The 57,671-nt window shown below is 44.2% G+C and carries 44 protein-coding genes and 1 pseudogene (1 of these 45 only partly in view); 33 read left to right on the top strand and 12 right to left on the bottom strand.

The genetic code is table 11. The features are described from left to right. Together H0266_RS09515 and H0266_RS09520 are read left to right on the top strand one after the other, a co-directional pair. Nucleotides 1–580, top strand: partial view of an efflux RND transporter permease subunit gene (locus tag H0266_RS09515; RefSeq protein WP_220127214.1) — the 3' portion only. It extends 2,606 nt beyond the left edge of the window; 580 of the gene's 3,186 nt are visible here — the last part of the coding sequence; its start codon lies beyond the left edge, outside the window; its stop codon occupies nt 578–580. 259 nt (nt 581–839) lie between these two features. Continuing rightward, entirely contained in the window at nt 840–1,805 is a 966-nt protein-coding gene (locus tag H0266_RS09520) for an NAD(P)/FAD-dependent oxidoreductase (RefSeq protein ID WP_181472167.1), read from the top strand. 314 nt (nt 1,806–2,119) lie between these two features. On the opposite strand, the gene rarD is transcribed toward H0266_RS09520, so the two are convergent. Then, nucleotides 2,120–3,025, bottom strand: coding sequence for an EamA family transporter RarD (rarD, locus tag H0266_RS09525; RefSeq protein ID WP_181472168.1), 906 nt, complete (start codon nt 3,023–3,025; stop codon nt 2,120–2,122). Nucleotides 3,026–3,583: 558 nt separating this feature from the next. Then, the gene (locus tag H0266_RS09530; RefSeq protein WP_181472169.1) at nt 3,584–5,170 is read right to left on the bottom strand and encodes an FAD-dependent oxidoreductase; all 1,587 of its coding nucleotides are present in this window, start codon (nt 5,168–5,170) and stop codon (nt 3,584–3,586) included. 144 nt (nt 5,171–5,314) lie between these two features. On the opposite strand from H0266_RS09530, the gene H0266_RS09535 reads away from it, so the two are divergent. The 10 genes and pseudogenes from H0266_RS09535 (at nt 5,315) to H0266_RS09580 (ending at nt 15,524) form a co-directional block, all read left to right on the top strand. Then, nucleotides 5,315–6,559 carry an EAL and HDOD domain-containing protein gene (locus H0266_RS09535; protein WP_181472170.1) on the top strand — a complete coding sequence of 415 codons (1,245 nt, stop codon included), beginning with the start codon at nt 5,315–5,317 and terminating at the stop codon, nt 6,557–6,559. Between the two features lie 168 nt (nt 6,560–6,727). Beyond that, nucleotides 6,728–7,909 carry a methionine gamma-lyase gene (gene megL / locus H0266_RS09540; protein ID WP_181472171.1) on the top strand — a complete coding sequence of 394 codons (1,182 nt, stop codon included), beginning with the start codon at nt 6,728–6,730 and terminating at the stop codon, nt 7,907–7,909. A gap of 140 nt (nt 7,910–8,049) precedes the next feature. After that, complete coding sequence (locus tag H0266_RS09545; protein ID WP_181472172.1) at nt 8,050–8,544, top strand: PTS sugar transporter subunit IIA; 495 nt, start codon at nt 8,050–8,052, stop codon at nt 8,542–8,544. Nucleotides 8,545–8,736: 192 nt separating this feature from the next. Beyond that, entirely contained in the window at nt 8,737–9,681 is a 945-nt protein-coding gene (locus H0266_RS09550; protein WP_181472173.1) for an aminoimidazole riboside kinase, read from the top strand. A gap of 12 nt (nt 9,682–9,693) precedes the next feature. After that, entirely contained in the window at nt 9,694–11,151 is a 1,458-nt protein-coding gene (locus H0266_RS09555; RefSeq protein ID WP_181472174.1) for a glycoside hydrolase family 32 protein, read from the top strand. 81 nt (nt 11,152–11,232) lie between these two features. After that, nucleotides 11,233–11,775, top strand: coding sequence for a transcription repressor NadR (locus H0266_RS09560; RefSeq protein WP_181472175.1), 543 nt, complete (start codon nt 11,233–11,235; stop codon nt 11,773–11,775). A 129-nt stretch (nt 11,776–11,904) separates the two neighbouring features. Further along, complete coding sequence (gene cls, locus H0266_RS09565; RefSeq protein WP_181472176.1) at nt 11,905–13,347, top strand: cardiolipin synthase; 1,443 nt, start codon at nt 11,905–11,907, stop codon at nt 13,345–13,347. 235 nt (nt 13,348–13,582) lie between these two features. Then, on the top strand, nt 13,583–14,317 hold the full coding sequence (locus H0266_RS09570) for a metallophosphoesterase family protein (RefSeq protein WP_181472177.1): 735 nt from the start codon (nt 13,583–13,585) through the stop codon (nt 14,315–14,317). Between the two features lie 40 nt (nt 14,318–14,357). Next, nucleotides 14,358–14,912: a DJ-1/PfpI family protein gene (locus H0266_RS09575; RefSeq protein WP_181472178.1), complete on the top strand. Its 555-nt coding sequence runs from the start codon at nt 14,358–14,360 to the stop codon at nt 14,910–14,912. 70 nt (nt 14,913–14,982) lie between these two features. Beyond that, nucleotides 14,983–15,524 (top strand): annotated as a pseudogene (locus H0266_RS09580) (DUF4256 domain-containing protein). A 168-nt stretch (nt 15,525–15,692) separates the two neighbouring features. On the opposite strand, the gene H0266_RS09585 reads toward H0266_RS09580, so the two are convergent. Further along, nucleotides 15,693–16,841 (bottom strand): S1C family serine protease, encoded by a 1,149-nt coding sequence (locus tag H0266_RS09585; RefSeq protein ID WP_181472179.1) that lies wholly within the window; start codon nt 16,839–16,841, stop codon nt 15,693–15,695. A gap of 243 nt (nt 16,842–17,084) precedes the next feature. Here H0266_RS09585 and H0266_RS09590 point away from each other — a divergent pair, with 243 nt between their 5' ends. From H0266_RS09590 to H0266_RS09600, 3 genes are all read left to right on the top strand, one after another. Further along, complete coding sequence (locus H0266_RS09590; RefSeq protein WP_181472180.1) at nt 17,085–17,765, top strand: response regulator transcription factor; 681 nt, start codon at nt 17,085–17,087, stop codon at nt 17,763–17,765. Beyond that, entirely contained in the window at nt 17,762–19,081 is a 1,320-nt protein-coding gene (locus H0266_RS09595) for a sensor histidine kinase (RefSeq protein ID WP_181472181.1), read from the top strand. The genes H0266_RS09590 and H0266_RS09595 overlap by 4 nt, the downstream gene beginning before the upstream one ends. Before the next feature lie 72 nt (nt 19,082–19,153). Next, a complete protein-coding gene (locus H0266_RS09600) occupies nt 19,154–19,678 on the top strand; it encodes an acyl-CoA thioesterase (protein ID WP_181472182.1) in 525 nt (174 codons plus the stop codon). 589 nt (nt 19,679–20,267) lie between these two features. On the opposite strand, the gene H0266_RS09605 is transcribed toward H0266_RS09600, so the two are convergent. From H0266_RS09605 to H0266_RS09615, 3 genes are all read right to left on the bottom strand, one after another. Next, entirely contained in the window at nt 20,268–20,987 is a 720-nt protein-coding gene (locus H0266_RS09605; protein WP_181472183.1) for an ABC transporter ATP-binding protein, read from the bottom strand. Nucleotide 20,988: 1 nt separating this feature from the next. Continuing rightward, a complete protein-coding gene (locus H0266_RS09610; protein ID WP_181472822.1) occupies nt 20,989–22,599 on the bottom strand; it encodes an ABC transporter permease in 1,611 nt (536 codons plus the stop codon). Between the two features lie 209 nt (nt 22,600–22,808). Then, nucleotides 22,809–23,954, bottom strand: coding sequence for a Fe(3+) ABC transporter substrate-binding protein (locus H0266_RS09615; RefSeq protein ID WP_181472184.1), 1,146 nt, complete (start codon nt 23,952–23,954; stop codon nt 22,809–22,811). 286 nt (nt 23,955–24,240) lie between these two features. Between H0266_RS09615 and H0266_RS09620 the strand changes: the two genes are divergently transcribed. From H0266_RS09620 to H0266_RS09645, 6 genes are all read left to right on the top strand, one after another. Further along, entirely contained in the window at nt 24,241–25,680 is a 1,440-nt protein-coding gene (locus tag H0266_RS09620; RefSeq protein ID WP_181472185.1) for an alanine/glycine:cation symporter family protein, read from the top strand. Nucleotides 25,681–26,128: 448 nt separating this feature from the next. Next, nucleotides 26,129–28,027: an ABC-F family ATP-binding cassette domain-containing protein gene (locus H0266_RS09625; protein WP_181472186.1), complete on the top strand. Its 1,899-nt coding sequence runs from the start codon at nt 26,129–26,131 to the stop codon at nt 28,025–28,027. Between the two features lie 564 nt (nt 28,028–28,591). Continuing rightward, nucleotides 28,592–29,839, top strand: a complete 1,248-nt coding sequence (locus tag H0266_RS09630) for an aminopeptidase (RefSeq protein ID WP_181472187.1) — start codon at nt 28,592–28,594, stop codon at nt 29,837–29,839. Nucleotides 29,840–29,956: 117 nt separating this feature from the next. Next, on the top strand, nt 29,957–31,435 hold the full coding sequence (locus tag H0266_RS09635) for a phytoene desaturase family protein (protein WP_181472188.1): 1,479 nt from the start codon (nt 29,957–29,959) through the stop codon (nt 31,433–31,435). A 53-nt stretch (nt 31,436–31,488) separates the two neighbouring features. Then, nucleotides 31,489–31,668: a hypothetical protein gene (locus H0266_RS09640; RefSeq protein WP_246363854.1), complete on the top strand. Its 180-nt coding sequence runs from the start codon at nt 31,489–31,491 to the stop codon at nt 31,666–31,668. Between the two features lie 136 nt (nt 31,669–31,804). Beyond that, nucleotides 31,805–33,325: a BCCT family transporter gene (locus tag H0266_RS09645; RefSeq protein ID WP_181472190.1), complete on the top strand. Its 1,521-nt coding sequence runs from the start codon at nt 31,805–31,807 to the stop codon at nt 33,323–33,325. A 373-nt stretch (nt 33,326–33,698) separates the two neighbouring features. Here H0266_RS09645 and kynU read toward each other — a convergent pair whose 3' ends face one another. After that, complete coding sequence (gene kynU, locus H0266_RS09650; RefSeq protein WP_181472191.1) at nt 33,699–34,979, bottom strand: kynureninase; 1,281 nt, start codon at nt 34,977–34,979, stop codon at nt 33,699–33,701. Between the two features lie 171 nt (nt 34,980–35,150). On the opposite strand from kynU, the gene H0266_RS09655 reads away from it, so the two are divergent. Then, a complete protein-coding gene (locus tag H0266_RS09655) occupies nt 35,151–36,629 on the top strand; it encodes a catalase (protein ID WP_181472192.1) in 1,479 nt (492 codons plus the stop codon). Between the two features lie 62 nt (nt 36,630–36,691). Here the strand turns inward: H0266_RS09655 and recQ are convergent, their stop codons facing one another. Continuing rightward, on the bottom strand, nt 36,692–38,839 hold the full coding sequence (gene recQ, locus H0266_RS09660) for a DNA helicase RecQ (protein WP_181472823.1): 2,148 nt from the start codon (nt 38,837–38,839) through the stop codon (nt 36,692–36,694). Nucleotides 38,840–38,956: 117 nt separating this feature from the next. Here recQ and H0266_RS09665 point away from each other — a divergent pair, with 117 nt between their 5' ends. The 5 genes from H0266_RS09665 (at nt 38,957) to H0266_RS09685 (ending at nt 45,236) form a co-directional block, all read left to right on the top strand. Further along, nucleotides 38,957–39,889 (top strand): NADP-dependent oxidoreductase, encoded by a 933-nt coding sequence (locus tag H0266_RS09665; protein WP_181472193.1) that lies wholly within the window; start codon nt 38,957–38,959, stop codon nt 39,887–39,889. 137 nt (nt 39,890–40,026) lie between these two features. After that, nucleotides 40,027–41,487, top strand: a complete 1,461-nt coding sequence (locus H0266_RS09670; RefSeq protein ID WP_181472194.1) for a circularly permuted type 2 ATP-grasp protein — start codon at nt 40,027–40,029, stop codon at nt 41,485–41,487. Continuing rightward, entirely contained in the window at nt 41,480–42,442 is a 963-nt protein-coding gene (locus tag H0266_RS09675; protein ID WP_181472195.1) for an alpha-E domain-containing protein, read from the top strand. The genes H0266_RS09670 and H0266_RS09675 overlap by 8 nt, the downstream gene beginning before the upstream one ends. A gap of 21 nt (nt 42,443–42,463) precedes the next feature. After that, entirely contained in the window at nt 42,464–43,330 is an 867-nt protein-coding gene (locus H0266_RS09680) for a transglutaminase family protein (protein WP_181472196.1), read from the top strand. A gap of 193 nt (nt 43,331–43,523) precedes the next feature. Beyond that, nucleotides 43,524–45,236, top strand: a complete 1,713-nt coding sequence (locus H0266_RS09685) for an S-layer homology domain-containing protein (RefSeq protein ID WP_181472197.1) — start codon at nt 43,524–43,526, stop codon at nt 45,234–45,236. 67 nt (nt 45,237–45,303) lie between these two features. Here H0266_RS09685 and brnQ read toward each other — a convergent pair whose 3' ends face one another. Then, entirely contained in the window at nt 45,304–46,614 is a 1,311-nt protein-coding gene (brnQ, locus tag H0266_RS09690) for a branched-chain amino acid transport system II carrier protein (protein WP_181472198.1), read from the bottom strand. A gap of 323 nt (nt 46,615–46,937) precedes the next feature. On the opposite strand from brnQ, the gene H0266_RS09695 reads away from it, so the two are divergent. Further along, nucleotides 46,938–48,791 (top strand): cation:proton antiporter, encoded by a 1,854-nt coding sequence (locus tag H0266_RS09695; protein WP_181472824.1) that lies wholly within the window; start codon nt 46,938–46,940, stop codon nt 48,789–48,791. Between the two features lie 48 nt (nt 48,792–48,839). Here the strand turns inward: H0266_RS09695 and H0266_RS09700 are convergent, their stop codons facing one another. Then, nucleotides 48,840–49,022 (bottom strand): SE1832 family protein, encoded by a 183-nt coding sequence (locus H0266_RS09700; protein ID WP_181472199.1) that lies wholly within the window; start codon nt 49,020–49,022, stop codon nt 48,840–48,842. 125 nt (nt 49,023–49,147) lie between these two features. Here H0266_RS09700 and H0266_RS09705 point away from each other — a divergent pair, with 125 nt between their 5' ends. The 4 genes from H0266_RS09705 (at nt 49,148) to H0266_RS09720 (ending at nt 53,207) form a co-directional block, all read left to right on the top strand. After that, the gene (locus tag H0266_RS09705) at nt 49,148–50,014 is read left to right on the top strand and encodes a GNAT family N-acetyltransferase (RefSeq protein WP_181472200.1); all 867 of its coding nucleotides are present in this window, start codon (nt 49,148–49,150) and stop codon (nt 50,012–50,014) included. A 224-nt stretch (nt 50,015–50,238) separates the two neighbouring features. Then, nucleotides 50,239–50,796, top strand: coding sequence for a TRAP transporter small permease (locus H0266_RS09710; protein WP_181472201.1), 558 nt, complete (start codon nt 50,239–50,241; stop codon nt 50,794–50,796). Between the two features lie 30 nt (nt 50,797–50,826). Next, nucleotides 50,827–52,092, top strand: coding sequence for a TRAP transporter large permease (locus H0266_RS09715; protein WP_181472202.1), 1,266 nt, complete (start codon nt 50,827–50,829; stop codon nt 52,090–52,092). 35 nt (nt 52,093–52,127) lie between these two features. After that, nucleotides 52,128–53,207 (top strand): DctP family TRAP transporter solute-binding subunit, encoded by a 1,080-nt coding sequence (locus H0266_RS09720; protein ID WP_181472203.1) that lies wholly within the window; start codon nt 52,128–52,130, stop codon nt 53,205–53,207. Between the two features lie 517 nt (nt 53,208–53,724). Here H0266_RS09720 and H0266_RS09725 read toward each other — a convergent pair. After that, nucleotides 53,725–54,915, bottom strand: coding sequence for an MFS transporter (locus H0266_RS09725; protein ID WP_181472204.1), 1,191 nt, complete (start codon nt 54,913–54,915; stop codon nt 53,725–53,727). A gap of 78 nt (nt 54,916–54,993) precedes the next feature. After that, nucleotides 54,994–56,061, bottom strand: a complete 1,068-nt coding sequence (locus H0266_RS09730; protein WP_181472205.1) for an AI-2E family transporter — start codon at nt 56,059–56,061, stop codon at nt 54,994–54,996. A gap of 157 nt (nt 56,062–56,218) precedes the next feature. On the opposite strand from H0266_RS09730, the gene pepT reads away from it, so the two are divergent. Beyond that, nucleotides 56,219–57,451 (top strand): peptidase T, encoded by a 1,233-nt coding sequence (gene pepT, locus H0266_RS09735; RefSeq protein WP_181472206.1) that lies wholly within the window; start codon nt 56,219–56,221, stop codon nt 57,449–57,451. Nucleotides 57,452–57,671: the final 220 nt, after the last annotated feature.

Consider the following 57,671-nt stretch of genomic DNA (forward strand, 5'->3'; position numbering starts at 1 on the left):
AGTACAAGAGATTGAAACACCAACGGGCGTAGAAATCACACAAGGTGGAGTAGCCCAGGATATCCAAGAATCCTTTACACAGCTAGGGCTCGCCATGCTTGCAGCCATCGCGATTGTGTACTTGATTCTAGTCATCTTCTTCGGTGGAGGATTAGCTCCACTGGCGATTCTATTCTCGCTACCGTTTACGATTATCGGTGCGGTCTTAGGTCTCTTGATCAGCGGAGAAACGCTGAGTATCTCTGCCATGATCGGTGCCTTGATGTTGATCGGTATCGTTGTGACGAACGCCATCGTACTGATTGACCGAGTCATTCATAAAGAGAACGAAGGATTGTCGACGAGAGATGCCCTTATCGATGCAGGGATGACGAGACTCCGTCCAATCCTGATGACAGCCTTAGCGACGATTGGAGCGTTATTACCACTAGCTCTCGGATTCGAAGGCGGATCGATCATCAGTAAAGGTCTAGGCGTAACCGTTATTGGTGGTTTAGCAAGCTCAACGCTTCTGACCCTATTAATTGTTCCGTTAGCCTATGAGTTCTTGAGTAAATTCAAGCGCAAGAAAAAAGCATAAACCTTTTGCGGAGCACTCCTCATTGTAGGGGTGCTCTTCTTTGCATCTAGCAGAAGTTAATTGCATTCACTAGGAACGCTATGCTCTCCGACTCGAGTCATTTCGGCTAAATATTTCATGGGCTTTAAAGGTTGTCTGAGCCTTTGCTATGACGGATTTTGTCGAGAAGTTGCTTAAGCATAGGAAATAGTGTCTAAGTATAAGAGATTGCTGTCCAAACCGTAATCAAGTGGCGTACAATAGAATTGGAGGTGTGATCATGGAAAACTATGAAATGACTATTGTAGGCGCAGGTCTCGCTGGCATTACAGCTGCCCGCCGATTAAATAAACAAGGACGTAATCAATTTCTTTTAGTAGATAAGAGTAAAAGTGTCGGTGGCCGACTGGCGACGAGACGAGTCGCAAACGGCAAAGCTGATCATGGAGCTCAATTTTTCACCGTACGTACAGAAGAGTTGGATGAAGAGGTCCAAGACTGGTTGAAAAAAGGGTGGATTACGAATTGGTTCGGAGACGATCACCCTCGCTATACAGCCGTTGATGGAATGAATAAGCTTGCGAAGCAGCTGAGCGAAGAGTTCACACCGAGCCTTGAATCGAAAGTGACTTCTATTGTTGAGAAAGAAGGAGCTTACGAGGTTACCGATGACAAAGGTCAAGTATGGAAGTCGGAAAAGGTTCTGTTAACGATGCCCATTCCTCAAATCGTTCAGTTGTTGAAAGATAGTGAGCTTTCTGTTCAACCCTCAGCGCTTAAACAATTGAAGAGTATATCATTTGAACCTACATACGTAGGGATATTTCATTTTAAAACACCTACTTCTTTACCCGAAATCGGACAGGTTGACCAAGGCCTGCCGGATGGCGTTGAGCGGATAGTCGATCATCAGAAAAAAGGAATCTCAGATGAGGTGATCGTCAGTGTATATATGACAGGTGACTGGTCGCGCCGTTACTTCGGGGAAGACTATGTGATGTCTTTGATGCAAGAAAAGTTAGCATCCTACTTAAACTGGGATGATCTAGAGTCTGAACAACTCAAGCGCTGGCGTTATGCTCAAGCTAAAAACGTGCTCCGTTCCTCCTATTTGGATTTAAAAGGAGACGCTACGCTCGTCGCAGCTGGGGATGCGTTTTTACGGGAGAATGATGAAGCGGGTCGCACACGAATCGAAAGTGCCTACCTATCCGGCAAAGACGCCGCCGCTTATTTGAGTTGGTAATATAACAAGCACCCCTGTATCCATGCAGGGGTGCTTGTTATTGTATAGACCGGCCCCGAAATAGAGTTTAGGGCGGGATGGTTGTCCGAAAAAGCGTGTGAAATGTCCGAATAAGTGATAAATGTCCGAAATAGCGAGTAGCTTGTCCGGATAATACAGGAAGGTGTCCGATAAACGTAATGCTTCGTCCGAATAACCCTAACAAATGTCCGAAATAATTTTACAACACCGCTTTTTGAAAGAGGATTAAGCATGCCCTGAGAAAGTGAGTTGTTTCAAAACCACCCTAAACTCACATATGATAACGAACCTGGTCAGGCGGTTTTTTGTTCGTACTTTTTCAAACGCTTCATCCGCGTGACGGTATAAACCGCGAGCCCTGCCCAAATGAGGGTGAAGGATATGGCGTGCACCTGGGTGAACGGTTCATCGTATAGGAAAACGCCGATGATCAACATGATGGTAGGGGCGAAATATTGAAGAAACCCGACCATGGAGAGAGGGATGCGCTTAGCTCCTGCAGAAAATAGTAACAGAGGAATCGCTGTTACAATCCCCGCCCCGAACACGAGTAGGGACGTCACAGAAACCCATTCGACGTTAGCCCACTCGCCAGATTGTTGACTGAAAAGGTAAAGAAGGGCAATGGGTGTGACCATCATCGTTTCAATGGTCAACCCGTACATGGCATTCAAAGGAACCAGTTTTTTCAGTAATCCATAGGATCCGAAGCTGAGAGCTAGAAACAGAGCAATCCAAGGAACAGACCCGAAGTGGATGGTCATATAAGAGACTCCACACCCGGCCAAGGCAAAGGCCAACCATTGGGCTTTGGAGAAAGTTTCTTTCAAAACAATCATGCCTAACAATATACTGACGAGCGGGTTTATGTAATAGCCGAGGCTGGCTTCAATAACATGGTTTGTATTGACGGCCCATATGTACGTTACCCAGTTGATACTGATGGCAATGGAAGCGAGCGTAATACCGATCAGCTGCTTTTTGTTTTTGACGATGGAACGTAATTGTTCTAAGAACGGCTGTTTCTTCCGGGAGACCCATACGATGAACCCCATAAATATAAACGACCAAATAATTCGGTGGGCTAATATTTCGAAAGCGGGGATTTGTTGAATCAACTTCCAATAGATGGGGAGGATCCCCCACAGTATATAAGCACTTGCCGTATAGATGATGCCAAGCTTCTGGTCTTGAATCATTCTTGAAAATCCTCTCCTGCTATTTCGTAATCATCTCCTCCTATTGTAATCTTCCATACGAAATACTCAAGAGAACTAGTTTGAAAAAGCTACTTTCGGTTCTTCTAAAATGAGAGAATCCGGTGGCGTGGAAACGACTCCCTTTCCGCAGGCGGCGGTGAGCTTCCTCGCTCGCTTCGCGCTCTGCGGGATCTCACCAGGCCCTCAGATCCTGCAGGAGTGTCGCCGTTTCCACGCCACCTCAACAAAGGCAGTTCAACGTCTAGAGATTCAATTATAATGAGGAGCTCTACTGATCCAGCACAATGTTTGGCAAGGTTCTGTTTCCACTATTTGTAGCATAGTGGGGTGGAAAACGGCGAGACTCCCGCGGGAGAAGGACCTAGGCGAGACCCCACAGAGAGTGTCAATGAACGAGGAGGCTCGCCGGTTCCCCCGCAGGAAAGCGAGTCGTTTTCCATCCCACGGTATTACTATATGATCGAACAGAACCGTTTCACTGACTTCTGCAGGCAGCAGGAAAAGGAGCAAAGAACAAAGTTCCATGCTCCTAAGCGTTTATTCACTTTCTTCTAATTGATCTTCCTGTCCCTCGTGTTTATGTTCAGATAACGGAAGCAGTTGCTCTGACAAATCGACTAACGGTTTGTCAGCCGGACCTTCCATGACAGAACCATCATACGAGAAGCGCGAACCATGACATGGACAGTCCCAGGAATGCTCCGCACTGTTCCATTCTACTTCACACCCCATATGTGTACACGTCGTATCCACCATATAGACTTTACCTTCTTGATCCTTATAGGCACCGGCTCGCTTTCCTTCCCATTGGATGACTTTGCCCTCGCCCGTTCTCAGCCGCTCCGGACGTTCTCCGACAATCTCCAGTTTTCCATCAATCAGGTGAGTAGCAACGTCAAAGCTTTGGGATAAGAACTGTTTCATACTAGGATCTGTTTTGAAGCGGGAAGGCTTGAACAAGTCGTGGAAGAGGGACGTTTCACCAACTACATAATCGGCTATCAATTGTGCTGCCAGTGTACCGTTCGTCATCCCCCATTTACGGAAGCCTGTCGCAATGAACACACGTTGATTCCTTCGGGTGATCGGACCGATATAAGGGACTTTATCTAGTGTGGTCAAGTCTTGTGCCGACCATTGGAAAAGTTTTTTCTTGATACCGAATGTTTCAGCAGCGAACTCTTCGATAGCCCTGTAGTGGAAAGACGTATCGACACCTTCCCCTGTCTTGTGGCTTTCCCCACCTACGAGTAAAATCGGCTTTCCTTCGTATTCAGCTGTTCTGACCGTGCGTTTCGGTTCATCGATGGACACATACATCCCGGATGGAATTTCTTTTTCTGGTTCAATCGCCATTAAGTAAGAGCGCTCCGCATACATACGGCTGAAATAAAATCCTTTTCCATCGTAGAAAGGGAAGTGACTACAGGAAACGAGCTGATCGCAGGTGATGGTACAGTTGTTCCCTGTCGTGACTTCAATCCGGTCTCCTTCCGTGACATCTGTGGCTTTTGTATGCTCATAGATATCACAGCCTAGGTTCTTCAACTCTTTGACTACGGCAGCTAAGTATTTAACAGGATGAAAGCGTGCTTGATTTTTCATGCTTAACGCTTTGGTCGCGTCCATATCAAATGGCAGCGTATCGGTAAGTTCTCCGGGAATATCGAGGTTCATATACGCTTTGTATTCCTTCTCGAGCTTCAACGCCCCTTGCTTGGTCGTAGCAAAAAGGTGAGCGTCCTCTTTCACCCAATCGCAATCGATCGAGTGCTTTTCAACCAGTTCCTCCATGAAAGCTAGGGCGCTCATTTGCGCTTGGTAGTATAAAGAAGCGTCATCAACGCCGAAATGATTTTGGAATTCATCGTAGATCAGTCCGTGTTGAGCGGTTACTTTCGCTGTTGTATGGCCAGTCGTTCCATTAACAAGCTCATCGGCTTCAATTAATGTCACTTGTTTACCGGACTTCGCCAATAGATAGGCCGTGGTAATTCCTGTTATTCCACCACCTACAATTAAGACATCCGTGGATAGATTTTCGTTCAAAGAATCGAATGAATCTATGGTCGTGTCCTCTCGCCAAAGCGGCTCAGGTTGTGTCCATTCTTGATCGTGATTCATAGTAGTCCTCCTTATATAGACGCTTTGTGTTCAGTGTTTCCAAGACCACATATTTCATGTAAAAATTAGGGAGAAAATTAACATCTTGTCTATTATGTAGTATAATAGACCTTAACATAGTCGTGATTCCAAGGGGGCAGGAAGATGGAAGTGTTCGTTGCAAGACAGCCGATTCTAAAGAAGAATGATGACGTGTATGGATATGAGCTTTTATATCGAAATAGTCTTGAGAACCACTTTATTCCCATGGATGGAAACGAAGCCACTTCTGAAGTGTTAAAGAATACGTTTCTCACAATCGGACTTGAACGGATGTCCCAAGGGAAGCCTTGTTTTATTAACTTCACTGAGAAATTGTTATTAGATAAGGTTCCTGAATATTTTTCACCACAACAGCTCGTCGTCGAAATCTTAGAGGATGTATCACTCACGTACGATGTTGTTCGGGTTTGTCGGGAATTGAAAGAGAAAGGGTTTCAAATTGCACTGGACGATGTAGTCAGTATTCAAGATCCATCTTTTATTGAATTGATGCCCTACATAGATATTCTGAAAGTTGACATCCGATTAGTAGCTGAGCAAGAGCGCGTTGCAATTATTCAGTTGGCCAAGCAAATGAACATTACCTTACTCGCTGAAAAAGTAGAGACGAGAGAAGATTACGAGCGCTGCAAAAAAGAAGGGTTCGATCTTTTTCAAGGATTTTATTTCAGCAAGCCCGTAATCATTACGGGCACCGATATCCCGTTTTTCCATTCCACGTACTTTCAAATGATTAAGGAGTTATCTGTTCCTGATGACGAAATCAATATCGAGAAAGTAACGGAAATTATCGGTCACGATTTGGCCCTCACCTATAAGCTGCTTCGACTGATCAATACAACGAAACGTGAAGGCACTATGCCCGTTCAATCCATCAAACAAGCCGTCATGTTACTGGGAACCGATGCACTGAAAAAATGGCTGTACGTTCTATCTATCAAGGAAGCGAGTCCAAAACATACGACGACTCCACAACTTGTAACAAAGACAAGCCTGATCCGGGCGAAGATGTCAGAGCAGGTGGCAGTACGGCTGCGCTCTCCAGGGAGAGCCGACGGATACTTCTTAGCTGGAATCATGTCGCTGATTGACGTCGTTACAAAGCGCCCGATGAATGAAATTGTGGAGTCACTTCCCTTAGATACAGAAATCCAGAATGCACTGCGCAAAGAAAAGAATATATACCGGGAAATTTTGGATCTTGTCATCGCAATGGAGCAGGCTGACTTTGATTACTTAGAAAAGTCTTTGTCCGCATTTGATATGCAGCTGAATGAAATTTTTGAAATCTATGGACAGTCGATCGCTTGGACAGATCAGCTCTATCAAGAGAATTTCTCGGCATAGTTTAAATCAACTTCCTTCAGGGGGAGTTTTTTTGTACCATGATGTTCTTTCAGTCATAGGATCGCTATGAAATCCATCTATGAAATATTCTAGGATTCTTCCCATTGACAGTAATGAAAACGTTTACAAAAAATAAACTATAGGAGGGACGATCTTAGGAGGGTTAGGATGAATAAAAATCAACGAATCGAGTCGGAAATGATCCATGGTGGTGATGCGCCAGATCATCATTTCGGTAGCTTAGCAACACCGATTTACCAGACATCTACTTTTTCCTTTGAGACAGCAGGACAAGGCGAGAGACGATTTGCGGGGGAGGAGAATGGTTATGTCTATTCCCGCCTTGGCAATCCGACTGTAACCGTCTTAGAGCAGCGAATCGCTACATTAGAAAAGGGAGAGAAAGGACTCGCTTTTTCTTCTGGAATGGCTGCTGTTTCAGCCGTGCTTACATCATTGACAAAGAAAGAAGATCATATCATTTGTTCCAACGGCTTATATGGATGCACGTTCGGATTATTAAAAATGTTAGAAGAAAAATATAGCATTACGCACAGTTTCAGTCATATGGAAAGTGAAGAGAAACTTCGCTCATGCATTCAAGAAAATACGACGTGTATTTTTGTGGAAACACCAATCAATCCTACGATGAAAGTCATTGATTTATCCATGGTCGCTAGAGTGGCGAAGGATGCTGGTATCAAAGTGGTCGTTGATAATACGTTCTGTTCCCCTTACTTGCAGCGTCCGCTCGAGTTAGGGTGTGACATCGTCCTTCATAGTGCCACCAAGTATATTAGCGGTCACGGAGATGTTGTAGCAGGGCTTGTCGTAGGAAAGGAAGACTATGTCCAATCGTTAGTGAAGCATGAACAGAAAGACATGGGCGGTGTGCTGGCTCCGTTCGATGCTTGGCTTTTATTAAGAGGATTGAAAACGCTACATGTCCGGCTGGATCGACATAGTTCGAACGCAAGGGAGATCGCAGAGCGGTTGCAGGCACATCCGAAAGTGAAGCGAGTGTTCTACCCTGGAATGGACAGCCCGTCTCAAAATGCGATTGTAGAGAAACAAATGGCCAACACAGGAGGCGTCATCTCATTTGAAATGAAGGGTTCTAAACAAACGGCCCAACATTTTATGGATCAGCTTTCGTTGATTAAAATTGCCGTAAGCCTGGGGGATGCTGAAACGCTCGTTCAACACCCGGCAACGATGACCCATGCGGTGATCCCGGAGCAAGAACGGAGGCGGATGGGAATCAGTGATGAACTCATTCGTCTGTCCATCGGCTTGGAATCGGTGGAAGACCTCTGGGATGATATTTCACAAGCCCTTCATCAAATATAAAACTTGTTTTAACCCATAAATGGAGAGAAGCAGCGATGTTCTCGTGACAACCTTATTGGTTTAGCGTTCCTTGAGTAGGGAAAAGTACAGGTAGACATTCAATAACAATACTACTCTTTATAGAAAGGAACGGGATACGCATGTTAGAGAAATTATTCGGCAAAAAAAGCACAGAAGAGCAACTGGTAGCCCCTTTGAATGGGAAAGTGGTTTCGTTAGACGAAGTGGATGACCCTGTGTTCAGCCAACGGATGATGGGGGATGGTGTTGCGATTGAACCTGCAGACGGTAAAGTCGTGAGCCCTGTAAAAGGGGAAATTGTTCAAATCTTTCCGACGAATCATGCTGTCGGAATAAAAACGAAATCTGGTATCGAAGTACTTGTACACATCGGTCTTGAGACGGTCTCGATGGAAGGGGAAGGCTTTGAAGGTCACGTGAAAACGGGAGACAAAGTAGAAGCAGGCGACCTCCTGATTACATTCGATCCTGAACTCGTAAGAGAAAAGGCGAAAAGTACCATCACGCCTGTCATCATTACCAACTTTGATGACGCAGTCGAAACCTTTGAGCCATCTTACACAGATTCAGCAAACTCAGGTGAGACAACCATCGCCACTTTAAAAACGAAATAGATTCATCTCAAAACCTAAAGCAAAGCGCTTTAGGTTTTGTTGTGCTTGCAACATCAAGTTGAAGTAAATCTACAGGTGTAATCGATTCCACAAATGATTGGAAACACACCCACCTTAGCAGGTATAATAGAGTCAGAGTGAATGAAGAAGCGGTTACACCGATTACTTTAACTACGGAAGGGTTGTGTCACAATGACAAAAGGCATTATCAGTTTAGGAGAAGCGTTAATTGATTTCATTCCATTAGACAACGATAATATGAGTTTTCAAAAAAGCCCGGGAGGCGCACCCGCAAATGTTGCTGTAGGTCTTGCGCGTTTAGGAGCAAAGTCGACGTTTCTTGGCAAAGTAGGCGATGACGTTCTAGGTCGCTTTTTGAAAGAGACGCTGACTACATATGGCGTCGAGACAGAATACATGTATTTCACAAAAGACACACGTACAGGCGTGGTCTTCGTCACCTTAGACGAATCAGGTGAGCGCAGCTTTGATTTTTACATTGATCCAAGTGCCGATCGCTTTCTAGAGGAGAAAGAAGTAGAGGCTTCACTATTCAACTCCCATAACGTCTTTCATTTCGGTTCCATTTCCATGATCAATGAGCCAGCGAGATCAGCGACCAAAGAGGCCGTTCAACAAGCGAAGGAAAAGGGTGTCATCGTCTCGTATGATCCCAATCTCCGTCTTGGACTGTGGGAATCTGAAGAAGCAGCGAAAGAAACGATTGTGTCAATGCTCGCTGAAGCGGATATCGTCAAAATTTCAGAGGAAGAGCTTGAGTTTCTAACTGGAGAATCGGATATACAAAAAGGGGTGGATCACCTATCTCATTTTGAAATTCCTGTTTTGTATGTGACGCTTGGGTCAGAAGGGAGTTATGTGTTTACGAAAGAAGGTCACACACATATTCCCGCTATGAAAGTCCAGGCCGTGGATACGACAGGGGCTGGGGATGCGTTCGTTTCAGGAATTTTATATCAGCTCAGTGAACGGGACAAATCGACAAATCAACTGACGCTTGAAGAACTAGAAGAAATCACGAAGTTTGCGAGTGTGTCTGGTGCATTAGCAGCATCGACAAAAGGGGCTATGACCGCTTTACCTACTCGTGATGAAGTCGACAATTATTTGAAATAGGGGGAAGCTCAAATGGCGGAAAGAGATTTGGAATTACGTCAACACGCTTCAGATGAAGTAAAGAAGCATACGGAGAAAGTCCAGGGCGATCCTTACCGGTTGGATTATCACTTAATGCCACCCGTTGGATTATTGAATGACCCGAACGGCTTTGTCCAGTGGAAGGGCACATATCATGTGTTCTATCAGTGGATGCCGTTTGATACAGGGCACGGAGCCAAGTTTTGGGGTCACTATACGACGAAGGACTTCGTTCACTATACTCATGAAAAGCCAGCCCTCACGCCATCTGATTGGTTTGATAAAAACGGGGTGTATTCCGGGAGTGCCATCGTTCATAACGATCAACTCTATTTATTTTACACAGGCAATGTGAAAGATGACGACGGCAATCGTGAGACGTATCAGTGCCTGGCTGTTTCAGAGGATGGTCTTACTTTTGAGAAAAAAGGGGTCGTAGCGGAGCTTCCAGAAGGATACACGGCTCACTTCAGAGATCCGAAAGTATGGCAGCATGAAGATTGCTTCTACATGGTCATTGGAGCGCAAAGTAAAGACATGCAAGGTAAAGCCGTCCTATTCCAATCACAAGACTTGCTAGAGTGGTCATTCCTTGGACCGATCACAGGAAGCGAAGAGAACAACCTCGGTGAGTTCGGGTATATGTGGGAATGTCCAGACGTGTTCGAACTGGATGGAACCGACGTACTGATCGTGTCTCCTCAAGGGTTGGAAGAGGAAGGCATGCACTATTCTAATACGTATCAGAGCGGCTACTTCACGGGTGAGCTTGACTATGAGAACGCAGACTTTAAACACGGAGACTTCCGGGAGCTTGATCGTGGTTTCGAATTCTACGCTCCTCAAACGACCGTTGATGAAAAAGGGCGACGGATCCTGATCGGCTGGATGGGAGTACCTGATCAATATGAACAGGCACACCCAACGATCGAAAACCAATGGATCCACTGCCTCACGATGCCTAGACAGTTATCGTGGAACGGCAAACAAATCATTCAACAACCTCTTGAAGAAATGAAGGAGATGAGAGGTCCTGTTTTAATGCATTCTTCCATCACGATTGAGAATGATCAAAAAGCAGTGCGTGGCATCGGAGGCAAGGCTGTTGAACTGAGCATCGACATGGAAACCGTTGGAGACCAGTTTGCTTTAGAGCTATTCCAGTACGCTTCACTTAGTTATAAGGATGGAATCTTAACGCTGTCCAGGCCACATCTGGAAGATAAATCGAAAACGGAGTTCAGACGTGTGGCGGTCACCAGTGAGCTGCAAAATCTACACTTGTTCATTGATCATTCCACACTCGAAATCTTCATCAATGGAGGGGAAGAAGTAATGACTTCGAGAATGTATCCTCAACCTGAAGAAGATCATATTTTATTCACGTCTCTAGGCACAAGTACCTTCTCTATTGAGCAGTGGAAGTTGAATGGATTTATTTTCAATTAAGACAGTCACCCTATCTCTTCCAGAAGTCCTACGACTTGTGATAAGATAATCTTATGTAAATCGCACGAAGGAGCCTTATATATGAGTCAATCTTCCAAGAAATTGAAAGCTAGTGAACGCAGAGAACATATTCTATCTCTTTTAAAACAACGCGGCATTCCTGTGACAGGAAGTTCGTTAGCCGAAGAGATGAATGTAACGAGACAAGTCATCGTAGGAGATGTGTCGTTATTAAAGGCGCGAAGTGAACCGATTGTCGCCACAAGTCAAGGTTATCTGTTTATGACAGATGCGAAAGAGGAACTTGCTCACCAACGTACGATTGTCTGTCAGCATGATTCAGATCAGACGGAAGACGAGTTGAATATTCTGGTCGATCATGGGGTCCACGTCCAGGATGTTGTTGTCGAGCATCCAATTTATGGAGATTTAACAGCTCAACTCAGAATTTCCAATCGTCGTGATGTTAAGAAATTCATTGATCAGGTTCATTCCACGAAGGCTTCCTTTTTGTTGGAGTTGACGGATGGCATCCACACGCATACGATTGCTTCTGATAATGAGGAAGCCTTAGACGAAGCAGTGGAAGCCTTGGGTGACGCAGGTATTTTAATGAAAAGTTAATGGGGAATAAAAAAGAGGTATGCTTTCGAATAAGAAGCATATCTCTTTTCTTTGTGATGACTATTTTTTCCACAGTCGTGATATAGTAAAGGAGCAATCATTTGTTTTATAAAAAGGTGGGTGACCCAGGTGAATATCCTCCCGTATTTGTTTAGTTTCATTATCGGCTTGAACGTCTTATTAGCTTTAGCGATCATATTCTTAGAGCGCCGAGATGCGAGTGCAACCTGGGCGTGGCTCATGGTTTTACTGTTTCTGCCCATAGCAGGGTTCTTATTGTACCTCGTTTTTGGTCGCAGACTGAGTAACAAGGAAATATTTACATGGGACAAAAAGAGTCGGCTCGGACTTTTGACGGCTGTCCAGGAACAATTGCATGCTATTAAAGAGGATAAGTTCGAAGTGCATCATCCGGCCATGGAACAATACGAAGATTTAATTTATTTACACTTGAAAAATAACGATGCCTTGCTTTCGCAAAATAATAAAGTGGAAGTCTACACGGACGGGCAAAAAAAATTCCACGCACTCATCGAAGATATTCAGCAGGCGGAAGATCACGTCCACCTTCTTTATTACATTGTGCGTGAAGATAAATTAGGGCAACGCTTAGCTGATGCTCTAGTTGAAAAGGCAAAGCAAGGTGTGGAAGTGAAGCTTCTTTATGATGATATGGGGTCGCGTCTCCTCAGCCGTAAATTCGTACGCAAGATTGAAGATGCTGGCGGAGAGGTGGAATCATTTTTCCCATCACTCGTTCCGAAGGTCAATCTGAAGATCAACTACCGGAACCACCGAAAACTAGCCATCATCGACGGTAAGGTCGGGTACACAGGCGGGTTTAATATAGGTGATGAATACCTTGGATTCAACAAGCGTTTCGGCTATTGGCGAGATACACACCTCCGTGTTGAGGGAGGGGCCGTCCACCATATGCAAACCCGCTTTATCCTCGACTGGAATCAGGCTTCTAGAAAAGATATTGACTATGAAGATCGTTTCTATCAGGCCGAAGATAAAGGCGATGTCGGGATGCAAATCGTCTCCAGTGGTCCGGACTCGGAGTGGGAACAAATCAAACACGGCTACATGAAGATGATCATGTCAGCCAAAGAATATGTGTACATCCAAACGCCTTATTTCATACCAGATGACAGCTTGCTTGATGCTCTTAGAATCGCCGTCTTATCGGGCGTGGACGTCCGTATCATGATTCCTAGAATGCCGGATCACCCCTTTGTTTACTGGGCTACATTCTCGAATATCGGAGAATTGCTTAAGGCAGGGGCAACGGTTTATATCTATCAAAAAGGGTTTCTCCATGCAAAAACGATTGTCGTCGATGGAGACATCGCTTCTGTAGGTACGGCAAACATTGACGTGAGAAGTTTCCGTTTGAACTTTGAGGTCAATGCGTTCCTTTACCATCCAGACATAGCGGGCTTGCTGGCGGATCGTTTTCATGAGGACATGGTCGACTCCACAGAATTAACGTTCAAGTTGTACCAGTCCCGTTCGAAATGGATTCGTTTCAAGGAAGCGATATCCAGATTGTTGTCACCGATTTTGTAAGTACCCACAATTCAGGTTATCTTCTCTTCATTTGAGGGAGGGTAACCTTTTTTATGGGCTCTGTTTGCTTGTGACGGTATGTGTAGGGAAGGGTGACTGAGATTTTTCGGACATTTATTGAGGCTATTCGGACAAGCATTCTTCGTATTCGGACACTCGGACCGTGGAGGTATCATCCACATTATGTAAAAATGTTATGATGATCATATACAGGTAAATAAGGAGGAGATGAACGTTGCGCATTGCAATAATGGCGGATGTACACGGTAATGCCTCTGCTTTAAATGCAGTATTAAAAAGAATTGATGAAAAAGATAGCGTCGATCACATCTATTGCCTCGGCGATATGATCGGAATCGGCCCGGATACGAACGAAGTGTTACATAGTTTATTTTCTAGAGAGGATATATCAATGGTGACTGGGAATCATGATGAGGCGATTATAGCTTTAGCTAAAGGGGAGAGCCATCCCGAAAGTCACGCTCATGCTAGAGAACACCATGAATGGATTGCGGATCGTTTAGACCCCGTTTTTATTTCGAAATTAGAACGATTACCTCGCACAATCCTTAAAGATTTTCATCCTTTCAAGTTCAGATTTACACATTATCCGGTTCCGTCTGAACGAGAAGGTGTACATATTAGCAAAGATCCATTCGCCTCCATTGTGAAACCGGGGCTCAAGAATATGGAGAACTTGTATAAGGAATACACGGAAGACTTTATTGCTTTTGGCCATCATCATCCTACACACTATTTCAAAAATGAGAAGACCATGTATCTAAACCCTGGATCTTTAGGCTGCAGCCATACACCGGAAGCGCGATATGCCATTGTAGATATAGAAGAGGACCATATAGATACTAAAGTGGAAAAGCAAGTCTATGATAAAACGAGTTTCTTAGCGTCTTATCATGATTTGAAAGTACCTGCTAGGGAGACACTTTTGAAGATTTTCCATGGTGTCTGATTCGTATAAAAACTAAATCTAAGGAGAGAGGAGTGAAGCGGTGAAGGAATCACATTATACAGCGGTCCTGCTGTATCCCAGGTTCAGTGAGTATGAATTATCCGTACTTTTGTCGGTATTACATCAAGGTGGAAAACCCGTCCTCTTTCTGGGTTTAGACAGGCATCCAGTTAAAGGAGAGTCGGGGCTGCCTTGTATTCCGGAGTCTACTATAGCTCAAGTGGATATCAATCGACTAGATAGTGTGGTGCTTCCAGGTGTCGATGACTTCGAGCATCTCGTCAATCATCAAGAACTTCATTCATTTTTACAAAAAGTGGACGACCAAAATAGAATCATAGCCGCCATTTCTAGTGCTCCCTACATATTGTCTGCGAGTGGGGTATTGAAGGATAAAAAATATACGACAGGACTAACGGAAGATCAAAGGCGTTTCTTAGGAACATTTCAAAGTGAAAACTATGTAAGTTCTCCCGTTGTTGTTGATGATTACATTGTTACGGCTAAAGGTTCAGCATTCATAGAATTTGCATGTAACGTCGGAGATCTACTCAATCTTACATATGAGAAAGCATGGTATGATTCAAGTAATTGAGCATCAGCCACCTCTATTCCAGATATCGTAACGAACCTTGGTATTATTCGGGAATCTAATAGAAGCAAATATGGAGGAGACGTCATCGGAAGAAATAGAAGAAGTACTGAAAACCTTACGTAGACGGTTTGAAAAACACACAGATCGTCACAAAGGTTTAGAGTGGGAGAACGTCCAATTCAAACTCGAATCAAATCCAGACAAGATGTGGTCGCTTAACGAAATGGAAAGTACCGGAGGCGGGCCGGATGTGGTTGGCTACGATGAAGAAAAGGACGAATATATGTTTTATGATTGCTCAGCAGAAAGCCCTAAGGGCCGCAGGAGTGTTTGTTACGACCGAGAAGCACTAGAGTCGAGGAAGAAATATAAACCCAAAAACTTGCAGTGGAAAGGGCATCTTCTATGGGGATCAAACTTCTGACAGAAGATCAATATCGCACGTTGCAAACACTTGGTCAGTTCGACCAAAAAACGTCGAGCTGGGTGCAGACCCCTGCTGATATCAGAGAGCGCGGTGGTGCACTGTTTTGTGACTATCGCTTCGGTCATGTATTTGTGTATCATAATGGAGCGGAATCTTACTATGCAGCCAGAGGCTTCCGGGGATAAATTACCGTCGGATAATAGAATGGAAACCAAAAAAATCGCCTCGCTTATGGCCGCGAGGCGATTTTTTGTGAATTCAGCTTCTAGCTGCTAACAAAAGCTGAATTTTTATTTATGAGAGAGAGGTTGTATGGATAGTGGAGAGGGAGGGATACCCTCTCCTTATTGGTCTTACTGGGCAGTAAGCGTGAGCTCTGCCGTTGTTTGTTGACCATCACGGTAAACCGTTAGCTCTACCGTGTCGCCATTTTCTGTTTCACTGTACAGATATTGGCGAAGTTCCATGAGCGATTTCACTTCTTTTCCGTCCATCTTGGTGATGACATCATATTGTTCAAGTCCTGCTTCCTGGGCTGGTGAACCTTGCTCTACTCCTCCGACAATCACACCATTGGTGACGTCAGATGGAAGGTTCAACTGTTGTTGCAGGGCAGCACCAGGAACTTGACTGACATCCTGTAAGGAAACTCCCATGTAAGGGCGCTCCACTTCACCATTTGTTTCTAAATCTTCAATGACCGGCTTAGCCACGTTCATCGGGATAGAGAAACCGATACCTTCTACTTCTTCCTTGGCGATTTTCATAGAGTTGATTCCAATCACTTCGCCCTGAAGGTTGATCAGCGCACCACCACTATTACCTGGGTTGATGGCGGCATCTGTTTGGATGACCTCGGTCTGCCAGTCTGGTTGTTGGTCACCGTTTATATCTATCGGGATATTACGGTTTAGACCACTGACAATACCTTTTGTTGCAGATCCTGCGAATTCCATGCCTAGTGGGTTACCAATCGCAATGGCTGTTTGACCGACCTCTACATTATCGGCATCTGCTAAATCAGCAACTTTTTCGACATGTTCGCTATCTATTTTTAAAACGGCTAGGTCTGTTAACGGGTCACTGCCCATTAATTCGGCATCTACTTTTTTCCCACCACTCAAAATTACCTCTAAAGAGGAAGCTTTCTCTACGACGTGATGGTTCGTTGCGACAAATGCTTGATCTCCATCTTCCTTATAGATGACCCCAGATCCTGTGCCGGCTTTTTGAGCTCCTTGACGAGTGTCCTGAATGTTACTCACACCAACGACCGCTTTCGATGTTTCATCAATTGCTTGCGTCACCGCTTCTTGATTTTTACCGAGATTCAATTCATCGGCCTGTGCGGTCGGTTGGTTCGTGTTGATATCTATTGAAATGCCCTGCCATTGGAAAACGGTCGTCACGGTAAAGACGGCTACAATCGCTCCAAGGACACTAAAGGCAAAACCTGAACGTGTATATTGGCGTTTGTTCTCTTTGTTTTCATTATTGAACATAATAACAAGTAACCCCTTTCGGTATTGAGAATGAAGAAGTACGTTGTCTAATCTATAGGTGCAGCGACAAGCGAAATTTATTTTCATCGCTAGCGCCTTGACTCTTTCCCTCTGACAATTCTTATTCTACGGATGACTTATGGAATGAATTTGGAGAAAATGTGGAATAAGTGTGTAAAAGGGGAGAAGTGTTTGAATCTATGAGAAAATAGAAGAAATCCAATAGATAGAAGGGGGATATTCATGGATCAGTTGATTGGTCTCGTTGAGGATGACCCGAATATTCGAGATATAGTAGAAGGGTACTTGAAGAAAGAAGGATATGTCGTTCAAGCGGTGGAAACAGCCGAAAAAGCGTGGGAGATTTTTGAAACGGAGAACCCGGATTTATGGGTGCTCGACATCATGCTTCCCGGAATGGATGGATACGAATTTTGTAAACAGGTAAGACAAACGTCTGAAGTTCCGATTATTATCATTTCAGCAAAGGACGATGAAGTGGATAAAATTCTTGGCCTTGAGCTGGGCGGGGATGATTATTTAACGAAACCGTTCAGTCCTCGTGAGCTCGTAGCTCGTGTGAAGAGGCATTTGAAAAGATGGCAGGTAATGCAACCTGACCAACAAGCGGACACCATCCAGTCGGGCGATTTGGAGCTGAATGAAGAGGAGCGTCGCGCTTATTTTCAAAAGGAAGAAGTTGAAGTGACAACGAAAGAGTTCGAGCTATTGAAAATTTTGGCTTCCCAAGAAAACCGTGCGTTCTCGAGGGAAGAGCTGCTCGTGCGGGTGTGGGGGGATGATTATTTCGGCAGTGACCGAGCGGTTGATGACTTAGTCAAACGAATACGGAAAAAGATGAAAGAATTGCCGATTGAGACGGTGTGGGGGCACGGATATCGACTGAGGGATAAGTCGTCATGAAGCTGCTTTATCAGTTGAACGCAGCGTTTACCGCATTAATTCTTGTTCTCATGTCCATCACGGCTTTTTTTATCTACTCTTTACTTATGGACATGCTTATACAAGACGAACAGAGACAGTTGAAGGCGCGAGCGGAAATTTTGATTGATGTGATCAATGATCAAAGCCCTTCTCGAGGGCCAGAGCTTTCGCAATTGATCCAAGACCGGAATTATCCCATTCTTCTGTTTGATCGAGATAGTGGCGAAGTTCTATTCCGTACGATGCCAAACACTGTAGCGGATGAGTGGATCAGCCGTTACGACGAAGAGCTGATTGATGAAGAAGTGTGGGGGAGCTCGGGCGAACGTTTCGTCGTGTACGACTTTGCCCTATCTTCTGATAATAGTCAGGTCTTAGTGATGGCTACTCCACTGAATGATTTACAAGCTGTCCAGTCGGTGTTCGCTTTTCGAATGATCGTCGTCATTATCATCGGTCTCGTGTTAGCCGTTGTCATCAGTTACTTCCTAACAAAACGATTGGTCACACCGCTCTCTCGTTTGAAGCTGGAATTGAAAAAAATCGAGAAGCGCCAGTTCGATCAAGTACAGGCAGTCGAAGCATCAGGTGAGATAAAAGAGGTAGAGCAAAGCGTCCGACACATGGCTGAAGAGTTGTCCAGGTATATTCATTCTCAAAAGCAATTTTTCCAAAATGCTTCGCATGAATTAAAGACTCCCTTGCAATCCATCCAAGGGTATGCAGAAGGAATCCGTGATGGCATCTTTGAAGGAGAAGCGGCTGAGAAAGGCTACAACGTAATGGTGAGCGAAACAGAGAGACTGAAGAAAATCGTCAATGAAATGATATTATTAGCTAAATTGGATAGTAGTGAAGACGTCTACCACCCTGAGCGAACGGACGTTATGGAACTTCTCACTCAAGCGAAAGACCGCCTTGTCCCATTAGCTCAAGATAAAGGGGTCGACATTCAGTTGGATGTCGAAGATTCATTTTACTCCTATGTCGACGGCGAGCGTGTGCTACAAGCGTTCATCAATATTCTCAGTAACGCGATTCGCCATGCTCGTGCACAAGTGACCATCGAGACAAGCGTCCAGAACGGCATGGTCCATATACGTGTTGGAGACGATGGAGAAGGAATTCCGGAAGAATTACTCCCTCAGTTATTTGAGCGTTTCATTAAAGGTAAAGGAGGGGAAACAGGTCTAGGGCTCGCCATATCACGAGCGATTGTCGTACGAAGTGGAGGGTCTATTGAAGCTTATAATCAATCAGGCGCTACATTTGAAATCCAGTTGCCTGGAGAGTGAAACGACCTACACATGGTATACTAACAAGTAGAAATCATCTTATAAGGATACAGTACAGAAAGGACGATCATGATGGAAACAAAACGATGCATCGATTCATTAACAGTCAAAAACTCACACGTACTTCCTCCTGACACAAACAGCCACGGAACATTATTCGGTGGAAAACTGATGGCCTACATTGATGATGTAGCAGCTATTGCCGCTGTCAGACACTGCCGTAAGCCTGTCGTAACAGCATCGACAGACTCTGTAGACTTTTTGCAACCTGTTTTTGAAGGAGACACGATCTGCTTAGAAGCTTTTGTAACATCTACACACAACACCTCCATGGAAGTGTTCGTCAAAGCGATTACGGAAAACCTTTTGACAGGTGACAGAAAAGTTTGTACGACAGCCTTCTTATCCATGGTAGCGGTGGATGAGAACAATGAACCGACACCTGTTCCAGGGGTATATCCACAGTCAGAACAAGAGAAGTGGCTCCATGATGGTGCTGAGAGACGACGTCAACATCGTAAAGCTCGAAGAAAAGAATCGAAGGAACTCGCTGAGAAATTCGGTGCAGGCTTGCCTTGGTTAAAAGACGAAGAATAAAAAAACAAACGCCACTGCAACCAGCAGTGGCGTTTTGTGTATGAATGAATTTAAGAATATATTAATCCGTAACACTTGATTTCGAGTCTTTCAACAGTGTGTAGGGGATGTGGAGAATGGATCGCTTTCCGCGGGGCGGGCGGTGAGCCTCCTCGGTCGTACCTCCCTGTGGGGTCTCACCTGTCCCACTAAATCCCGCAGGAGTCTCACCACTCTCCACATCCCCTATTCTATAGGAAGATGCTCGAAATCCTCTTACCATAGTGCATTTGGGTTCAGTCTACCTCAAAGAATGAGATCCTCCATGTTGTACTGAGCTTGTTCAGGTGCGCATCGTCTCATTAGAAAATGGTCCGACTAACTACTTTTTGGTGGGTGTGATGGGAAATGACGAGACTCCCGCGGGAGAAGGACTAAAGGAAGACCCCGCAGGGAGTGTAACGACCGAGGAGGCTCGGCGGTTCCCCCGCAGGAAAGCGAGTTATTTCCCATCACACCCTAGTCTCTCCTCTTTGGAGGACCTACGCGACTTACAACAGCCGATCAATTACAAAAGAAGCGACCAGGTTTGCTCCTGGTCGCTTCTTGTTTATTTCATGTCGACAAGCTCCAATTCAGCCTGTGTCTGGTCAGATAATGTCGTACAAATCGATTCCCAATCATGAGCAGCCCCGTCACGCATCGTAATGATGCGGTCAGCGATCGCTTTTGAATCTTCGCGGTCATGAGTGACGAAGATCGATGTAATGCCCGTCTTCTTGATGATATCTTTCAATTCACTACGGATTTTAATTTGCAAGTCTGCATCTAAATTACTGAACGGTTCATCCAACAATAACAACGAAGGCTTCGGTGCTAATGCACGAGCAAGCGCAATACGCTGTTGCTGGCCCCCACTCAATTCATGAGGGAACCGTTTGGAGAATGCGGTCATATTGACGAGATCCAGCACTTCATCCGTCCGTTGTTTTTTCGCTTTTCTCCCGAATCCTTTCAATCCGAACTGGATGTTTTCGGCTACGGTCATATGAGGGAAAAGTGCGTAATCCTGAAAAACCATGCCGATGCCGCGTTTTTCAGGTAAAACGAATCTACGTTCATCGGTCATGACGGAACCATCAATGGAAATACTACCTCGACTTGGTGTTTCCAATCCGCAAAGCAGGCGTAGAATCGTACTCTTCCCACTTCCACTTTCACCAAGAATCGAGATGATTTCACCTTGGTCGATTTCTAGATTAAAGTCCTGAATCGTATTATCTTTCGTACTTCCATAACAAAAGCAGAGGTCTTTGATTTGAATGAACATATCAATTCGGCTCCTTTTCTAAAACTTGATGGAAAATATAGATGGCAATACCACTAATGATCACGATAATAATGGAAGCGAGTGAAGCTTCGTGGATCTGTTCATCACTAGCGTATTGAAAGGCTTTGGTGGACAAAGTGTCAAAATTGAACGGTCGTAAAATCAATGTCAAAGGTAACTCTTTTAAGATTTCAATGAAAGCAAGGATAAATCCGCTGATTAAAGGCCCTTTAATCATACGTAAATCTACTTTGAAAAATGTTTTCGTCAAATTCATTCCGAGCATTCTTGAAGCTTCTGTGAATTTGTTGCCGACTTTATCGAAACCGGACTCTATGGAGTTATACCCAATCGCCAAGAATCGAATCACGTAAGCGGAAATCAGCATGAACAAACTGGTACTTAATACGAGGGTCGGTTCCATGCCGACCATTTCATAAAAACCGAAGAGTAGCTGGTCTATTTGAATGAACACGGTGCTGATTCCAACCGCAATGACGGCACCAGGGATCGAATAGCCGAGAATGGTTACGCGTGCGGCTGATTTTGAAACGAAGCTTTGGTGCATACGGGCAAAGTTCGCGATAATGACAGCGAATACGACAATCATGGTAGCTCCGACAAACGAGACAAGCAACGAATTCGTAATCAAGGATGTGAATTCAGGTGAAGCAATCTTTTCGTACGTTAAGAACATCCAATCCACTAACTGAACGAAAGGAATCAAAAAACCTAGCAAAAAGATGAGCAAGCTGTAACTGAAGGCCATCCACGCTTTTGCTCCTTTTAATTGAATAGGAGTAAGGGGACGCACTTTAGCCGTTGTATAGCTGTACTTCTTTCTTCCGCGTAACACTTTTTCAAAAATCAAAATCGCAAAAACAATGAACATGAGCGTGGCTGAGAGTTTGATTGCTGAATTCAGGTCGTTCATCCCGAACCACGTTTGGAAAATCGCGGTACTGAATGTCGGAACCCCAAAGTATTGCACAAGCCCATAATCATTCAGCACCTCAAGAAGCACGAGGCTGACCCCGCCGACAATGGCTCCGCGCGAAATCGGTAAGACGACGCGGAAGAAAACCTCCCATGCGTTACGGCCGAGCAGACGCGCATTCTCAATTAATGAAGCTGATTGATTAGCGAGAAAGGCTCTGGTAATCGTGTAAACGTAAGGATACAGAAACAGAGTGAAGATAAACACCGCTCCAGGAAGCGTTAAAATATCGAAATACTTCTGGTCGACTTCAACTCCCCACTGGTTGCGAAGAGTCGTTTGAATGACTCCTGTGTAATTCAGAATGCCGTTATAAGTGTATCCGGCAATGTAAGGCGGAATGGCTAAAGGCAATATGAGAGCCCATTTGAAAAAGCGCTTCATCGGGAAATCATATGCCGATACAAGCCAAGCAAGGCTCGTGCCGATCAAAATGGCTAACAGGCCTGTGAAAACGATTAATAGACTCGTATTTTTTAATAAATCTGGGAGAATGAATTCCTGTATATGCCCCCAATTTTCAGCTTTTTGGGTGAAGAAATTGATCAGTATAGTCAAGTTCGGCAGTAAAATGAGAACAACGATGATCAGACTGAGCAATGACCAAATGTTCATATATCCTGGTAGTTTGCGAAACAGCTTCAAAAGGGACACGTCCTTCAGTAGGTCAGGTGTAGCTCAATCCTGAATCAAAACCATCAAGTATGACAGCCTTGGTTCAAGATTGATCATCGGTAATAATGATAACAGTTCTCATTGATTTTGTATATACAAAACGCCGCTCTGAACCCCTGTGGGGAGAGCGGCGTTTCTGTGTTTATTCCTTATTTCCAGCCTACTTCGTTCATGATCTTAATGGCAGCATCGTTGTTCTCTCCAAGTTGAGACAGGTTGATATCCTGCGCTTCGAACTCGCCCCAGCTTTGTAGAAGTTCAGATGGTTCTACGTTAGGGTTTACAGGGTATTCATAGTTTGCTTCTGCAAACTGTTTTTGCGCTTCTTCTTTAGTCATGAATTCCATGAACGCTTGAGCTTGTTCTGTGTTGCTAGAACTTGCTGTCATTCCAATACCACTGATGTTTACGTGAGCGCCAGTAGAATCTTGGTTAGGGAAGACCACGCCAAGTTGTTCACCGACTTTAACTTCTTCCGGATCTTCAGAGTTGATCAGTTTTCCAAGGTAGTAAGTGTTCATAACCGCCACGTCACCTTCGCCAGCAACGACTGCTTTCGCTTGATCGCGGTCGCCGCCTTTTGGTTCGCGAGCCATGTTATCTACAATACCTTCCGCCCATTCTCTCGCTTTTTCTTCACCTTCAAGGGCAATCATGGAAGCAAGAAGAGATTGGTTGTAAATGTTGGAGGAAGAACGGATCAATACTTTGTCTTGGAATTGATCGGTTGTTAAGTCCATGTACGTTTGGATATCTTCTTCATTAACGGTTTCTTTATTGTACGCAATCACACGTGCGCGTTTCGTCAAACCGAACCACTGTCCGTCTTCTGCACGAAGATTTTCTGGAACGTTTTCGTTTAGAACTTCGCTATCTACAGATTGTAGAAGGTCTTCAGATTGAGCGCGGTATAGACGACCAGCATCAGCAGTGATCAGAAGGTCTGCCTCAGAGGCTTCTCCTTCGCGTCCAAGACGAGCAATCAATTCATCGTCGTCGCCTTTAATAACGTTCACTTCCACACCCGTTTGTTCTGTGAACTTGTCATAAAGCTCTTGATCCGTTTCGTAGTGACGGCCTGTATAAAGGTTCACTTCGCCACCGATCTTTTCTGTTGCTGTTTCTTCGTTTTCGGTTTCGCCTGTATCTGCATTTTCTTCCGTGCTTTCCTCTTCAGTGTTTTCTTCTGTTGTCTCCTCTTCATTGTTATCTGTAGCTTCTGGCTCTTCTGTGTTGCCACAAGCGGCTAGTACAGTGAGAAGAAGGATTAAACTGATAAGCATCCATTTTTTCATTTCTGTCCACTCCTTATGTAAAATTTTTAATTGAAAATGATTTTCAATCCCAAGTACTATTTTAATGAAAATGATTCTCAAGTCAAGGGTTTTCTATAAATTAACATGCCCTGATGTGCGGTTTTTTATATTTCCAGTGTTTTACGCATTGATTTTACCGCTTTTCATTGATAAAGTAGTGTGCTGAAAATGATTCTTCTTACTCATTCAATACGAGTTTATTATGTGGGAAATAAAGGTAACTAGTCTTTAAAATGGTGATAAATAGAATGTGGAGGTGCGAAAAATGATTCAAGAGGCTCTTGGTTGGTTGAACGACCTCATGTGGGGTTGGGTTCTCGTCTATGCGCTGCTCGGTCTCGGTTTATGGTTCTCTATTAAATTCAGATTTGTGCAATTCCGCTATATTCCTGAAATGATACGTGTGTTATTCGATAAGAGGGCGATTTCGGCAGAAGGGAAGAAGGGGACCTCACCTTTTCAGGCATTTGCCATTAGTACTGCGTCCCGTGTAGGTACCGGGAACCTTGGTGGTGTCGCTGCAGCGATTGCCGTAGGTGGACCTGGTGCGGTGTTCTGGATGTGGATTGTTGCAATCCTTGGCGGTGCTTCCAGCTTTATTGAAAGTACATTGGCTCAAATGTATAAAGTGCCGGATAAGAATCAGTATCGTGGTGGTCCGGCTTATTATATGGAAAAAGGGTTGAATAACCGCAAGCTCGGTATTGTGTTTGCCATTACCATTACGTTCACGTATGGCCTTGTATTCAGTGCGGTTCAATCTAATACGATCCGTTTAGCGTTTGAGAATTCATTCAATGTAGACAAGTGGGTCATGGGATCGATTTTGGTTGTAGCCGCAGGTGCTATAATCTTTGGTGGACTGAAACGGATTGCCCAAGTGACGCAATTCATCATTCCCATCATGGCTATATTCTACTTAATCTTAGCGGGGTACGTACTGATTGTGAATATCGGAGAAGTTCCGCTTATGATCAGCCAGATTTTCCAGGCAGCTTTCGGATTTAGAGAAATTGCTGGAGGGACGTTCGGTGGAATGATCCTGATCGGAATTAAGCGTGGACTATTCTCTAACGAAGCCGGTATGGGTAGTGCCCCTAACGCAGCTGCAACGTCAGAAGTAACCCACCCTGTAAAACAAGGCTTGATTCAGACATTAGGCGTATTTACGGATACCTTACTGATTTGTAGTGCCACTGCCGTGATCATTTTGTTTGCGGGTGGATATGAAGGCAGTCAAGACGACGGTATCGTCATTACTCAGAATGCGTTTGAATCTGAGTTAGGAACGTGGGCGTCCATCTTTATCGCCATTGCTATTTTATTATTCGCGTTCAGTTCCATTATCGGAAACTACTATTATGGTGAAACGAACATTGAGTTCATTAAAGAAAGCTCACAAAATATTTTCATCTATCGTCTTGCGGTCCTTGGAATGGTTCTATTTGGTGCCTTGGCCAAATTTGAAATCGTCTGGTCTCTAGCTGACTTAACGATGGGAATCATGGCCCTGATCAACCTTTACGCCATTTTCCTTCTTTCACCGATTGCTTATGCAGCGATGAAAGACTATGCCAGACAACGAAAAGAAGGAAAAGACCCCATCTTCTACCAAGATCACCTGCCAGATGTAAAAGGGATGGAGTATTGGAGACGCGACCAAGACATCGCCTCTCACGAAGAACAAAGACGGATGGGAGAGTAGAGGAACGACGACGCAAGAGTGCACATGGCTTATCAAGCGTCTAATGAAAGCATCTGGATAAATCTGGATTTTTGTATAGTCATGATAAACTCGATCGGAGGAACCTGCATCTGCTAGAGCGCTCTGTTGCATGCTTTCCAAGTTTGAAAATCGCTGAAGTATGTTCGAGTTGCTCCCTTCAGGCAGAAGTAGTTTTATCACTCATAACGAGGTTAGGTGGTAGGGAAATGGGGAGGCCCACCTGTTCCACGGAAAACGAGTCATTTCCAAGACCACCTACTTCCTCATACCGAAGACAAAACTATTTTACATTGGCCGCTCAGAACACTCACGTTCTGAGCGGCTTTTTATGAGGGAAACGATATATAGGAAACCATTTGTATGATGCACTTGAACCGGACCATTATGATATGATGAGAGAAGGATTTCTTAGAAAAGGATGAGCGGAATGAGTATGTTACAAGCTGAGAATGTCAGCAAAAGCTTCGGAGATAAAGATTTATTCGATCATATATCCTTCACAATCTCGAACCATCAACGAATCGGTTTAATCGGTGTGAACGGAACGGGAAAGTCGACACTACTTAAAGTGTTGGCTGGTATAGAATCAGCGGATTCAGGTACGATGGATCACGCAAAAGATTTCACCGTTGAATATTTACCACAGGAACCTGAGCTAGATGGAGAGAAGACGGTATTAGAGCAAATCTACTATGGGGATTCCGAAATCATGAAAGTGATGCGTGAGTATGAACAAGTGTTGCAAGAGCTCGCGGAACAACCTGAGAATACGAAAGTTCAAGAGCGCATGCTCATGCTCCAAGAGAAGATGGATGAAACCCAAGCGTGGGAAGCGAATACCGTAGCGAAAACCATTTTATCGAAACTCGGAATTGAATCGTATCAGAAAAAGGTGAGTGAACTTTCTGGTGGTCAGAAAAAACGAGTGGCCATCGCCAAGTCCCTCATTCAACCAGCGGATCTCTTGTTGTTAGACGAGCCTACCAACCACTTGGATAATGAAACGATTGAGTGGCTGGAGGAGTATTTATCTTCCTATAAAGGTTCACTGATGGTAGTGACGCACGACCGCTATTTCCTGAATCGTGTCACGAACTTGATTTATGAACTCGAACTTGGCAACCTTCATATTTATGAGGGAAACTACGAAACATTTTTAGAGAAAAAAGCGGAACGTGAAGAGTTGGAGCGTCAAGCGGAACAAAAACATAAAAACGTGCTAAAGAAAGAATTAGCCTGGCTGAAAGCAGGAGTGAAAGCACGTACCACAAAACAAAAAGCGCGCATTCAGCGTGTAGAATCGATGAAAGAAGAAAGCTTCAACACGTCCAAAGAACAAGTCGACATGGCGATCGGATCGTCGAGGCTAGGTAAACAAGTGTTAGAGCTAGAAGGGGTTACGCATGCCTTTGGTCGACAATCGATTGTGACAGATCTTGATTACCTCGTAGTCCCTGGTGAGCGTTTAGGTATTATCGGACCGAATGGGTCAGGAAAGACCACACTTCTGAACATTATGGCAGACCGAATCAAGCCAGATGCTGGAGAAGTCCACGTCGGTTCGACTGTGAATATCGGCTATTACACGCAGGACCACGAAGAGATTGACGGCTCTTTGAAAGTCATTGAGTATATCAAGGAAGTAGCCGAAGTCATTCATACAGCAGACGGGGATGAAATTACAGCAGAGCAAATGCTGGAGCGCTTCTTATTCCCGCGCTCTCATCAGTGGACCTATATCCGTCGCTTGTCTGGTGGAGAAAGACGAAGGCTCTACCTTTTACGTGTGCTGATGGGTGAACCGAATGTGCTGTTCCTCGATGAGCCGACGAACGACCTGGATACGGAAACGCTCAGCATACTAGAGGAATACTTAGACCAATTCCCTGGAGTTGTGATTACAGTTTCGCACGATCGTTATTTCCTCGATCGTGTCGTCGACCGTCTACTTGCTTTTGAAGCGGGCGGACAAGTCAGAAGGTACTATGGCAACTATTCAGAGTATTTGGAAACACGACAAGAAGAGAAGAAATCCGCCGACCATAAAAAGAAAGAAGCATCTGCTCAGGAAGAAACGCGCCGCAATAACCGAAAGCGTAAGCTCTCTTATAAAGAGAAACAAGAGTGGGAAAGTATTGAAGATGACATTGCGAATCTTGAGGAACGATTAGAACAACTGGCTGAAGATATTGAAACGAACGCCAGTGATAGCGAGAAAGTACAAGAGCTTTATGCTACCCAAGAGCAAGTCGAACAGGAATTAGAGACGAAGATGGAGCGATGGGAAGAGCTATCCCTGATAATTGAAGAAATGGAACAGAACTAGCGATGACATGCTGTACTTTCAGACTGCTTGCAGAAATCTGTGGAACGGTTCTGTTATACAACCTAAGAATACCGTGGGGTGGAAAACGACTCGTTTTCCACGGGGAAACGCCAAGCCGCATCTTAGCCTTCCAGTCGCTACGGGGTCTTGCCTTGTTTCTTTTTCCCATAGGAGTCTCGCCGTTTTCCATCCCACTATGCTACAAATAGTGGGAACAGAACCTAGCCCACATTGTGTTTTCATCGTTGGCGCCCATTCTTATAGTAGAATCTCGAGAGGTTCAACCTTCCTATGGCAAGGTGGGGGAGAAACGGCGCTTCTGCAGGATACTGAGGCTTGGGTGAGATCCCGCAGGTCGCAAAGCAATCGAGGAAGCTCACCGCCGCCTGCGGAAAGGGAGTCGTTTCTCCCCCACCGGCCCTTCTCATTTTGGAAGAACCGAAATGAGTTTTCACAGGCACTCTGGAAAAAGGGGCTTGGTTTCATGCCAAGTCTCTTTTTTGTGATTGACTTCAGAATATGGAATAATGAATACGGATACAAACTCAGAAGGAGGATATTACGATGAAAATGCCAAGTCAACATATGTTAGAAAAATACGCAGATTTAGCACTTCGAACAGGAGTCAATTTGCAAGAAGATCAATACTTAATGATTAATTCAACCATTGAAGGTGCAGCGTTCACACGTGTTATTGCGAAGAAGGCCTTTGAAATGGGAGCAAAAGATGTCCATATCAACTGGGCAGATGATGAATTGACACGAATGAAATACGAACATGCTGACAAAGAGACACTCTCAGAAGTCCCCGAGTGGCAAAAAGACAAATTCACATATTTCGCTAAGAATGGAGCGGCGATTTTGTCTGTCCGTTCTACAGACCCGGATCTTCTGAAAGGAATCGACGCAGGGAAGGTTGCAGCGGCGAACAAATCGCGTTCTGAAGCGATGTCTGAATTCCGTAACTACACAATGAATGACCGTATCCAATGGTCCATCGTGAGCATTCCGATTCCAGCATGGGCTCAGAAAATTTTCCCTGGTGAAAATGAGGATACAGCGGTTGAAAAGCTTTGGGAGCAGATTTTCAGCATTGTCCGAGTTGATCGTGACGATCCTGTCGCTGCTTGGGAAGAGCACAATAAAACACTCATCAAAGCTCGTGAATACTTGAATGAAAAACAATACCAAAAATTGATCTATAAAGCGCCGGGGACAGACTTGGAAGTGGATCTTCCAAAAGGCCACATTTGGAAAGGCGGCCCTTCGAAGACCGTCGAAGGCCACGTGCAGTTCAACCCGAACATGCCAACCGAAGAAGTCTTCACTGCTCCTCATAAATATGGAGTGAACGGTACCGTAACTAGTACGAAGCCGTTGAACTACGGAGGAAATGTGATTGATAACTTCACGCTGACCTTCAAAGAAGGAAAAGTGGTTGATTTTACAGCAGAAGAAGGGGAAGAAACCTTGCAACACCTGCTGGACACCGATGAAGGTTCTCGTCGTCTTGGTGAACTCGCGCTCGTTCCACACGAGTCCCCGATTTCTCAATCTGGACTGATTTTCTATAACACGCTATATGATGAAAACGCCTCTTGTCACCTAGCTTTAGGAAAAGCGTACCCGAACAACATGACGGGCGGCTCGGATATGTCAGAGGAAGAGTTGGACAACGCGGGCATCAACCATAGCTTGTCTCACGTCGACTTCATGATGGGGTCTGATGAAATCGATATCCACGGCCTATTGGAAGATGGAACAACTGAACCCGTAATGAAAAAAGGCAGCTGGGCCATTACATTTGAATAAGTGAATTTTCTAAAAGAGCGGATCCTCATCCGCTCTTTTTTTATACCACCAATCGGCTGAAAGACTATTCAAATAAAGAAAATAGGGGAAACGTAATCATAAAAAGGGGGAAAAGTGATGGCTTACGATGTGGGTGTGGTAGGAGCAGGGTTCGGGGGGCTGGCTGCAGCAGCTGAACTATCGAAACAAGGCAAGAACGTGATTGTTTTCGAAGCCTCTAATGAACTTGGAGGAAGCGCCGGCAAGTATGAGCGGAATGGGTATCGATTTCAATCCGGCGCAACGGTTGGAATGGGGTTTGAAGAAGGTGGGGTATTCGATACTCTTTTTAAATCCTTGCAATTACAAAAACCGCCGATGACCTTATTGAATCCGATCATGGATATTCATATGCCTGATCGGACCATCCACTATTACCGTGAAAAGAAGGAATGGTACCAGGAGATTGAACGAAATTTCCCTGAATCTGCATCCTCCATTCAGGCTTTTTACGATGAAGTTTTCTATGTAGGACAGCTAGTGGACCAGTTACTCGACCGTGTGCCGGTTTTTCCGCCGAAAACGCCTACTGACTGGACCCGGCTTGTATCCATGGTCAACCCAACGTCTGTCCGGTTACTTCCCTATCTGAATCAAACCGTTTACGACCGCTTGAAAAAATATCACCTGCACGAACATGAACTTTTCCGCATTTTTCTTAATGGAGAATTAATGGATAGTGTTCAAACGAGTGTCGAATACTGCCCCGCTTTTCTTGGATATGCCGCCTTGCAAACCTTCCATAAAGGTGCCTATGCGGTCCACGGCGGACTAGCGACTGTAGCCGAACAATTAGCTGATTATGTGAAAAGTTGTGGAAATGAGGTGCTTTTGCGCTATCCCATCCATCATATCGAGAAAAAGCACGGACATTTTCACCTCCACTCAAAGAGAAACAGCATTTTTGAAGTTGAGAAGCTTGTCTTGAATCACTCGGTTCATAATTTACCTGATACATTATCGGAAGATTTGATGAAACAAAGTTATATTCATCCCGAAAAAGAGAACAACCGAGAGGCTTGGGGCGCTTTTATTATTCATGCGGGTGTGGATGAACGAGTGTTTCAGCATACCGATGTATCGTATCACCAATTCATTGCCCCCGATCACCCTGATGACCTTCACGACGGTGGACAGTTCTTGTTGTCTCTATCTGCACCAGAAGATATTCGAATGGCCCCCGAAGGTAAGCGCTCCTTGACGATTTCGACACATACGGATGTAAAGCAATGGTGGGATGCGGACGATTATGAACAGAAAAAAGAGGAGATGAAAGATCGCTTAATTGATACGGTTGAACACTACTTTCCAGGTTTTAAGGAAGGGTTGGATATCGTGTTACCGGGCACGCCTGTGACGTTTCAAAAGTGGTTAAGGAGAAGGGATGGAAAGGTTGGGGGTTACGCTCCGACGGGGAGGTATAGTTGGTTGAACAGTTATTCCATTCGTTCAGGCATTAAAGATGTTTACCTTTGTGGGGACACGGTTTTTCCAGGAGCGGGAACACTAGGTGTGACGTTGTCAGGGTTAATGGCAGCAAGAGAACTATTGCGATGATTGAGAGTGAACGCTTTGGGGAATAAAAAGCACAAGACACTTAAGAAAGGATGATGAATGTGCCAGGTCCAGAAAACGAATTGCCAGGTTTCCAAGCCAATCCGAATGAGTTCGGAAAATGTGGTAGTTGTGGTCGTTTATTGACATCAAAGAAAGAAGCAGAAATGAAACTCTGTTCCGATTGTCAAAAACGTCATAAAGATAAAGGCATTGAGTATGATGAAGCCGAATAATGGGGAAAGATAAGATCACGACGATGAAAGCGTGGTCTTTTCTTCGTTAAGAACTCGTTATTCTTTACAACCTTATTTAAACAGTGTTAGCATTTGATATTGTGATTTTAAACAGTAAACAACAAAGGAGATTATAATGAATCGTAAACAAACAGGTCGCATTGATTGGCCGGTATTTGGAATTAGCGGAGGACTTCTTGTCTTATTCGTATTCCTCGCACTTATTGATATTAGTTTGATCGAAACAATTGTAAGCAGTAGCTTTGCCTGGTCTGCAAAGTATTTTGGGGCTTTCTGGCAAGTACTGATGTTAGCTACATTCTTTGTCGGGTTATACTTAGCTTTCTCGAAGTATGGAAAAATCCGTATGGGTAATATGGACAAACCTGAAATAGGCCTTTATAAATGGTTATCTATTATTATGGCTACTCTTCTCGCAGGTGGAGGAGTATTCTGGGCGGCTGCAGAACCGATGTGGCACTTCCTTACAGTTCCTCCTCATCAAAGTGGAATTGAAGCAGGAACACAAGCAGCCATCAACCCCGCTCTTGCTCAAAGCTTTATGCATTGGGGATTCCTTGCATGGGCGATTCTAGGTACTATCAGTGCTGTCGTCATGATGTATGGGCACTATCACAAAGGCATGCCGATGAAGCCGCGCACGCTTCTTTATCCGATTTTCGGTGAGAAATTACGTGATAGCTGGTTCGGTACAATCATCGATGCCTTTTCAGTCATCGCTGTGGCAGCAGGTACAATTGGTCCTATTGGCTTCCTTGGACTTCAGGCAAGTTACGGGCTTCAGGAAATCTTCGGAATTCCGGATAGCTTCAGTACACAATTCACCATCATCTTTGCTGTTGTCTTGATTTCTACGATTTCAGCCGTAACGGGTCTATATAAAGGGATTCAATACTTGAGTAGCTTTAACGTTCGTTTAGCGCTTGGATTGATGATCTTTATCGTCATCTTCGGACCTGGTGGATTCATTCTCAATCACTTTATCTCAGGCTTCGGATTTTATGTAGATCAATTCATTCCAATGAGTACGTTCCGAGGCGATAGTGATTGGTTGAACTTATGGACGGTATTCTTCTGGGGTTGGTTCATCGGGTATGGTCCGATGATGGCTATTCTTGTCAGCCGAATCTCAAGAGGACGTACGATTCGCGAAATTATTGTAGCGATTTCTATATTCGCTCCGGTCATTTCAACGTTCTGGTTCACCGTGCTAGGTGGTTCTGGTATCTTCTTCGAACTGCAGAATCCAGGTTCAGTATCTGAAGCGTTGAATGCAGCGGGGAACCCGGCAGCGATGTTTGCCATTACCGAACAATTCCCATTAGCTTCTGTCATTTCACCGTTGTTCTTGATTTTAACGATTCTCTTCGTTGTCACAACAAGTGACTCGATGTCTTACACAATCGCCATGGCCGTAACTGGTGAAGGAAATCCGAAGTCTTGGCTTCGTATTTTCTGGGCGGTTTTGATGGGCTCTATCGCGATTATCCTATTGATTACAGGAGATAGCGGGATTACGCAGTTGCAGAACTTCATCGTTGTAACAGCTGTTCCAGTATCCTTACTCCTGCTGCCGATGATTTGGCTCGCCCCTCGTGTTGCACGAAACATGTTTAAAGATCAATTCGGAAAATAACCAAAAAAAGGTTGCTGCACCCAACGTGCAGCAACCTTTTTTAGTTTGAAAACTTATATGAGACTTATTGGTCCTGTACGTTATTGTGAGCAGGATGTGATGGGAAAATGACCGTTATAAACTGGCTAATGTCTTCAATTTTCCAGATTGAGCGAGCCGGTGTACTAAATAGAGCACAATGTTAAATGGTTTTCGAGAAGGTATTTAGGCAAGGAGAGTGGGGGAACGGGGAGACTCCTGTGGGATTTAGTGGGACAGGTGAGACCCCGCAGAGCTTTAGCTCGAGGAGGCTCAGCGCCCGCCCCACGGAAAGCGACTCGTTCCCCCACTCCTCCTTCGTCACCACAATAGTCTCGAAAATAAGGATTACATATTAAGCGATAATGCCACGTTCATTCTTGAAATCCTTATGCTTACCAGAACTCATAATCTCCTTCAAGATCATGACCGTATCATAGACGTCTTCAAAAGAAGTGTACAACGCGATCGGGGCAAGGCGTATGACATTTGGTGAACGGTAATCTGGCGTCACACGTTCACTTTTTAAAGCTTTACAAATACTCGCTGCATCTGGATGAACAAGGCTTACGTGTCCACCGCGTCGTTCATCTTCAAGCGGATTGACGATTTGGAATCCGAAGTCACTCAATTCTTGGTGAATCAGGTTCATAAGAAGGCGGGTTAGTTTCAATGATTTTTGACGAATCGAATCCATACCTGCTTCATGAAATAACTCCAGTGACCCGAGCAATGGAGCGGAGCTTAGGATGTGCGGGGTACCGATTTGATACGCACTTGCTGTTTCTGCAGGGGTAAGGGTATGTTCCATATCGAACTGTTTCTCTTTCTTCGAACTGAACCAGCCAGCTAGTCCTGGCTTTTGACCAAGATGACGTTCGTGTACATATAACCCTCCGACGCCTCCAGGGCCGCTATTCAAATATTTATAAGTGCACCAAACAGCAAAGTCGACATTCCAATCGTGCAGTTCATGGGGAATGGCTCCGATCGAATGAGCTAAATCGAATCCGACAATGATGCCTCTTTTGTGTGCTTCCTCTGTGATTCGTTTCATATCCAAAAGCTGACCGCTTCGATACAAGATCGAAGGGAGCAGCAATACAGCGACCTGCTCGTCCATCTGTTCAATGATGTCATTCTCATCAAGCGTGTACCCGTCCTTGCTTTCTACTTGAATGAGTTGTTCTTCATGTCGTAAACCTTTTTGTTCAATTTGACTTTGTAATGCGTAGATGTCAGACGGGAAATTAAGAGCATCGGCTAGAATTTTGGTCCGCTTCTCCTCAGGTTGATAAAAAGTGGCGATCAATTGATGTAAGTTTGTGGTAATCGATCCTGTGTTGATCACCTCGTGTGGTTTCGCACCAACGAGAGGAGCGGTCATTTCGCCTATTTTTTCGGACATGTAAAACCACGGCTCCCGTCCTTCTGTCCACCCATCAATGGCCTGTTCTTTCCAATCCTGCAAAGAGCGTAGCACCGTTTGTTCGGCTCGCTTGGATAATAACCCAAGCGAGTTACCATCCATATAATAATGGGAGTCTCGAGTGTAGAACTCCGATTTAAATGATTGTAAGGAATCTTGCTGATCGAGTTCTTTTACGGTTTGTCTCGTAATCGTTTCTTTCGTCATCTGAATCCCTCCTTGTTCCATTATAGAAGAAAACGAGCGTCATGAGAAAAAAATAGAAAAATTAACAAGTTATTTGATTGTAATCGTTTTAATCTGAGTTCAATCGGGTACTGATAAAGCGTGCGCAGCTTTATACATAGTGCGTCGGATTTTTTTAAAGGAGATGATCGATTGTCTGATGAAAAGAAAAAGCAGTTAACCTCCGACTATGGTGCTCCCGTTGGCGATAACCAATTCTCGAAGACCGTTGGCCCTAATGGTCCGGTTCTTCTGGAAGATTTTCACCTATATGAAAAACTGACTCGTTTTGACCGTGAACGAATTCCTGAGCGTGTAGTACACGCCCGAGGTGCTGGTGCGTTTGGAACGTTCAAGTTAGAGAACAGTATGAAAGAATATACAAAAGCATCGATTTTCCAAGAGGAAGGTCAAGAAACAGAAGTATTAGCGCGTTTCTCAAGCGTTGCCCACTCCAAACACTCACCGGAGTCTCTGCGTGATCCGCGTGGATTTTCCGTAAAGTTCTATGCGGAAGATGGGAACTATGATCTTGTAGGAAACAACTTACCGATCTTCTTCATTCGAGATGCCATCAAATTCCCAGATGTCATTCACTCATTCAAACCGGATCCGGCGACCAATGTCCAAGATCCAGACCGTTATTGGGATTTCACGACTCAATCCCCTGAAGCGACGAATATGATGGTTTGGCTCATGAGTAACATGGGAACGCCTGCAGGTTACCAGCACATGCAAGGGAACAGTGTACACGCCTTCAAATGGGTCAATCATGAAGGGGATGTCACATATGTGAAATATCACTGGTCACCGAAAAAAGGATTGAAGAATCTAACTCGCGATCAAGCTGATAACATGCCGACGAAAGACTTCAATTTCGCTTCTACTTCTTTATGGTCTGATATTGAAGATGGAGATTATCCGGAGTGGGAGCTATATGTCCAATTGCTATCTCCAGAAGACATGGATTCATTCTCGTTCAACCCACTTGATTCAACGAAGAACTGGTTCGAAGAAGATTTCCCGTATCATAAAGTCGGAACCATGACGTTGAACAAAAACCCAGAAGACTTCTTTGCTCAAATTGAACAAGCTGCTTTCACACCGAGCTCGATGATTCCTGGTGTAGAAGCATCTGAAGACCAGTTGCTGCAGGGTCGTCTCGTTTCTTATCATGATACACACATGCACCGTTTAGGAACGAATTATCAACAGATTCCAGTCAACCGTGCTAAGGCAGAAGTGAATAACTATAATGTGGACGGTCCGATGCAAATGTCTCACTCGCCTCGTGTAAACTACGAGCCGAACCGTTATAGCCACACTCCTAAGGAGGACCCACAATATAAAGAATCCGAAAAACACGTAAGTGCTGTCATTACAAGATCTAAGATTGATAAGCCGGATGATTTTACTCATGCAGGCAAACACTATCGAAGTATGACAGACGAAGAGAAAGATCACTTGATTTACAACATTAAAACGGATTGGGAAGCAGGAGTTCATGAAAGCACGATTCGCCTTGCGATTAACAACTTCAACCAAGCCGATGAGGATTTAGCTGCGCGTCTAGCTGAAGCGATGGAGCTCAATTTGGAGGAAGTCCTTCAAGAAGGCTACGCACAAAAATAAAATCATGAAGAAAAGCCGCCCATTGCGGGGCGGCTTTTCTTTTTATTCTATTGCATTTTTCATCACGTTTTCCACAAATCATTCTTATAAAGGGTGGCTTTGATTTGAGCATAGGAAAGGGGCAGGTTAAGTGACTCTTTCAATGGCTTTAACCGTTTTTCTTCTAATTCATTGAACACTCTCAATACCTCTTGCTCCTCTTCTTCGTTGAAAAACCTTGACCAATCAATCGACTCCCCTTCGTCTGCGCTTTTAAAAAGGTGATTTTCAATCGTTTGGGTACTCATGTCTCTCGCTTTGGCGATTTCTTGGATGTCCTGCTCATCGTCCGTCCACATTTTGTATGTGATGAGGTGGCTTGCTTCACCGGAAGTGGAGGACTGAGTTGTAGGTTTCATACTTGTCGTTTTTTCTACTTGATTAGGTTTTTCATCCACTTGTTCAGCCCAAGGGCGAATAAGCTCTAAGAATGGCTCTCCGTACTTCTCCCATTTTTGTTCACCGACCCCTTTAACCGAAAGCATTTCTGATTTCGTTTCAGGTAAATAAATCGTGAAGGCTTTCAAGGTTGAATCGGAGAAAATGACATAAGGAGGCAGGCCGGCTTCACCTGCAATCGACTTCCGCAATTGCCTTAACTCCTCGAAGTATTCGAGGTTATAGCTTTCTTCTACGTCCATTGTCGTTGCTTCAACGAGCATCACAACAGGACGCTCTCCTTTCAGTACGGTCAGTGCTTTTGAAGTGAGTTGAAGTCTTGGATAACGTCCTTCGCCGGGAGTTAGAAACCCTTCTGCTGTCAGGAAATGAATGAATCGTGTAATTTGTTTCTCTGTATAGGTTGACATCAACCCATACGTCGGTAGATTCTGAAATTGGAACTGTTTGATTTTTTGACTGGCAGATCCTTTCAACACTTTGGCCGTCAGACCAGCCCCGAAGGATTGTCCCATTCGTTTCACGCAGGAAAGCACCATTTGCGCTTCCTTAGTCATGTCTTTTTCTTTTCCTGCGTGCGTGCAGTTAGAACACTTACCGCAGGGTTCATGGGCATTCGGATCTTCAAAGTACTCAAGGATATATTGTTGCAAGCACATATGAGTGTGGCAATAATTCACCATGGCCTGTAGCTTCACGTACTCTTCTTTCTTCTTCTCTTCAACAGGTGATTGGTCGATCAGAAATCGTTGTAATTGAATATCCTGACTGGAAAATAACAGTACACAGTCCCCGGGTTCACCGTCACGACCTGCACGACCAGCTTCTTGGTAATACGATTCGATATTCATGGGCATCGAATAATGAATGACATAACGAACATTTGATTTATCAATTCCCATTCCAAACGCGTTGGTCGCAATGATTGTGGTTACTTCATCCTGTACGAATTTCGTCTGCATGTCTTTTCGTTCATTCTCGGACATACCGGCATGGTATTTACCTGCTGCGAACCCTTGTTTCGATAAAAACTGCTGTAGTTGATCGGCATCTTTTCTCGTGGCTGTGTAAATGATTCCTGATTCTTGGGGGCGGTTCTTCAAGTATTCTTGTACAAAATCTCGTTTGTCGCGGCCTTTGATCATTCGAAAAGAAAGGTTCTCTCGAGCGAATCCGGTATTCACGACCGAATCATCACTCACTTCAATCAGCTGTTTTATATCTCGAATGACCTCTTGGGTCGCTGTAGCAGTCAGGGCCATGAGCACCGGTAAGTTCGGGATTTGGTATAAAGTGGGCACGATCGATCGGTAGCTTGGTCTGAAGTCGTGCCCCCATTGGGAGATACAGTGTGCTTCATCAAAAGCGATTAACGAAAGCTGCATGCGTTGAATGGTTCCAAGGAAGTGTCCGGAATCAAAGCGTTCAGGAGCGACGTACACAAACTGATAGCGTCCCTGTTCCATATTTCGAATTCGTTCTCTCTGTTCTTCTGTAGAGAGTGAGCTGTTTATATAAGTAGCCGAAATCCCATAAGCGTTAAGGGCATCGACTTGGTCTTTCATGAGTGAAATAAGAGGGGAAATGACAATCGCTGTCCCGGGCAAAGTCAGTCCAGGGATTTGGTAGCAGAGCGATTTTCCTCCGCCGGTTGGCATCACGGCTAGCGTATTATTATGGTTTAACACTTCTTGAATGGCTTGTTCTTGTCCTTGTCGGAAGGAGGAAAAACCGTAATACGTTTGCAGTAAACGTTGAGCTTGTTCCATCATCGTGATCATCCTTTATTCGTTTGCTGAGTCTTTTCCCATCTTATCACGTTTTACTTTTTATCAAAGGGGAAAAATACTTTTGTCTAACTAGGTAAAAAAACAGAGGAGCGTGACAACATGAAAGCGATTGTTATTGAACAATATGGAGGAAAAGAACAATTAGTTGAAAAAGAAATAGAGACACCGAAACCAAAAGATAATCAAGTGATTGTCGAGATGAAAGCGACGTCCATCAACCCGATTGATTGGAAAGTAAGAGAAGGATACATGAAGGAACACCTGACGTTTGATTTCCCGATTATACTCGGGTGGGATGCTGCAGGAATTGTGAAAGAAGTGGGATCTAACGTAGAGAACTTCAAAGTAGGTGACAGAGTCTTCGCCAGACCCGCAACGACTCGACTGGGAACTTATGCAGAGTATGTAGCAGTCGAAGAAAATTTACTTGCGCATTTACCTGAGAATATTCCATTTGAAGAAGCGGCCGCTGTTCCATTGGCAGGGTTGACGGCATGGCAGTGTCTCGTTGATTTTGCGAACATTCAAGAAGGGGACAAGGTTCTTGTTCATGCAGGTTCCGGAGGTGTTGGCCACTATGCTATCCAAATTGCTAAGGCACTAGGAGCTTATGTAGCTACTACCGCAAGTGGGAAGAATCAAGACTGGGTGGAAGAGTTAGGACCAGATCGCTTTATCAATTATAAAGAGGAAGATTTCACAGAAGTTCTAGAGGACTTCGATATTGTCGTCGATACATTAGGAGGCGAAATCCAATCGAAGAGCTATTCTGTTCTGAGTGAAGGTGGTCGCCTAGTGTCCATTGTACAACCACCAGACGAAGAAGAAGCGAAAAAACACGGAGTGAAAGCAGGATTCGTTTTCCTCGATCCGAAAGGCGAGCAACTGGCTAAGCTGGCCGATATGATGGTGAACGGACAGTTAACTTCTGTAGTCGGACATCGATTCGATTTGACAGAACAAGGTTTAAGAGATGCCCATGAAGTAAGTGAAAGTCACCATGCAAAAGGAAAAATTGTGATTACGATATAAATGTATCACACGGGCCACCTGAGAGGGTGGTCTTTTTTTGTCATCATTTGTCGTATTTGAAATATTCATACAATTAATCGCCTAGGTGCGGTAAAATAGGGTATAGAACCATTAAAACGGGAAGTGGGGGGAGCAAGTTGCTAAAGAATTATGATACAGGTATTTTCTTTGATGAAATGATAGGGAACAATGGATCTCCGAAGCGCCATTACCAATGGTTTTATGAGCTCGTCGAACAACTTACGGATACGGAATTGCGTGAAAAACACGAAACAGCTCAATTGAACTTTTTGAGACAAGGCATCACGTTTACTGTGTACAACCATACTGGTGGAACGGAGAGAACGATGCCGTTCGACTTCGTACCGATCATCATCCCGAAACCACAATGGGAGAAGATAGAGGAAGGGATGAAGCAACGATTAACCGCTTTGAATCACTTCTTGGATGACTTATATCATGATCAAAAAATTATAGATGCCGGTATTATACCGAGGGAACTCGTTGAAAATAATCCATACTATTACCACAAGCAAGTAGGTGGTTTAGATATTCCTTTGAAAAATCATGTCTTTCTCGCTGGTGTAGATTTAATTCGTGACGAGAACGGTGAATATCGTGTGCTGGAGGATAACTTGAGAAACCCCTCTGGAATGAGTTACGTCTTCCAGAACCGTTATGTCATGAGGCAGGTCTATCCAGAACTGTTTTTTGAGCATTCTATCGAAACACTAGAACATCAATTCTCAGAACTGTATAACACCGTCGTAAGTCATGTGCCAGAAAACGCGGACCCCCGAACGAAGCCGACGGCCGTGTTACTCACTCCTGGCATGTACAATTCCGCGTATTATGACCACGTGTTTTTAGCGCAGCAAATGGGCATGGAGCTGGTAGAGGGAAGGGACTTAGTAGTGAAAGACGATATTGTCTACATGAAAACCATCAGAGGATTAAAGCGAGTCGATATCATTTATAGACGAATCGATGATGACTTCCTTGACCCAGAAGCTTTCCGACCAGACTCCGCTCTTGGGGTAAGTGGGTTGCTACGGGCTTATAAGAAGGGGAATGTTGCGATTCTGAACGGAATAGGAAATGGTGTAGCGGATGATAAGGCCATGTACGTGTATGTTCCTGATATGATTCGCTTTTATCTGAATGAGGAGCCGATTATTCCGAATGTAGAAACGTACTTCTTAAGTGACCCGGAGAGATTAGAGTACGTACTAGACCACTTGGAAGAGTTGGTCATCAAGAACGTCGGAGCATCGGGTGGTTATGACATGTTGATTGGTCCTCAATCAAGTGAGGAGGAGCGCAATGTCTTCAGGCAAAAGATCATTGAAAAGCCGAACCAATACATTGCGCAGCCGACCATTAAGCTTTCGCGAGCACCTGCTTACCAAGAGGGCCGCTTTTACCCGTGCCACGTCGATTTGCGAGTGTTTATCATGAATGGTGAAGAAGCGCATGTTCTTCCAGGTGGTCTGTCGAGAGTGGCTTTGAAGGAAGGATCACTTGTGGTCAACTCCTCCCAAGGTGGCGGAGGAAAAGATACGTGGATTTTAACAGAAGGAGGACACAGCCATGCTTAGTCGTGTTGCCGATTCTCTTTATTGGATGGGGCGGAATATTGAGAGGGCAGAGAACAATTCAAGGGTCTTGAGTGTTCAGATGATTCATATGCTTGAAGCAACGGATCAGCAAGTGCTAGACAGAGACTGGGAAGAAGTATTGGAGATTTGTGCCTCAATAAAAGATTACTATGAGCGTTATGATCGTATTGATAAAGATACGATCATACAATATTTAGCGATCAGTCCGTTGAATGTAAACTCATTTATGAATTGTATGATTTATGCGAGGGAAAATGCGAAAGCAACCAGGGACATGATTCCGGATGAGTTGTGGGAAGTCCTGAATGAATTTCACCTCGATCAGAAGGAATGGCAAGAACGTCCGGATACGAGGCAGCACACGGAACAATATTTAAAGAATGTTATGCGGACATCCATGACCGCTCAAGGCGTCATTGAATCAACTATGAGTCGAGATCTGCCGTATACGTTTATCAAAGTTGGGAAGTGGCTAGAGCGAGGAGAGAAGATCGCCCGTGTACTTAACGTCTTTTGCGAAAAGAATCGTAAAGAGGCCAATAAGAGTACAGATAATTATTATTACTGGCTGACGGCTTTACAGTACTTGAATGGATATGATGCTTACATCAAGGATCATCCGCCTACGATGGAGACGAAAAATGTATTGAAGTTCTTGATTAAAGAGTCGACATTCCCTCGCTCGATTCAATATTGTATCAACCATGTAAAGGATGCCGTCGACCGTATTGAGGGTGGAAAGGTATCGCATTACTCGGAAGGCTTATTTGCGATGATGGATCGAATTCAAGATGAAATTGCAGAAGCGGATATAGACAGTATGAATATGGAAGAGCTGATGAAGTTTTTAGATCATTTCCAAGACCGATGTATGGCATTGAGTCGTGCGTTTTCTGAAACGTACTATCTTGTTGAGCCGGTGAGGGTGAAATGAAAGTCAGCTAGGAGGAAAACGATGAAATACAGAATCGAGCATACAAATACGTTTTACTATGAGAACTTTGTCGATCAAAGTATGAATCATATTCGGTTGAAGCCAAGGTCGGATGAATGTCAACGTGTACTTCAATATCATACAGAAATCGTCCCTAACTCCATGACCAAGGAACACATTGATCTGTGGGGCAACCATGTGGAAACGTTCTTTATTCCAGAAAAGCATGAACATTTAACAGTGAAAACGACGTCGACAGTAAGTATCCAGAAGAGTCCATTCATACGAATGATCCAATACTCGGATGAAATGAGGGAAATCTTCCATTCCGAACTGTTCCATAGTCATTATTTAGCCTTTCTAAATGAGACACCTTATACATTTCTTTATAAGGAACAAATCTCAGAAATTGTTCAAGCCGTCGGAGACTCTTCTAACCCTGTTCGGTTTGCACTGGATCTAATGGCGTATGTGAATCAGTCGATGTTTTACGATACGACCGCCACTCAAGTAGGCACGAAAGCGTATGAGTGCTGGCCTAATAGAGCAGGGGTCTGTCAAGATTTTGCGCATGTGATGATTGGAGTCTTGAGGTCACAAGGGATTCCGGCACGCTACGCGAGTGGGTATTTATACGTCGGAGAAGATTCAGCCCTGATCGGAGACGCTGCTACACATGCATGGGTAGAAGTGATGGTTCCTGGAATTGGATGGATTGGTCTCGATCCGACGAACAATGTGGAAGCGCTAGAGCAACACATACGAATCGGAACGGGAAGGGATTATGCAGATGTCAGTCCTTTGCAAGGAGTTTATAGGGGAGGAAGCCAAAATCTAGATGTAAAAGTAAGCGTTACACAAATCGATACAAAAAATTCTGTCAAATAAGAAGGGCGTGAGACCACAGTCTCATGCTCTTTTTCGTTTGAATATGTCGAAATTACTACATAGGTGTGTTTAGTTAATATTTAGGGTGGTATATAGAGATTATCGCATTCATTTAGGGAAGCTAAGTAAACACAACTTGTACATACAACAACCTTCTGTAGCGAATGTGAACCAATACGGAGGAGGAACTCATTTGAAATTAAAATCTATCATCCTTGTCTTGTTAGCCCTCGTGCTAATGATGCCTACAGGGACAGTCTTTGCCGACGATCATCAGCCAACGGTAGAGACGGAAGCCGTCGAATTGAGAGCGTCACTTGACCGTCTATTCTCAGAACATGCGTTTTTGGCGATTACAGCAATGAGAAAAGGGTACAATGGCGACGAAGATTATAACCAAGCCGTTGAAGCTCTTAATGAGAACACAGAAGGATTAACAGAAGCGATTCGCGGTGCTTATGGTGATGATGCAGCTGCAGCATTCAATCAAGCGTGGAGCAATCATATCGGATTCTTCGTGGACTACGTTGTAGCAACAGCTGAAGGAGATCAAGACGCCCAAATCGAGGCGCTGGACAACCTTGAGCAGTATAAAGAAGACTTCTCGGCGGCATTATCAGGAATTTCAGGTATTTCGCAAGAAGGTTTAGCTAACGGATTAGACGAACACATCTCACAACTGATTGGTGCTTTTACCGAGTATGTTGAAGAAGACTATGATGAAGCATTCGAGCTGCAAAGTGAAGCAATGGCCCACATGTACGGACCGAGTAAATTGCTATCTCAAGCTATCGCAGGCGACGGAGCCGTAACTCCAGCAGCTGAATTGCGTTCTGGCTTGAACTTCCTCCTATCCGAACACTTCGCTCTAGCTTTACAAGCGATGCAGAATGGTATTGAAGGATCAGCTGAATTTGATGCAAATGCAGCAACCCTTAATAAGAACACAGAAGAACTAGCGGCGACGATCGCTTCTGTCTATGGTCAAGAGGGTGGCGAACAGTTCGAAGCACTTTGGAGCAGTCACATTGGCTACTTTGTAGACTATGTGTTAGCTACAGGAGCTGAAGATGAAGAAGCCAAGCAAGAAGCGTTAGATGAGTTAGATCAGTATCGTCAAGATTTCTCTCAGTTTATGAACACAGCTACAGGTGACCGTGTACCAGCGGAAGGTCTTGCAGAAGGTCTTCAAACACACGTGAACCAACTGGTTACAGCTTTTGATTCTTATGTAGCAGAAGATTACGAACAAGTATGGGATTCAGCTCGAGAAGGTTATGCCCACATGTTCACGCCAGCAAAACTATTCAGTGGTGCCATCGTCAATCAGTTCCCTGACATGTTTATGATGGAAGAACCAGACATGATGATGTTTGAAGATGTGCCAGAAGATTACTGGGCAGCAGACTTCATTTACCCACTCGTTGAAAAAGGTGTGATCAATGGTGTGACGGAAAACATGTTTGCCCCAGGTGAAGATGTTACGCGTGGCCAGTTCATCGCTTTCATCGTGAGAACGATGGATCTTGAATCAGATATGGATATCCCGTTCACTGATGTATCGGATACGTTCAAAGCGGAAGTAGCAGCAGCGTATGATGCTGGTATTACAGCGGGTGTATCTGAAACACAATTCGAACCGAACACACCAATTACTCGTGAACAAATGGCTGCAATGGTCATTCGCGCTTATGAGTATTGGACAGAAGCGGACTACATCACTTCTGAAGATTATATGTATGCCGACGAAGCCCAAATCAGCCCTCAGTTCGACACGTATGTAGATGCGGCGAGAGAACTTGAAATAATGGTTGGTGGTGCAGGTAATAAATTCAACCCTAAAACGAATGCAACACGTGCTCAAGCAGCTAAAGTAGTATTCGTTCTACACGAAACAGCAGAATAAAAGAACCATTAGAAAAAGTGCAGGTGTCATTCCAACACCTGCACTTTTTTCATCAATAGATTCAGTATCAATAACTATCCGATCCAGTTGGCTTCCCTTTCAACTTATCGTAGATTAATCCGATCAATCCACCAACCAGTGCAGGGACAACCCAGCTTAAGCTATAATCAAAGAGTGGCAACGGACTGATTATTGATCTCAGAGCAGAAACCTCAAATCCAAAGGCGACTAAACCATCATACAATCCAACAATGGCTGTCAGTAGGATGGCCCCTCGGTAGACGTAAGTGGAATGATTGAACAGACGACTTAAGAAAGTAAGGGCAATCAGAACAATGGTGATCGGGTACATGAAGACAAGCACGGGAACAGAGTAGGAAATAATTTGACTCAATCCAATGTTGGAAACACCGAAACTTATGAGCGTTACAATGATAATGACGGATTTATAAGACAGGAAAGAAATTCTTTTGGAGAAAAACTGTCCACACGCAACAGTCAGTCCCACGCAAGTCGTAAAACAGGCTAGTCCAACGATGATACCTAGTAATAGCGTACCAGGCTGTCCATACATGATATTAGCTGCACCGGCGAGGATGGCACTGCCGTTGTCGTAATTCCCTTCTGTAGCCATTTTTGTACCGATCCAACCAATGGCCACGTACACACTGGTTAATCCAACGGCTGTTACAAGTCCTGCTTTGATGGTTTTAAAAGTCAATTCTTTTTGATCCGTGACTCCTCGGTCCTTGAAAGAAGTCACGACAAGGATCCCAAAGGCTAAAGCTGCAATAGCATCCATCGTAAGATAACCCTCTAGGAACCCACTTACGAATGGTTGTGTTTGGTATTTCTCACTAGGAGGCTGAGCTGTGCCGTCCAACAAAAAGAAACTTCCTATAACTAACCCCAGTATAGCTAGGAAAAGAGCAGGCGTTAAAAACTGCCCAATTCGATCAACTAGCTTAGAAGGGTTTAAACTGACCCAATAAACGAGAATAAAGAAGATAATAGAGTAAATAAATAGCGTAAGTGAAGATCCGTTAATGAAAGGAACGATTCCAGTTTCAAACGCGACATTCGCTGCCCTCGGTATAGCAAAGAATGGACCGATCACTAAGTAAACTAACGAAGTGAAGTAAAAGCCGAATAGTGGATGGACACGTCCAGCCAGTTGAGTAGCCCCATTCTTAAAAAATGAAATAGCTGCAACAGTAATGATCGGAATCCCTACACCCGTTAGCACAAAGCCGATAATTGCTGCATAATATGAAGATCCGGACTCGTAGCCCAGAGTGACAGGATAGATAAGGTTCCCGGCTCCGAAAAATAGAGCGAATAAAGTGAACCCGATAAACAGGGTATCTCTTGCTTTCATAAGTCTGTTCCCCCTCTAGGATGTTTGTTATTTTGCGTAAAAAAAGCTCTCCCTATCCAAGGATGAGCGGTCTGATCATAAATGAATTGATGACAAAATTATACAAAAAATATGATTGTTTTTAATGCAACGCCGTAATACTAACAATGCCAAAAAGGGTTGTCAATCTTTTTTTAGAAAATTTAAAAGGTTATGATTCCCATATAAGTAAACGCTTTCTTTGGTGTTGATCGTTTTATTTTGAATTCAATATAGTTTACATATGCAGAATAGGCATATAGAATATGGCTACATATACAATCGTGGAGATGAGGGAGACGTACATGATCGATTCGCTACTGTTTGAATTAATGGTTATAGGTATTTTAGGTATTGCTTCTCAATGGGTAGCTTGGCGCTTTCGTTTACCAGCTATCGTCATCATGTCGATTGCCGGGTTATTAGCAGGTCCGGTACTTGGGTTAATGAACCCTGAGCAAGACTTCGGTGAACTTTATAAACCGATCATCTCGTTAGCCGTCGCTGTCATCCTGTTTGAAGGTAGTTTGAACCTGGACTTCAAAGAGGTAAGAGGGTTAGGCCGACCTGTATTCAGGATTGTAACCTTCGGAGCATTCTTGAGCTGGATTCTCGGCTCGTTTGCCGCTCACTATGTAGCTGGCTTGTCATGGGCTGTAGCCTTCGTTATTGGGGGTCTTTTCATTGTGACAGGACCTACCGTTATTCTTCCTTTATTAAGGCAGGCAAAGCTTAAACCGAGACCTGCGAAAATATTGAAGTGGGAAGGTATTATCGTCGACCCAATCGGTGCTTTATTAGCTGTTTTCGCCTTCGAGATCATTGAATTCATCTTGGGAACCAATGTGAATCCATCTGCTTTATTTATGTTCTTCTTGGCCTCTATATTTGCAGTCATTCTGGGCTACGGGTGCGGTAAAGGAATCGGGTGGATGTTCGAGACAGGCTATGTTCCAGAATTCTTGAAATCTCCAATGGTCTTCACCGTCGTAATCGCCTGCTTTACCATAGCTGATGAAGTGACGCATGAAACAGGCCTTCTTTCCGTAACCGCTATGGGAATGACGCTTGCGAACATGCACATTTCTTCTATTGCGGATATGAGACACTTTAAAGAGAACATATCCTTATTATTAATATCAACAATCTTTGTCATGCTGACGGCATCTCTAACCCAAGAGACGTTATTGCAAATCTTTAACTTCCAGACCATTGCATTTGTGCTGTTGATGTTATTCGTTGTTAGACCTTTGTCCATCTTCCTATCAACATGGGGAACGGATTTGTCTAAATCAGAAAAGCTGCTAGTCGGTTGGATTGCACCAAGAGGAATTGTGGCTTTAACCGTTGCTAGTTATTTTTCAAGTATCCTACTCGAAGCTGGCTTTGAAGATGCGTCGATTCTCATCTCGATTACATTCGCCCTCGTGTTTACGACCGTAGTGGCTCATGGATTCAGTATCAGCTGGTTGGCCAAAAAACTAGGCCTATCAACAGAAGGTCCTCCGGGAGTATTAATATCAGGGGGGAGTCAGTTTTCCACTGGACTTGCAAAGACGTTAGAAGAGTTGAAAGTTCCGGTATTGATCTCTGATTCCTCATGGGAGCGACTTTCAAGTGCACGCTCACGAGGTATAAAATCCTATCATGGAGAGATCTTATCTGAGCAGACCGAATATTACCTTGATATGACGCCTTATGAGTATTTGATTGCGGGTACAGAGCTTGATTCCTATAATGCATTAGTGTGTACGACATTTGTGCCTGAGTTTGGTAGAAACAACTTGTTCCAACTGAGTTTAAGTGATCAAGAAGGCGACAATCTAGAAGACCTTGTCCACACCATTGGAGGCCGTATTCTATTCAAGGAAGGTGCCTCATGGGAAGAGTTGAATACAATGGTCGAGAATGGCTATGTATTCAGGAAAACGAATATCACAGAGCAATACACGTATCAGAAGTATTTAACGAACATCGATGACGCCGCATTATTATTATTGATTAAGAAGCCATCCGGTAAAATTGAGTTCTTCAGTCATGAAATTGATCACAAAGCCGAGACTGGTGATGTCGTCGTTTCCTTGACTCCACCGAGTAAAGAGTTTGAACGTATTCAAGAACGTCTAGAAGAGCAACGTCATGAAAAGAATGATGAATAAATGGAAGAGAGCCGCCCTTTTTAGGGGCGGCTCTCTTTTTCATTTATTTCAGGCTTTTGCTTCTGCCAATTGCTTGTTTAGGCTTTTGAGTTGTTCTTCCATACTAGCCAGCTGTTGCTCTGCTTTCTGAACATTCCCACCAGCCGCTTCTAACTTGTCGAGATCACCTTGAATTCGGATATAATCCGCTTTTAGAAAGGTGATTTCATCTTGGATCTCCTTTTCGGTCATGTGATCACTCCCTTTTCTTTTATTGTAGTGGCCATGCCAAGCTATTATAATGGTACCTAATTCCAATTATAATTCAGAATGTTATCAAAATTAGTTTAATAAAACAAGGAATGGGGTAGAAGAAGATGAATATTTATCACACACAAGATGTTCAATCATGTAAGGAAGAGGTAGAAAGTCTACTAGTAAAACGAGAAGCAGAAAATAATTTACCGCTTGGTCTATTGAAGAATTTTCCAGACAGTAAATCAGAGCAACCTCCGTCCCTCATTTATATTAAAGACCATGGGAGAATCGTTTCTATGGCTATGAGAACCCCGCCACACCTATGGATTCTTCCTTCTATATCAACTACTTCACAGGAAACAATAGAGCGACTCGTCCACTTCATAGTTGAGAACAATTTAGAATTACCGGGTGTGCTGGGTGAGCAACAAGCCGTCCAGTGGTTTATCGACGCTTGTGAGCAAGCTGGAAAATTCAGTGCACAGTTACATATGAGACAAGGGATTTATCGATTAGACGAACTTAGACCGATTGATCTACAATCAGGTGAACTGATTGTAGCGGATCAGTCTCATCTATCCCTTGCTAAACAGTGGTTTCGGCAATATGCCATTGAATTGGATGAACCCATGATGAAAGAGCAGGCAGAGCAAACGGCGGAGTCGATGATCAGTGATCAAAAGATGCACCTTTGGGTAGTTGACGGTGAGCCGGTCTCGATGGTGAACCAAGCTCGTGTCACTCCGAATGGGGTAACGATAAACGGAGTTTACACGCCAGACCATTTTAAGAAAAAAGGATACGCCACCCAGGCTACCTATCATTTATCAAAGAAGCTCCTTAATTCTGGCTACCAATTTTGCTCGTTATACACGGATTTAGACAATCCCACTTCGAATTCCATCTATAAGAGGATCGGGTATGTATGGGCTGGGAATTCAGTGGTTTATCACATTCAAACGTTAAAAGGAACAGACGAAAAATAGATTCAATCAAAAAAAGAGAGAATATGGAGCATTATGTACCATTGAGTAGGTATTTGTATCAATTTATCCAAATAATTGGTACAAACGATACTCAACGTTATATTTAAACAAAATAAATAAAATATTCTGTACAAACTAGTTTGAGTGTTCGTGTCTTGTTCGGTATGATATTTAGTAATTGACCCTTTAAATCTTCATTCACACGACGGAGGAGGCGTACGTCTTTGAAGCTATTTAAGCTGATAGACAATTTCATAGTTAAACTAGAAGAATTCATATTAAGCTACGCAGTCATCATTATCGCCTTAATGGTCGTCGGGAAAGCCCTGAGTCGAGCGATTTTCAGTTATACTCCGCCATTTGCTGATGAAGTCAGTCAGATTGCGATTGTCGTCGCGACCTTTATGGGGATTAGTTATGCCGCGAGGAAGGGACGTCACATTAGTATGTCTGCTTTCTATGATCTGGCGCCATTCAAAGCGCGGAAAGTTCTTTCTATACTTATTCCACTCGTAACATCTATTGTTTTATTTTTACTTACTTACTATTCAGCTTTATATGTCGTGAACGTTTACGAAGACGGTACGGTAACGTCAGCTCTTCAAATGCCGAAATATTACTTGTATCTGTTTATCCCTATTGGTTTCTTCCTTGGGGGAGTCCAGTTCTTGAGGAACATGTGGATCAATATTAAAGACCGTGACGCGGTCTACTTGGGTACAGATGCTAAAGACTATAATGATAAAGAAAAAGAGGAAATAGTTGAAGAAACACACTTGTAATTTAAATACAGCAAAAGGAAGGATAACGTCATGGTCGCGACTCTACTAACCATCATGGTGGTCCTGTTACTATTAAACTTTCCGATGATGATTCCGTTGATGGTTGCACCACTCATCGTCATGTTCATCTATTTTCCCAACTTGGACCCTATGATCTTAATGCAGCAATTTTCTACAGGAATAGAACCTTATGTCTTACTAGCTGTACCTTTATTTATTTTCGCTGCCGATATTATGACGACAGGTAAGACCTCCAATCGATTGCTTGATTTTATCGGTTCATTCATTGGTCATATCCGAGGCGGATACGCGGTGACAACGGCTGCAGCCTGTACCCTTTTCGGTGCGATATCAGGGTCGACTCAAGCTACGGTTGTCGCCATTGGTAAGCCGATGAGAGAGCGTCTCCTGAAAATCGGATATAAAGATCCCACAGCAATGGCCTTAATTATCAACTCCAGTGACGTCGCGTTGCTTGTGCCACCGAGTATCGGGATGATTATTTACGGTCTCGTCTCTGGAACATCTGTAGGTGACTTGTTCATCGCTGGTATTATCCCGGGTATTATTGTTTTCTTAAGTTTTGCGATTTACAGCATCGTGTATGCTAAAGTAGCGAACATTCCATTAGCCAACAAAGCAACATGGAGTGAACGCTGGCAATTAACGCGGAAAGCGATACTACCATTAGGGTTTCCAGTCATTATTATCGGCGGAATCTACACAGGACTCTTCAGTCCAACAGAAGCAGCAGGAATGTCTGTACTCTACGCTTTCGTTCTAGAGGTTCTGATTTATCGATCGATTCATATTAAAGAACTACCTAAAATTGCAAGATCGACCGGCCTAGTGACCTCAGCCGTTTTCGTACTCGTTGCAGGTGGGCAAGCCTTCACATGGGTCATTTCTTTTGCGCGTGTACCGCAGATGATTTCGGAGGCTGTGTTAGGTGCTGATCCAAGTGCGGTTTACGTATTACTGATGGTGACGATTTTCTTCTTCGTCGGCTGTATGTTCGTGGACCCGATTGTGGTCATCTTAGTCTTGACGCCGATTTTCTATCCAGCCGCTATGGACGCTGGAATCGATCCTGTTCACTTAGGGGTAGTCATTACATTCCAGGCAGCGTTAGGTTCGGCAACACCTCCATTTGGAGTGGATATATTTACAGCCAGCGCCGTCTTTAATAAGCCTTACTTAGAAGTGATTAAAGGCACACCACCATACATTGTCATGATGGTTGCCATTTCAATATTGTTAATATTCTTTGAGGAACTTTCACTTCTTCTTCTTTAGAAGAGTGGAAGCTGTTATAAAAAATTGGGGAGGTCATGATCATGTTCAAATTGAAACATGTCTTAAGTCTTATAACCCTATTGGTTCTTAGTACCATTCTAGCTGCCTGTGGTGGCGATGAAGGGGGAAGTGCTGATGGTGGAGAAGGAAGTAGTGGAGAAACGTATGACTGGCGCTTTGTGACAGAAGAAGTGGATGGCCAGGTTCAATATGAGTATGCTGAAGAATTCGCGAAACGGATGAATGAAAAATCTGATGGCGCCGTTAATATTGATGTTTATGAGTTCGGTGGACTAGGAAGTGAAACAGACCAAGTAGAACAGCTGCAAAATGGAGCTGTAGAACTGGCCGTTATGTCCCCAGGGTTTACAGGGAACATGGTTAAGGAAGGTCAGATCTTCGCATTGCATTTCTTGTTCCCAGACAGTGTTGAGAAGACACAAGAAATATTGAATGATAGTGAAGCATTGAACACAGACCTTCGTGAGCGTTATGAGGAGTTCAGTATTTCCCCGCTATCTTATTGGACAGAGGGTGCGATGCAGTGGACATCTTCTGGAACAGCTTTAGAAGAGCCAGCGGATTTCCAGAACTTCAAAATGCGTACACAAACGTCTCCGCTTATCTTAGAATCTTATCGTGCTTATGATGCTGAACCGACACCTATGAGTTGGTCAGAACTTTATACGGCTCTTGACCGTGGTACGGTAGAAGGTCAAGAAAACCCGATCTTCTTCATCGGCGATGCGTCATTCTATGAAGTTCAGGATTATATGACGGTATCAAACCACAACAACTATGTAGCGATGACGACCGTTAACACAGAGTGGTACGAAGGCTTGAATGATGAAATGAAAACAATGGTTGATGAAACCGTTCAAGAAATGCAACAGTGGGTCTTTGATGAGCAGAAAGCTCAAAACGAAGAATGGTTAGAAACGATTCGCAACGATGAAGAGAATCCGACTGAAATTGTTGAATTGACAGAAGAACAACGTCAAATGTTCAAAGATAAAGCAATGCCAGTCCGAGATTTCTACCGTGAAAATGTATCGACAGTAGATGGTGAAATTCTAGACAAGCTGCAAGAGGAAATTAGTGCAGCAACAGAATAAGAAGCATCAAAAGAAAAGCTCGCACCCTAGAAGGTGCGAGCTTTTTCAGTGTGCCTGCGAAAGCCACTTTCGGTTTTTCCAAGATGAGCAGGGGCCGGTGGCGAGGAAACGACTCCCTTTCCGCAGGAGGCGGTGAGCTTCCTCGCTCGCTTCGCGATCTGCGGGATCTCACCCAGGCCTCAGAATCCTGCAGGAGTGTGGCCGTTTCCACGCCACCTCAACAAAGGAAGGCTGAACCTTTAGAGATTCAACCACAATGAGAACCTTTACTAACGACAGCACCACTCTTGGCAAGGTTCTGTTCCTACTGTTTATCGCATAGTGGGGTGGAAAACGGTGAGACTCCCGCGGGAGAAGGACCTAGGCGAGACCCCACAGAGAGTGTTAACGAACGAGGAAGCTTGCCGGCTCCCCCGCAGGAAAGCGAATCGTTTTCCATCCCATGGCATTCTTATATGATCTAACAGAACCTTCTTCAACAGCCTGGAAAAGCTCCACCGAAGAGGCGAGCTTTTTGTTATTGTACAGGTTCCCAAGGCTCGGTTTGTTTTCTGTAATCCAAGTACGTGAGAATCAGCACTGCGATAAATAGGAAACTCGATAATTTAAACAAGGTAGCCGTTTCGACAAACTGATAAATGAAACCAAGCACAAGAGCACTTGATCCGATACCTAAGTCAATCGAAGAATAGTACATGCCATTTGCAATTCCACTTCGCTCAGTAGTCGTCTTCGAGATCATCCATGCTTGAAGAGCGGGCATCATCGATCCGAAACCGATCCCGAAGATCGCGCCTGCGATGATCAAGTGAAGGTTGCTGCTAGCGAGCGATAGAATCCACATCGCAATGAATGAGAGGGAAGAGCAAATCATGATCAATTTCCAGGGTCCGCGTCTATCGAAATATTTTCCGGTGATAGGACGAGATATCGTCGCTAACAAGGCATTGAAAAAGTAGAATAAAAAGGTTCCCGACAAGCCTTGTTCATTACCGAAAATGACGATATAGGTGACGACAGCTCCATATCCGAAGGTGTTGAGTAAGGTAACAAGCGACGGATACCAGCTGTTCCGTTCAATGAGCGATCCTAAAAATGAGAACTTAGGTGGATTTTTCTGATTTTCATATACGCTATCAGGTGTGACGAAACTGGTCATGGAAAATAAAATCAATGCGATAATTCCAAGACCTACGGCAATCCAAACGAGTAGGCTGAACGTGTAATTTTGGTATAAATATATTCCAAGGCTCGGAGCCATTATCATCCCAACGGTTACAGACAATCCGAAGTATCCCATGCCTTCCCCGACGCGTCTTCTTGGGACAAGATCAACAGCGGCCGTACCGTTGACTGTTGTAGACCAGCCCCAAGCAATCCCATGTACGAAACGAATGAGAAGGAGTACGGTGACGATTTGGGTAATCGGGTAGAGCGCGGTCATCACAAGAAGAGAAATCGAACCGACCAAAACGAGGATTTTTCTGGGCCGTGTCGTTAACAAATGACCGATGAACGGGCGGATGAGTATAGCCGCGAACGCGAATGTCGTCGTGATCAATCCAATTTGAACATTACTTCCACCAATGGATTCTATGTATGGGGGAAGGTTCGGTAATAGCATCTGGAAGCTCATGAACGTGAATAAGTTCGCCAATATAAGAAAAATAAACGGCCACGTCCATAGCTTTGGTACGTTTTGCTGCATGCACTGGTCCTCCTTTAAAGGGCATAGAAAAACCCGCTATGGATTTAGCATAGCGGGTTTTTGTCGCATTCACAATGTTTATGTCTGTTCTCGTCGATCTACCCATTCATTGTAAAAATGACTGACAATTGCTTTAATAACGGCATAGGCAGGAATCGCAAAAATCAAGCCGATGAACCCTGCCAGTCCTCCTGCGGCTAAGATCAGCGTGATAATCGTCAGGGGATGGATACTCAGTGCTTTTCCCATGACATTGGGGGAAACGAAATTCCCTTCAACTTGTTGAGCCAAGATCATGATCACAGCCACCCATACGACTAAGAATGGATCTTGGAAGAAAGCCACGAGAGCCGCAGGAATTACAGCTAAGAATGGACCGACAAACGGAATCACATTCATAAGCATCGCAAATAGCGCAAGCGTCAAGGAGTAGGGCAAGCCAATGATCAAGTAGCCAACTAATAATAGCAGACCGACGACAACGCTGACAGTCATCTGGCCAAGGATGAAAGCTTGCAGGGTGTGGTCGATGGAACGGGCTAATTTTTCAAAACTCTCCCCTGTCCGCTTGTTTAAGAATTGCTTCACGAATGGGATAAGTTTATCTCCATCTTTAAGCATAAAGAATAAAAAGAACGGAATCAGGACGAGCGCGAAAACGAAACCGATGAGCTGACTGATGACGTTAATCACGATCTTTGATGCGTCTTGCAAATAGGACTGCAGATTAGAGATGACGTTTTGAATCGTACCGTCGAACTGACTCGGAATGATGCCTTGGTTCTGCTGCCAGTAGGTCACGGTTTCACCAAGCATTTCGATCATGCCTGGTAAGTTTCTGGCGAGTTTTGAGAATTGGTCTTGAGCGATCGGTGCGATAAACTGAACAATCACAAATCCAAGCAAGATATAGAGCATGAAAATGATGACAATCGCAAAGATTTTTTGTACTTTATTCTTCTCTAAAAAATGAAGCACGGGTCTTGAGAGATAAAATAGAATTCCCCCGCCAATCAAGGGAACCGCAATAGCGCCGATATACGTAAGAATGGGCGCGAAAAAGAATTGAATTTCGTTTAACAGCATAATGAGCAAAGAAATCAAAATAGCTGCTACAAGCGTTTGAAACCATCGTTTATGAACCATCATTAGACACACCTTTATGTACATACTTTATTATTAACATTCGTTAAGCACGTGTGTTTTTCCTTTCACGAATAAACACGTATAATGTAAGCATACCAAAATTTCAGGAAATCCTATACTCAAAACAATAAACATACTTAAAGGAGATGTTCGTGTGATGAAACAAGAATTACTGGAACGATTTACTTCATACGTGAAAATTGATACACAGTCCGATGAAACAAGTGGAGAGACGCCGTCAACGGAAGGGCAGTGGACCCTTGCCAACAAACTTGTAGAAGAACTGAAAGAAATCGGAATCAAGGATGTAACGATCGATGAGCATGCCTACGTGATGGCGACATTGCCTGCAAATACGGATAAAGACGTCCCGGTCATCGGATTTTTGGGCCACGTAGACACAGCGACGGATTTCACTGGTACGAACGTGAACCCTCAAATCGTAGAGAATTACGATGGTGGAGATATTCAGTTGAACGAAACTACCGTTTTATCAACAGAGGATTTCCCTGAGCTCCCTACATATAAAGGCCACACATTGATTACAACCGATGGCACGACACTGTTAGGTGCTGATGATAAAGCGGGCATTACAGAAATCATGACAGCTATCCATTATTTGCTGGATCACCCTGAAATAAAGCACGGCGATATCCGTGTAGCTTTTACTCCTGATGAAGAAATTGGGCGAGGTCCTCACAAGTTCGATGTCGAACGGTTCGGAGCTTCCTATGCTTATACGATCGATGGAGGACCTTTAGGAGAGTTGCAATATGAAAGTTTTAATGCTGCTACCGGTAAGGTGACGTTTTATGGAAATAGCGTCCACCCTGGAACGGCGAAGAATAAAATGGTCAATGCAGTCAAATTAGCCATCGATTTTCAGAATCAATTGCCTAGCGATGAAGCTCCTGAGCATACGGAAGGATATGAAGGGTTTTATCATTTGAATTCGTTCGAAGGGGACGTGGACCAGGCCGATCTGGTTTATTTGATTCGTGACCATGACAAGGAAAAGTTTGCTCAGAAGAAAGAGGATATGAAGCAAATCGCAGAGCAAATGAAGGAGAAGTATGGAGCCGAGCGAGTGGAACTTGAAATAGAAGACCAATATTACAACATGGGGGACAAGATCAGCCCTGTTAAGCACATCGTCGATATTGCTCATCAAGCAATGGAGAATAAAGGGGTTGCACCATTAGTCCAGCCTATCCGCGGGGGTACAGACGGATCACAACTTTCTTACATGGGCCTTCCAACTCCGAACATCTTCACGGGAGGCGAGAACTTCCATGGTAAATACGAATACATTTCATTAGATAACATGGAAAAATCGGCAAACGTCATTGTTGAGATTGCCCGTCTGTTTGAAGAGAGAAGGAAGGAATAGAAAACTGGCACCAGGAATAATTCTGCACGTTTCTCGAATACTAAACGCACCCGTTGACAAAATAAGGTCGCGTGCTATGATGAGTATAGATTTTAGCAATTCCTAAAGGGGAGTAGCTGCCACAGTAAAGTCGTCATTACGGGACATATTCCCCGGCTTTATTGGCAACGTACGTTGTTAGCGAGACCTTTACCCTCAGCGGTAAAGGTCTGTTTTTTTG

The organism is Halobacillus locisalis (assembly GCF_013694105.1).
Lineage (GTDB): Bacteria > Bacillota > Bacilli > Bacillales > Halobacillaceae > Halobacillus > Halobacillus locisalis.

What these genes read in the sequence shown, in the direction of transcription:
- H0266_RS09520 (WP_181472167.1), top strand. Translation starts at nt 840, where the DNA reads ATGGAAAACTATGAAATGACTATTGTAGGCGCAGGTCTCGCTGGCATT.
- rarD (WP_181472168.1), bottom strand. Translation starts at nt 3,025, where the DNA reads ATGATTCAAGACCAGAAGCTTGGCATCATCTATACGGCAAGTGCTTAT.
- H0266_RS09530 (WP_181472169.1), bottom strand. Translation starts at nt 5,170, where the DNA reads ATGAATCACGATCAAGAATGGACACAACCTGAGCCGCTTTGGCGAGAG.
- H0266_RS09535 (WP_181472170.1), top strand. Translation starts at nt 5,315, where the DNA reads ATGGAAGTGTTCGTTGCAAGACAGCCGATTCTAAAGAAGAATGATGAC.
- megL (WP_181472171.1), top strand. Translation starts at nt 6,728, where the DNA reads ATGAATAAAAATCAACGAATCGAGTCGGAAATGATCCATGGTGGTGAT.
- H0266_RS09545 (WP_181472172.1), top strand. Translation starts at nt 8,050, where the DNA reads ATGTTAGAGAAATTATTCGGCAAAAAAAGCACAGAAGAGCAACTGGTA.
- H0266_RS09550 (WP_181472173.1), top strand. Translation starts at nt 8,737, where the DNA reads ATGACAAAAGGCATTATCAGTTTAGGAGAAGCGTTAATTGATTTCATT.
- H0266_RS09555 (WP_181472174.1), top strand. Translation starts at nt 9,694, where the DNA reads ATGGCGGAAAGAGATTTGGAATTACGTCAACACGCTTCAGATGAAGTA.
- H0266_RS09560 (WP_181472175.1), top strand. Translation starts at nt 11,233, where the DNA reads ATGAGTCAATCTTCCAAGAAATTGAAAGCTAGTGAACGCAGAGAACAT.
- H0266_RS09585 (WP_181472179.1), bottom strand. Translation starts at nt 16,841, where the DNA reads ATGTTCAATAATGAAAACAAAGAGAACAAACGCCAATATACACGTTCA.
- H0266_RS09590 (WP_181472180.1), top strand. Translation starts at nt 17,085, where the DNA reads ATGGATCAGTTGATTGGTCTCGTTGAGGATGACCCGAATATTCGAGAT.
- H0266_RS09595 (WP_181472181.1), top strand. Translation starts at nt 17,762, where the DNA reads ATGAAGCTGCTTTATCAGTTGAACGCAGCGTTTACCGCATTAATTCTT.
- H0266_RS09600 (WP_181472182.1), top strand. Translation starts at nt 19,154, where the DNA reads ATGGAAACAAAACGATGCATCGATTCATTAACAGTCAAAAACTCACAC.
- H0266_RS09605 (WP_181472183.1), bottom strand. Translation starts at nt 20,987, where the DNA reads ATGTTCATTCAAATCAAAGACCTCTGCTTTTGTTATGGAAGTACGAAA.
- H0266_RS09610 (WP_181472822.1), bottom strand. Translation starts at nt 22,599, where the DNA reads ATGAACATTTGGTCATTGCTCAGTCTGATCATCGTTGTTCTCATTTTA.
- H0266_RS09615 (WP_181472184.1), bottom strand. Translation starts at nt 23,954, where the DNA reads ATGAAAAAATGGATGCTTATCAGTTTAATCCTTCTTCTCACTGTACTA.
- H0266_RS09620 (WP_181472185.1), top strand. Translation starts at nt 24,241, where the DNA reads ATGATTCAAGAGGCTCTTGGTTGGTTGAACGACCTCATGTGGGGTTGG.
- H0266_RS09625 (WP_181472186.1), top strand. Translation starts at nt 26,129, where the DNA reads ATGAGTATGTTACAAGCTGAGAATGTCAGCAAAAGCTTCGGAGATAAA.
- H0266_RS09630 (WP_181472187.1), top strand. Translation starts at nt 28,592, where the DNA reads ATGAAAATGCCAAGTCAACATATGTTAGAAAAATACGCAGATTTAGCA.
- H0266_RS09635 (WP_181472188.1), top strand. Translation starts at nt 29,957, where the DNA reads ATGGCTTACGATGTGGGTGTGGTAGGAGCAGGGTTCGGGGGGCTGGCT.
- H0266_RS09640 (WP_246363854.1), top strand. Translation starts at nt 31,489, where the DNA reads ATGAATGTGCCAGGTCCAGAAAACGAATTGCCAGGTTTCCAAGCCAAT.
- H0266_RS09645 (WP_181472190.1), top strand. Translation starts at nt 31,805, where the DNA reads ATGAATCGTAAACAAACAGGTCGCATTGATTGGCCGGTATTTGGAATT.
- kynU (WP_181472191.1), bottom strand. Translation starts at nt 34,979, where the DNA reads ATGACGAAAGAAACGATTACGAGACAAACCGTAAAAGAACTCGATCAG.
- recQ (WP_181472823.1), bottom strand. Translation starts at nt 38,839, where the DNA reads ATGATGGAACAAGCTCAACGTTTACTGCAAACGTATTACGGTTTTTCC.
- H0266_RS09665 (WP_181472193.1), top strand. Translation starts at nt 38,957, where the DNA reads ATGAAAGCGATTGTTATTGAACAATATGGAGGAAAAGAACAATTAGTT.
- H0266_RS09675 (WP_181472195.1), top strand. Translation starts at nt 41,480, where the DNA reads ATGCTTAGTCGTGTTGCCGATTCTCTTTATTGGATGGGGCGGAATATT.
- H0266_RS09680 (WP_181472196.1), top strand. Translation starts at nt 42,464, where the DNA reads ATGAAATACAGAATCGAGCATACAAATACGTTTTACTATGAGAACTTT.
- brnQ (WP_181472198.1), bottom strand. Translation starts at nt 46,614, where the DNA reads ATGAAAGCAAGAGATACCCTGTTTATCGGGTTCACTTTATTCGCTCTA.
- H0266_RS09695 (WP_181472824.1), top strand. Translation starts at nt 46,938, where the DNA reads ATGATCGATTCGCTACTGTTTGAATTAATGGTTATAGGTATTTTAGGT.
- H0266_RS09700 (WP_181472199.1), bottom strand. Translation starts at nt 49,022, where the DNA reads ATGACCGAAAAGGAGATCCAAGATGAAATCACCTTTCTAAAAGCGGAT.
- H0266_RS09705 (WP_181472200.1), top strand. Translation starts at nt 49,148, where the DNA reads ATGAATATTTATCACACACAAGATGTTCAATCATGTAAGGAAGAGGTA.
- H0266_RS09715 (WP_181472202.1), top strand. Translation starts at nt 50,827, where the DNA reads ATGGTCGCGACTCTACTAACCATCATGGTGGTCCTGTTACTATTAAAC.
- H0266_RS09720 (WP_181472203.1), top strand. Translation starts at nt 52,128, where the DNA reads ATGATCATGTTCAAATTGAAACATGTCTTAAGTCTTATAACCCTATTG.
- H0266_RS09725 (WP_181472204.1), bottom strand. Translation starts at nt 54,915, where the DNA reads ATGCAGCAAAACGTACCAAAGCTATGGACGTGGCCGTTTATTTTTCTT.
- H0266_RS09730 (WP_181472205.1), bottom strand. Translation starts at nt 56,061, where the DNA reads ATGGTTCATAAACGATGGTTTCAAACGCTTGTAGCAGCTATTTTGATT.
- pepT (WP_181472206.1), top strand. Translation starts at nt 56,219, where the DNA reads ATGAAACAAGAATTACTGGAACGATTTACTTCATACGTGAAAATTGAT.